The following is a 57,671-nucleotide window of genomic DNA, read 5'->3' on the forward strand; positions in this document are numbered from 1 at the left end:
GTCGGCCGGGTGTCCGCCATCCACGCCGACGGGCAGGGCGCCCGGCTGACCCTGGCCCTCAAGCCCGGTGCGCTGCGCCGCATCCCGGCCGGCGTCACCGCGCAGATGCTGCCGACCACCCTGTTCGGCGAGCGCTTCGTGGCGCTGGTCCCGCCGGCCGGGACCGTCGCCGGCGGAACGACGCTGGCCGCCGGCGACACCATCGACCAGGACCGGTCCAGCAACGCCATCGAGCTGCAGCAGGTGCTGGACAACGTGATGCCGCTGCTCACCGCCGTCCAGCCGCAGAAGCTCTCCGCCACCCTCAACGCGGTCGCCACCGCGCTCGACGGCCGCGGCACCCAGCTGGGCACCACCCTCGTCCAGCTCGACCGCTACCTGACCAAGCTCAACCCCGAACTGCCCGCGCTCAACGACGACATCAAGCAGCTGGTCACCGTCAGCCACGTCTACGACGCGGCGGCGCCCGACCTCGTGCAGGCCCTCACCGAGTTCACCAGGACCAGCGGCACCATCGCCGAGGAGCGCGCGAACCTCAGCACCGTCTACGGCTCGGCCACCGCGACCTCGCAGGACCTCACCACGTACCTGCGGCAGAACAAGGACAACCTGATCCGGCTGTCCGCCGACAGCCGCGGCACCCTCGGGCTGCTCGCGAAGTACGCGCCCTCCTTCCCCTGCACCCTGCGCACCCTCGCCGACTTCGTGCCGGCCATGGACAAGGCGCTCGGCAAGGGCACCGCCCAGCCCGGGCTGCACGTCGACCTCACCTCGGTGCCCTCCCGCGGCAAGTACGTCGCCGGCCAGGACACCCCGGTGTACGACGCCGGCGGCGGCCCCACGTGCTACTCCGTCCCGTACACCGGCCACGGCACCACCCCGCTGGCCAACTCCCCGCAGGAGAACGAACTGGTCAACGAACTCCTCGCCCCGTCCCTGCACAGCTCGCCGCAGGACCTGCCGGACTGGAGCAGCCTGCTGACCGGGCCGGTCTTCCGAGGGACGGAGGTGACCGTCAAGTGAAGCGCCGCTCCCTGGTCGGGCCGATCGTCAAGTCGCTGATCTTCGTCCTGGTCACCGCGCTGGCCACCGCCGTGCTGGCGATCAGCATCGCCGGCGCCGACGTCGGCGACACCTCCGGCTACAACGCCCGGTTCACCGACACCACCGGACTGACCTCCGGCGACAGCGTCCGCATCGCCGGGGTGAAGGTCGGCCAGGTCGACTCCATCAAGGTCGTCGACCACCGGTACGCGCAGGTGCACTTCTCGGTGCAGAAGGACCGCACCCTGCCCGCCTCGGCCACCGCGACCATCAAGTACCTCAACATGGTCGGCCAGCGGTACGTCGACCTCGCGCAGGGCACCGGGCCGGTCGGCGCCGTGCTGCACCCCGGCGACACCATCCCGCTCCAGCACACCACGCCCGCACTCGACCTCACCCAGTTGTTCAACGGCTTCCAGCCGCTCTTCCAGGGCCTGTCGCCCAAGGACATCAACCAGCTGGCCGGCGAGATCGTCCAGGTGCTGCAGGGCGAGGGCGGCACCGTCGACTCGCTGATCAGCAGCGTCGGTTCGCTGACCACCACGCTGGCCGCCAAGGACCAGGTCATCGGGCAGGTCATCGACAACCTCAACTCGGTGCTGACCACCGTCAACACCCGCGAGGCCGGCTTCAACGACCTCGTCACCACGCTCCAGCAGCTCGTCACCGGCTTCTCCCAGGACCGCGAGCCGATCGGCCAGTCGATCACCGCGATCTCCCGGCTGACCACCAGCACCGCCGGACTGCTCGACGACGGGCGCGCGCCGCTGAAGGACTCCATCGCCCAACTCGGCCGGCTGTCCACCAACCTCGCCGACAGCAGCCCGCAGCTGGAGGACTTCCTGAAGAAGACCCCGCAGAAGTTCCAGGCCATCGGCCGCACCGCCAGCTACGGGTCCTGGCTCAACCTCTACCTGTGCCAGGCGACCGTCGAGGGCGTCACCACCCTCGACGGCAGCAAGCCGTCCACCGGCATAGCGATCACCGAAGCGAGGTGCCGCTCATGACGCCCGCACGCACCGGACCCCGGCGGGTCCCCGGGCTGCGCCGCCTGCTCCGCGATCCCGCGAACCGCGGCCGGCCGCTGTTCCGGCCGCTGCGCGAACGCAGCCCGGTCCTGGTCGGGGCCGTCGGCCTCGCGCTGCTGGTCCTGGTCAGCCTGGTCGCGTACAACGCCGACGCGCTGCCGGTGATCGGCGGCGGCACCTCGTACTCCGCCGACTTCAGCGAGGCGGCGGGGCTGCGGCCCGGCAACGAGGTGCGGGTCGCGGGCGTCAAGGTCGGCAAGGTCACCGGCGTCTCGCTGGACGGCGACCGGGTCAAGGTCACCTTCAAGGTCCGCCACACCTGGATCGGCGACGCCAGCACCGCCGCCATCGGCATCAAGACGCTGCTCGGCGAGAAGTACCTGGCCGTCGACCCGCTGGGCAACGCGGCGCAGAACCCCGGCACGCGCATCCCGAAGAGCCGCACCACCTCGCCGTACGACGTCACCCAGGCGTTCAACGGCCTGGGGCAGACGCTCGGCGCGATCGACACGCAGAAGCTGGCCACCAGCTTCCAGACGATCTCCGACACGTTCAAGGACACCCCCGCGTCGGTGCGCAGCGCCGCCACCGGGCTGTCGGACCTGTCGCGGACCATCTCCAGCCGGGACGCCCAGCTCGCCAACCTGCTGGCCGGCAGCAAGCAGCTCACCAAGACCCTGTCGGACCAGAACGGCCGCTTCCAGCAACTCCTCACCGACGGCAACCTGCTGCTGTCCGAGGTCCAGCAGCGGCGCGACGCCATCCACTCGCTGCTCACCGGCACCGAGGCGCTGGGCACCCAGCTGGGCGGCCTGGTCGCCGACAACAACCGCCAGCTGGGGCCGACCCTGGACGCGCTGGACCGGGTCACCTCCGTGCTGACGGCCAACCAGTCCAGCCTCGACAAGGTGCTCGCGCTGGCCGGCCCGTACTACCGCATCGTCGGCAACACCCTCGGCAACGGACGCTGGTTCGACAGCTACCTGTGCGGCCTGGTGCCGAAGAGCTACCTGCCCGCGGGCACCCCGCCGGCCACCGGATGCATGCCGCCCAAGGCGACAGGAGGCACCTCATGATGTCGGCCCGTCCCCTGCGGCGGCTCCTGCCCGGGCGGTCCGGACGGTCCGCCCGGCCCGCCGGCGAGCGCCCGGACCGGCGGCGCACCGCCCTGCGGATCGGCGTCGTGGCCACGGTCCTCGCCGTGGTCGCCGCGGCCGCGACGGCCGCCGGCGTGTGGGCGTTCGGCGGACCCGACGGCCCGCACGTCACCGCGTACTTCGACCGCACCGTCGGCGTCTACAAGGGATCCGACGTGCGGGTGCTCGGTGTGAAGGTCGGCACCGTCACGTCCGTGCAGCCGCAGGGCAAGCAGGTCAAGGTGGTGCTCGCCCTCGACCACGGTGTGAAGATCCCGGCGAAGGCCGGCGCGGTCGTGGTCGCGCCCAGCGTCGTCGCCGACCGCTACGTCCAGCTCACCCCCGCCTACACCGGCGGCCCGCGGCTGGAGGACCAGGACGAGATCCCGGCGACCCGCACCGCCACCCCGGTCGAGGTCGACCAGCTCTACGACAGCATCACCCAGCTCAGCACCGCCCTCGGGCCCAACGGCGCCAACGCCACCGGCGCGCTGTCCCGGCTGCTCGACACCGGCGCGCAGAACCTCGACGGCAACGGCAAGGCGATCGGCGACAGCATCGCCCAGCTCGGTGCCGCCTCCAAGACGCTGGACGGGCACAGCGGCGACCTGTTCGCCACCCTGTCCTACCTGCAGTCCTTCACCTCGATGCTGAAGGACAACGACGGCAAGGTGAAGGCCGCCACCGACCAGCTGTCCACCGTCACCGGCTTCCTCGCCGACGACAAGGAGGACCTCGGCGGCGCCCTGCAGCAACTGTCCACCGCGCTCGGCCAGGTGAAGAGCTTCATCCAGGACAACCGCACCCGGCTGAAGACCAGCATCGCCAAGCTCGCGCCGATCACCCAGACCCTGGTCGACCAGCGGGCCTCGCTCGCCGAACTCCTGGACACCGCACCGCTCGCCGCCGACAACGTGCTCAACGCCTACGACCCGCAGCACGGCACCCTCGACGGCCGTGCCAACATCAACGAGCTGAGCATGGGACCGAACCTGACCACCGCGAGCACCGCCATCACCAGCGGCGACGGCACCACCGCGGGCACGTCCGGCACCACGCCGACCTCCTCCACCCTGCAACCGGTCGCGCCGGGCACGAGCACCCTGCCGCTGCCCCTGCCGCCGGTCGGCACCGTCTACGGCAGCACGCCGGCCAAGGGAGCGGCCCGATGAGACGGCCCATCACCGCGGCGGCCGGCGGCGCCGTCCTCGCCCTGGCCCTGACCGGCTGCGGCATCGGCGGCGTCCAGAACCTCCCGCTGCCCGGCGGCGCGAACCTGGGCGCCCACCCCTACACCGTCAAGGCCCGGTTCGCCGACGTCCTCGACCTCGTCCCGCAGTCCTCGGTCCGCGTCAACGACGTCGCCGTCGGCCGGGTCACCGGCATCTCGCTCGGCTCCGACGGCTGGTCGGCGGTGGTCACCATGAAGGTCAACGGCAAGGTGGACCTGCCCGCGAACGCCTACGCGCACCTGGAGCAGTCCAGCCTCCTCGGCGAGAAGTACGTGCAGCTGTCCGGGCCGCCGTCCGGCGAGGCCGCCACCGGGCGGCTGGGCGGCGGCGCGACGATCCCGCTGTCGCACACCAACCGCAACCCCGAGGTCGAGGAGGTCTTCGGCGCCCTGTCGATGCTGCTCAACGGCGGCGGCATCCAGCAGCTGAAGACCATCAGCACCGAACTCGACAAGGCGCTCACCGGCAACGAACCGCAGATCCGGGACATGCTCACCCAGGTCGACACCCTCGTCTCCGACCTCGACACCCACAAGCAGGACATCACCGACGCCCTCGACGGCGTCAACCAGCTGTCCGACACCCTGGCCACCCGCGACCGCGCGATCGGCACCGTGCTCACCGGGCTCAGCCCCGGCCTGAAGGTGCTCGACCAGCAGCGCGGCTCGCTGGTCACCATGCTCCGCTCGCTCGACACCCTCTCCGGGGTCGCGGTGGACACCGTCGACCGGAGCAAGGACGACATGGTCGCCGACCTCAAGGCGCTCGCCCCGACCCTGCAACGCCTCGCCGACGCCGGCAAGGACCTGCCGGACTCCCTCCAGGTGCTGCTCACCTACCCGTTCACCGACGAGGTGCTCAACGGCGTCAAGGGCGACTACCTCAACGTGTACCTGGACCTGACCGCCGCCCCGGGCACCCAGCTCGTGCCCGCCCTGCTGCCGGACGACAGCACCTACCCCGACGTCGGCCCGATCTACACGCCGAGCGCGCTGAAGAAGCAGAAGGAGTCCCTCCCGCTGCCGCTGCCGTCGGTCACCACCACGAGGGGCGGCCGCTGATGCTCACCAAGACCACCATCGCCAAGAACATCGCCTTCCTGCTGATCGCCGTCCTCGTCCTCGGCTACATCGGCGTCCGGTACGCCGACCTCGGCCGCTACGTCGGGCTGCGCGGCTACTACACCGTCAACGTCCAACTCCCGGAGACCGGCGGCCTGTTCACCAACGCCGACGTCACCTACCGCGGCGTGTCGGTGGGGCGCGTCGGCCCGGTGACGCTCACCGGCGACGGCGTCGAGGCGTCCCTGCGCATCGACGACTCCGCCCCGCACATCCCCGCGGACCTCAAGGCCGTCGTGGCGAACCTCTCGGCGGTCGGCGAGGAGTACATCGACCTCCAGCCGAGCACCGACCAGCCGCCGTACCTGCACGACGGTTCGCGCATCACCCGGGCCGACGCCCGCATCCCCGCGCCCGTCACCAACCTGCTCACCAGCGTCAACGACCTCGCCGGCTCGGTACCGCTGAACTCCCTGCGCACGGTGGTCGACGAGTTCGGCAAGGCGTTCAACGGGCAGGCGGGCAACCTGCAGTCGCTGCTCGACAGCAGCGGCCACTTCATCTCCGCCGCCGACCGCAACCTGCCGGGCAACACCCAGCTCATGGTCGACGCGCAGACGGTGCTGCGCACCCAGGCCGACGAGGGCGACGCCTTCACCTCCTTCGCCTCCAGCGCCAACCAGCTCGCCGCGCAGCTCAACACCTCCGACACCGACCTGCGCCGGCTGATCGCCGCGGCCCCCGAGGCGGCCGGGCAGGTCACCGCGCTGCTGCGGGACGTCGGCCCGGACCTGAGCGTGGTGCTGGCGAACCTGCTGACCACCTCCGACGTGGCGGTGACCCGGCAGGACGGCATCCGGGAGTTCCTGGTCAAGGTGCCGGCGGTCGCCGCGGCCGGCTCCACCGCGATCACCTCCCAGGGCGTGCACTTCGGCATGGCGGTCACCTTCTTCTCGCCGCTGCCCTGCACCTCCGGATACGGCGGCACCACGTACCGCAACGGCCTGGACACCAGCGCGCCCGCCACCGCGTTCAACACCGCGGCCCGCTGCACCGCACCCGCCTCGTCCGGCATCGACGTACGCGGCTCGGCGCACGCGCCCGGCGGCGCGTCGGTCCCGGACCCCGTCCAGCCCGGCTCGGTCCTGCCCACGGCGACCTCGGCCACCACCTCGGGCAGCGCGCCGGCCGGCACCCGCACGGCCACCGCAGGACCGCTGCTGCCCGGCGCGCTGGGCCTGCCGGGACTGCCGTCCGGCGGACCCACCACCCTCGCCGGCCTGCTCGGTCTGGAGGACACCCCGTGACCACACCTGCAACCCCCGCGTGGGCCGCGGTCCGGCGCCGGGCCACCCTGGTCTGGACGGCCGGCTGGACGGTGGCCGCGCTGCTCCTCGGCCTGGCCGCCTGGTCGTACGCGACCACCCGCGGCGACGACGCGCTGCGCTTCGGCAAGGCGCGCGACGCCGCACTGGGCGCCGGCCGGCAGGACATCGCGCGGCTGAACACCGTGGACGCCGCGCACCTGGACCGCGACCTGGGCCTGTGGCTGGACGCGACCACCGGGCCGCTGCACGACCAGCTGACGCGTACCCACTCCGCGGACGCCGACCAGTTGAAGGCGTCGGGCACGTCGACCCGCGGCACCGTCACCGACGCGGCCGTCACCGAGCTCGACACCCGGGCGGGGACGGCCAAGGTGATCGCGACCGTCCAGGTCCGGGTCACCCCGAAGGACGGCGCCGCCACCACCGACCGCAAGCGCTTCGAGGCGGGCCTGTCCCGCACCGGCGGCTCCTGGAAGCTCACCGCGCTCACCGCGGTGCCGGTCGGGGCGAGCTGAGGACGGCATGGGCGACAGGGACGACGTGAAGGAGGCGGTGGGGGTGGGCACGACCGACCAGGGCACCGCGGGCACGGCGGGCACCGCGGGGGTGCCGCGTGCGGGTGCCGCGCGAGTGGCGGAGGTCGCGGGCGACGCGGGCGCCGCGGTGGCGGCGGACCTCGGGGAGGCCGGGGAGACGGGGGGCCAGGCGGCCCAGACCATCGCCGCGGATCCGGTGGGCGGCCCGTCGGATACCGCCGATGGCGCCGATGCGGCTGACCGCACGGGATCGTCCGGCCGCACGGATCCCGCCGACGGTACGGATTCCGCGGACGCTGCGGAGGACCGGGACGAGGTGGAGGACCGGGACGCCGCCGGGGCCCTCGTTCCCGCGCCGCGCACCTCGCCGGAGAACGCCGCCGCCGACCCACCGCCGCGCCGCCGCCGGTGGCCGCGGCGCAGGACCGTCGCCACGGCGCTGCTCGCGCTCGCCGTGCTGCTGGCCGGCGTTCTGCTGTACGCGGCCCAGCAGTTGAAGGACCCGGCGGCCACCGGCAACCGGGCGCTCACCGACACCGCCGCCACGGACCAGGTCAGCGGCGACGTCAGCAACGCGCTGAGCCGGATCTTCGCGTACACCCCGCAGGACACCCAGTCCACGGCCCAGGCCGCCCGCGACCTGCTGGCCGGCCCGGCGGCCACCCAGTACCAGCAGCTGTTCTCCCGGATCCGGCAGCAGGTCGCCGACCAGAAACTCACCCTGACCACCCGGGTGGTCAGGGCAGGCGTCGTCTCGCTGACGTCCGGCCGCGCGCGGCTGCTGGTCTTCCTCGACCAGACCGCGCAGCGCGCCGGCGGCACCGCGACCAGCGCCGCCGCCCAACTGTCGGTGACCGCCGAGTACTCCGGCGGCCGCTGGCGCATCACCGATCTCAAGGCCCGGTAGGGGAGAGGCAGATGGTACGACGCAGGAGCGGCGGCAGCGCACCGGCCGCGGACGGCATCTCCGCCGAGGACGCGGGAACGGCCGCCGAGGCGCGCGCGGGCAGCACGGCGGTGGCCGTGGCGGAGCCGGAGGCCGGGGCGGTGGCGGAAGCGGCAGCGGGCGAGGTCGCGGACGCCTCGGGCGAGGCGGTTCCCGGCGGTGCGCCGGCCGATGAGGCGGTGACGGCGCCCGCGGAGAAGGGCGAGGCGCGCGGCGCGGTGACGGAGACCCCGGAAGAGGGATCCGCGGAGACGGGAGCCGCCGAGGTCGGGGCTCAGGAGGCCGGGGCCGCGGAGGCCGCTGCTCCGGAGAAGGCGGGCGCGGCGCCCGCCGGGAAGGCCGTGGCGTCTGCGAAGGAGAGCGTGGCCGGCGCGGCGGTGGGGGAGCGCGCGACGGCCGCGAAGGCCGGGTCCGACCGGGGGGACAAGGGTCCGGCCGGGCCGGCCGGCGCGGGGCGGCAGCCCGCGCCGGCACGGCGCCCGGTGCTCGTGGCGGCCGTGGTCCTCGCCCTGGTGGCCGCCCTCGCCGCGGCCTGGACCGGCTGGTCCTGGTACGGCGCCGCGCACGACGGAGACGCGGGCTTCGCGCGGGCCCGCGACACCGTGCTGGCGGCCGGCGAGCAGGCCGTGCAGAACATGAACACCCTCAACCACAACGACCTCGGGCACGGCCTGGACGTGTGGGAGGCCAGCACCACCGGCGACCTGCACAGCCAACTCGTCCAGGGGCGGGCCGACTTCGAGAAGCAGGTCCAGCTCGCGCAGACCGACAGCACGGCGAAGGTGCTGTCCGGCGCGGTCACCGAACTCGACACCCGCACCGGCAAGGCGAGCGTGATGGTCGCCCTGCAGATCACCGTGCAGGCGCCCAAGAGCAAGCCGTCGGTGAAGGAGAGCCGGCTGGTCGCCGAGCTGACCCGCACGGCGGCCGGCTGGAAGCTCAGCGCGCTCGGCCAGGCGCCGATGGGCGACAGCGCGGCGTCCGGCGACGGCTCGTCGACCGGATCCACCGCGGCCCCCGGCACCACCGCGTCCCACGCCCCCGCCGCCCCCACCACCAAGCCGTCGACCAGCGGCCGCTGACCGCCATCTGAGAGAGGACCGGCCCGGACATGTCGACGACCCGCCATCTGATCAACCGCCAACGCCGTCTCGCGGCGGCCGCCACGACGGCCCAGCCGCGTACCGTACGGCCCGCGGCCGTGCGGGCCGGAGCCGTCGCCGCGGAGCCCGCCCAAGCGCCCGAAGCCGCCGCGGCCGGGGACGCCGCGTCCGAAGCCGCCGCGGCAGCACCGGGGACCCCCGCCGCCCCCGGGACGTCCGCGAAGCCCGGTCCCGCCAACGAGGCCGCGCCTCCGGACCGGCCCGCGGCCGCCGCCCGCGGTCCGCGCCGGCGCCGCCTCCCGCTGCCCACCGTCATGACCGTGGTGCTCGCCGTCGTCACCGTGCTGCTCGGCGGCTTCGCCGCCCTCGCCTCGGCGAAGGCGTCGTCGCTGCACGACTCGTCGGACACCGGCAACACCGCGCTGACCGACAATGCCAGGACGAGCGAGATCAAGGGGGCCGTCGCCCAGGACGTCAACGCCGTCTTCTCCTACGACTACGCCGACACCGCGAAGACCGACGCGGCGGCCCGGCGGCTGCTGACCGGGAACGCCGTCCAGCAGTACGCCGGCATGCTCGCCCAGGTCCGCGCGCAGGCCCCGAAGCAGAAGCTCGTGCTGACCACGACCGTCACCAGCACCGGCGTCCAGACGATCACCGGCGACCGGGCCCGGGTGCTGGTCTACGCCGATCAGCGCAACACCAGCACGGCCGCGGGCAGCGGCGGGACGACCTACGCGGCGGCCATGTTCGCGGTCGACGCGGTGCGGCAGGGCGGCACATGGAAGATCGCCTCCATCGACACCTTCGGCTGACGTCCACCGGCAGGCACTATGGGAATGAGCAGGCCTGCAACACATGGGAAACCGTGTGGTGCAATGCTCGTGATCCCCCGATGCGGACTCCGGCGGGGGGTGGTGGCCTGACCGGCAAGGATGGATGGAAACCGACATGGACAAGCAGCAGGAGTTCGTCCTCCGCACCCTTGAGGAGCGGGACATCCGCTTCGTTCGGCTGTGGTTCACCGATGTGCTCGGCTACCTGAAGTCGGTGGCCGTGGCCCCCGCCGAACTGGAGCAGGCCTTCGACGAGGGTATCGGCTTCGACGGCTCCGCCATCGAGGGCTTCGCCCGGGTGTACGAGTCCGACATGATCGCCAAGCCCGACCCGGGGACGTTCCAGGTGCTGCCGTGGCGCGCCGAGGCCCCCGGCACCGCCCGGATGTTCTGCGACATCCTCATGCCCGACGGCTCCCCGTCGTACGCCGACCCCCGCTACGTCCTCAAGCGGGCGCTGGCCAAGACCTCCGACCTGGGGTTCACCTTCTACACGCACCCCGAGATCGAGTTCTACCTGCTCAAGGACAAGCCGCTGGACGGCGGCCGGCCCACCCCCGCCGACAACTCCGGCTACTTCGACCACACGCCGCAGAACGTCGGCATGGACTTCCGCCGCACCGCCATCACCATGCTGGAGTCGATGGGCATCTCGGTGGAGTTCTCCCACCACGAGGGCGCCCCCGGGCAGCAGGAGATCGACCTGCGGTACGCGGACGCGCTGTCCACGGCCGACAACATCATGACGTTCCGGCTGGTGATGAAGCAGGTGGCGCTGGAGCAGGGCGTGCACGCCACGTTCATGCCCAAGCCGTTCTCCGAGCACCCGGGCTCGGGCATGCACACCCACCTCTCCCTCTTCGAGGGCGACCGCAACGCCTTCTACGAGTCCGGCTCGGAGTTCCAGCTCTCCAAGGTCGGCCGGTCCTTCATCGCCGGGCTGCTGCGGCACGCCGGGGAGATCTCCGCGGTCACCAACCAGTGGGTCAACTCCTACAAGCGCATCTGGGGCGGCTCGCAGCGCACCGCGGGCGCCGGCGGCGAGGCCCCCTCGTACATCTGCTGGGGCCACAACAACCGCTCGGCGCTGATCCGGGTCCCCATGTACAAGCCCGGCAAGACCGGCTCCACCCGGGTCGAGGTCCGCTCCCTGGACGCCGGCGCCAACCCCTACCTGTCCTACGCGGTGCTGCTCGCCGCCGGCATGAAGGGCATCCAGGAGGGCTACGAGCTGCCCCCCGGCGCCGACGACGACGTGTGGGCCCTCACCGACGCGGAGCGCCGTGCGCTGGGCATCGAGCCGCTCCCGCAGAACCTGGGCGAGGCCATCGCCCTCATGGAGCGCAGCGAACTGGTCGCCGAGACCCTCGGCGAGCACGTCTTCGACTTCTTCCTGCGCAACAAGAAGCAGGAGTGGGAGGAGTACCGCTCCCAGGTCACCCCCTTCGAGCTCATCAAGAACCTCCCGGTGCTGTAACCGCAGGTCAGCCCGCTTCCTCCTTCTCCCCGCCGCGGGGCGACGCCTTCCAGCCGTCGCCCCGCAGCGCGTTCCCAGCGGCCCGGGCCGCCTGCGGGCTGTTCTGCGTTTCTTCGCGTTCAACACCCGCCGTGGCAACGGCGGTTGGGCTCTGCCCCGGGGACCCAGGAATGCCCCTGCCGGCGGTTCGGCCGGGGCGCCGACGGACGCCTGCTCCCGCTGAAGGCGGAGGGGATCCGCGCCCTCTGCGCCCACGCGCCCCATACGGAGCCGCCGGCAGCCCCGTAAATCGGGTGTCCGCTGCCGAACTCCCCGGTAGCGTGCGCCCGCATGGCATCAGAACTGCAACGACCCCCCCTCCACGCGGACGAACGCACCGCGCTCATCGGCTGGCTGGACCTGCAGCGGCAGATCCTGCGCTGGAAGTGCGAGGGGCTCGAGGACGAGGACGCGCACCGTTCGGTCATCCCGACGTCACCGGCCATGACGATGGCCGGCCTGATCTCCCACATGCGCTGGACCGAGCACATGTGGCTGGAGGTTGCGTTCCTCGGCGGTGACGAGAAGCAGAACCCGGCGTTCGACGAGTCCACCGAGGACGCCGACTGGCAGACCGAGGGCCGCCCGATCGCCGAACTCCTCGCGGAGTACGAGGCCCAGTGTGCCCGCAGCAACGAGATCGTCGCCGCCGCGTCCCTCGACGACGCCGGACGCCACCCGGGCTTCCGCGCCGGCAGCGCCAACCTCCGCTGGATCCTCATCCACCTCGTCGAGGAGACCGGCCGCCACGCCGGTCACGCCGACATCGTCCGCGAACTCCTCGACGGCGCGAAGGGCTACTACTAGCCGATCCCGCCGACCGGGCGTCCTTACCGTTCCGACTGTATATAGTGTGCATGTACAGTTGAAGAGGAACGGAGGTCCGTCGTGCGCGTGGTGTTGTCCAACAGCGCGGGTGTGCCGCTGTACCAGCAGATCAAGGAGCAGATCGGCGGGGCCATCCTGTCGGGGGAGCTGGCCGAGGACAGTGCCCTGCCCTCGGTCCGCGCCCTCGCGCGCGATCTGCGGATCAGCATCATCACCACCAACCGCGCCTATGCCGAGCTGGCCGCCGAGGGGTTCATCGCCACGGTCCCCGGCAAGGGCGCCTACGTCCTGCCGCTGGACACGGCCCTGGTGCGCGAGCAGCTGCTGCGCCAGGTGGAGGAGGGCCTGCAGTCCGCCGTGGACGCCGCCGACAGGGCCGGCCTCGACCGCGAGGATCTCATCGAGATCCTCGACGGGTTGATGCAGGCCGAGCCCGAGCACGCCTGAGAGCGGGAGGATCCTCCATGGCCGGCGATCCGGCGTTCGCCCTGCGGGGCGTGGACTGCGCGGTGGGCAACGGTTTCGCGTTGCGCGATGTCAGCTTCGAGCTGCCGACCGGTTACGTCATGGGCCTCATCGGGGCGAACGGCGCCGGCAAGACGACCACGATCCGCTGCCTGCTGGGCATGCGCGGCATCGACAGCGGCACGATCGAGCTGCTCGGCCACCGCGTTCCCGGCCCCGTCTCGCTGCGCCAGGACGTCGGGGTGGTGTTCGACCACACGTATCTCGTGGGCGACTGGCGGCTGTTCGAAGTCGAGCGGACGCTGCGCCCCTTCTACGGCCGCTGGGACGGCCTGCGCTACCGGCAGTTGCTCGACGAGTTCGGCCTGGACCTGCGGGCGAAGGTCAAGGACCTGTCCCGCGGCATGGCGATGAAGCTCATGATCGCCGTGGCCCTGTCGCACCGGGCGCGCCTGCTGGTCTTCGACGAGCCGACGAGCGGCCTGGACCCCGTCGCCCGGGCCGAACTGGTGGGCATCATCGGGGACTTCCTGCTCGACGAGGGGAACAGCGTGCTGTTCTCCACGCACATCACCTCCGATCTGGACCGCATCGGCGACTACGTGACGCTCATCCACGGCGGCCGCATCGTCCGCACCGGCCCCAAGGACGAGATCCTGGACGCCTACCGGGTGGTGCGGGGCGGACCGGACGATCTGAGCGGCCTGGTCGGCGTCGAGCTGATCGGTGTCAGGCGCACCTCCAGCGGGGCGGAGGCCCTTGTGCGCACCGAGGAGGCCGACCTCCTGGGCGGTGGCGTCCTCGTCGAGGCGCCCACGCTGGAGGACATCGCCCTGCACGTCGGATCGCGTGCGACGCGACCGGTGCCACCGCTCGGCGGCCGGCGGGGAGCCGTCGCATGACGGCCGTGGTGCGCATGGCGGTGCTGCACATGCGGACCGTCGCGCCGTACCGGACGCAGGGCCTGCTGGTGTTCGGCCTGCTGATGGTGGTGCTCGCCCGCAACCCCGACCATGTCGTGCCCGCGCTCGCGATGCTGCTCGCCCCGCTGGTCGCCGTCCACCCGTTCGTCGTCGCCGACAAGGCGGACCTGCGGACGCTGTACGCCGTCCTTCCCGTGCCGCACCGCACGGTGGTGCTCGGGCACTACGCCTGGGCCCTGGCGAGCTTTCTCGCCACCGTCGGCGCGGGGGCGGGCGTGGCCGTTCTCCTCGCGCGGGCCGAGGGCGTGCCGTTCGCAGGCCGCAGCGCGCTGACGATCCTGGCGCTGTCCTGGGCCCTGTTCGCGGTCAACATCGCCATCCAGTTCCCGCTCCTGATCCGCTTCGGGTACGCCCGCACGAGCATCCTGGGAACCACCATGCCGCTGGCGCTGGTCATGGTGGCCGTCGTCCGGCTGCACCTCTCCCTCGCCTCCGTCCACACCTGGCTGCCGCTGCTGTGGGCGGCCGGCCCGGTCGTCCTGGCGGCCTCCGCGATCCTGGCGGCGCGCATGCCGGAACACCGGGGCAGGTGACGGGCATGAGCGCGCGAACGCCGGGGGCACACGGGGAAACGCCGGGAGCACGCGTCGAGCGGGTCTGGTACGCCGCGTACGGGTCGAACATGAGCGGGGTGCGGCTGGCCTGCTACCTGGAGGGCGGGCGGGCGGAAGGGGCGCTACGGGGGTGCGCGGGGGCGCGGGACGCGTCGCCGCCGCTGCGGTCGGTGGGGGTGGAACTGCCGGGCGCGGTGTACTTCGCGACGCGGTCGCAGGTGTGGGGCGGCGGGCGGGCGTTCTACGACCCGGACGCGGCCGGGCGGGCGCTGGCCCGGGCGCACCTGATCACGGCCGAGCAGTTCTCCGACGTCGCCGCGCAGGAGATGTACGGCGAGCCCGGCACCGACCTGGACCTGACCGAGGTGCTGGCCTCCGGCCGCTGCACGCTGGGGCCCGGCCGCTACGAGACGCTGGTGCGCGCCGGCTCGCTCGACGGGCTGCCGCTGCTCACCTTCACCGCGCCCTGGTCCCTGACCGACGTGCCGTGGAACCCGCCCGCCGCGGCCTACCTGGAACACCTGCGGGCCGGCCTGCGGGAGGCCGGCACGTGGGACGACGCGGCGATCGCCCGCTATCTGGCCGGCTGCCCCGGCGCCGCCGGCCACTGGACGGCCGACGGCGGGACGCTCATCCCAGCCACGCAGGGGCCAGCGCCGACCGGGTGAGCAGCCGCGGCGCGCCGCTGCCGTCGGCCGGCACGCTGTAGAGGTCGGAGCCGTAGTCCCCGGGCATCGCGTACACCAGCGTGTGGTCGTCGGACCACACGGCCTGGTCGTCGACGTCGCGCCGCTCGGCCGTCGGCTGCTCGCGCCCGGTCGCCAGGTCCAGCACGTACAGCCGCCACGGCGCGTCCGAGGGCAGGCCCGGGACGCGCTTCTTGTACGCGACGCGGGTGCCGTCGGGCGACAGCGACGGGCACTCCACGTTGGTGTGCACGGTCACGGCGGTCCTGGTCGCGGTGTCGCCGCGGATCAGGTACGTGTGGCCGCCGGTGGCCATCGTGGCGTAGAAGTGCCGGTCGTCCCGGAAGGTGACGCCCCAGAAGTTGACGTCGGCGGCGCGGACCCGGGCGCCGTCCCGGGTGACGGCGTAGTCCTCCAGCGTCGGCTGCAGGACGCCGGTGCGGGTGTCCAGGATCGAGGTGCGGGTGGAGAAGTTCGTGCCCGCGTAGCTGTCGCCGCCGACGAACACCGTCCAGGCGACCATCCGCCCGCTCGGCGAGACCCGGGCCCGGGTGGGGATGCCGGCCAGGCCGATCCTGCGGGTCTCGTGCAGCCGGGCGTCGAGGACGACCGCGCGGTACGAGTCGCTGACCGGCCCGCGCACCGCCTGCAGGCAGATGCCGGTGCCGCCGGCGGCGTAGAACCGCAGGCACTTCACGCCGGACGCCTTCCGCGGACCGGCCGGTTCGCCCGCCGGAACGCTGGTCAGCTCGTCGCGGTGCGGGCCCCACGCCATCGAGCGGAACACGACGCGAGGCGCGCCGCCCGCGGCCAGCGACACCGTGCCGGGGCTGACCGCCGGCCCGCCCGCCTGCACCTGGTCCTTGCGGTGCGCGCGGTCCGCGGCCCGCCACACGGCGACCCCGGCGACGCACGACAGGACGAGCACGCACGCCAGCAGCACGAGCAGCCGCCGGCGCGCGCTCATACCGGCGTCCCCGGCCGCGCCCCCGGGCGCACGCCCCGCCACGTCCTGGACCGCACCTCGTGCGGCTGGCGTACCCGCCGTGTCCCCGGTGGCGTCAACGGTGATGTCGCCACCTGGGTGCGCGGCCGTGGCGCCCGGGGCTGGCGTGCCCGCCGTGTGTCCGGTGGCGTCAACGGTGATGTCTCCACCTGCGTGCGCGGCCGCGGCGCCCGGGGCTGCCTCGACCGTGAGGTCGCTCGCCGCGTCCCCGGGCGCACCTCCCGCCGGTTTCCCGGCCACCTCACCGGACCTCCGGTCAGCCATCCGCGTCCCCTTCTCCTGTTCCTCCGGCGCTTCCAGGGCCACCAGCGTCTCCCGCCGGCGCCGCAGGCTCCGCGCCCGGCCGCAGCCGCAGCGACAGCAGCACGCTCAGTGCCAGCGCCACGGCCGCGCCGCTCAGCGCGGACCGGTCGCCCCACGCCGTCCATGCCGCGCCGAAGGCGATCGAGCAGACGAACCGCGCCGCGGCCTGCCCGGTCTGCACCAGCGCCAGGCCGCTGGAGCGCAGCGCCGCCGGCACCGACCCGGCCGCGGCGGCCATCAGCACGCCGTCGGTGGCCGCGTAGAACGTGCCGTGCAGGGCGAGCACCAGGTACGGCAGCACGCCGGCCCGCAGGTGCGAGAGCAGCAGCCCGTAGGCGGCGAGCAGCGCGAGGTGCCCACCGACGAACACCCGCCAGCGGCCCTCCCGGTCCGCCCACCGGCCCAGCGGCACTGCGAGCAGCAGGAACGCCCCCGCCGTGCCCAGCGGCAGCAGCGCGAACCAGCGGTCGGGCACCCCCAGCCGCCGTTGCAGCAGCAGGTAGACGAACGAGTCGCTGACCGTGGCCAGGCCCAGCGCCAGCGCGCACAGCGTCAGCCCGCGCAGCTCGCGGCGCCCCAGCAGCGCTAAAGCGGCCCGCAGCGACGGGCGTTCGGCGGCGGCAGCGGGGGGCTGCCCGGGGAGCTCCGAGGGCCGGGGCGGGGCGAGTTCGGGGGAGCGGGACGGCACGAACAGCAGCAGCACCACCACGCCCAGCGCCGCCACGCAGAAGCTCACCGTGAACACCGCGTCGTAGCCCTCGGCGGCCCGGCGCAGGATCAGGAACGCCACCAGCGGACCGAGCAGTGCGCCGGTGGTGTCCATCGCCCGGTGCACGCCGAACGCCCGGCCGCGGGTCTGCGGCGGCGAGGCGAGCGAGATCAGCGCGTCGCGCGGCGCGGTGCGCAGGCCCTTGCCGGTACGGTCGGCCGCCAGCACCGCGCCGATCAGCGGCAGCGTGTGGACGGCCAGCAGCAGCGGCTTGCACAGCGCGGACAGCCCGTAGCCGAGGGCGGCGACCGGCTTGTGCCGCCCGCCGCGGTCTGCCAGGTGCCCGCCGATCAGCCGGACCAGCGCGCTGAACCCGTTGTAGACCCCGTCGAGCAGGCCGAATCCCAGCGGTGACAGGCCGAGACCGGTGACCAGGTACAGCGGCAGCACGGCCGTGACCATCTCCGACGAGACGTCGGTGATCAGGCTGACCGCGCCGAGCGCGAAGACCGTGGCGCTCACAGCCGACCGCCCGGGGAGCGGGCCCCGGGCGGCCGGTGCGGTCACCGCGGGCTTGCTGCCGCGGCTCTCGCTGACGTACATCGGTCAGTTGGACCAGATGCCGGCGATGTCCGACGCGGACGCGGCCTGGCCGGCGTGCGTCGACGTCCCCGCCAGGTCCTCCAGCGTGCGCAGCAGGTTGTAGTGGTTGTAGGTGGTGGCGCTGGAGCTGCCCGCGGTGACGGGCTGCCCGTAGAGCACGGTCGGGATCCGGTTGCCGCTCAGCGAGTTGTCCTCGTCGAAGGTCACGACGAGCAGGCTGTTGTGGGTCTTGGCCCAGGTCGCGTACGCGCCCAGGTTGTTCTTGAGCCAGGTGTCGCCGGTGGCCACCGAGCAGTCGTGCATGTCGTCGCACAGGTTCGGGATGACGAAGGACATCTTCGGCAGGGTGCTGTAGTCCGTGGGGAACTGCGCGAAGGTCTTCGCGGTGTTGGTGGGCACGTTGCCGAAACCGAACCACGGGTCGTGCTTCTGGGCGTAGTTGCCGCTCTTGCAGACCGTGGAGCCCTGGCTGGGCAGTGTCTCGTTGTAGCTGCCCCAGGTCTTGCCGGCCGCGATCACCTCGGAGCCGAGGTTGGCGGCGGAGCTGAATCCGGGGGTGACGCAGCTGTCGTCGGTGACGCCCTGCGTCGAACCGGAGAACAGGGCGTAGTAGTTCGGCTGGCTCGGGTGCGTGATCGCGTAGCTCTGCGTGAGGTTGGCGCCGCCGGCCTTCAGGGTGTTGTTGAGGTACGGGGCGCTGGAGCTGCCGATCACCTGGCTGTAGGCGTGGTTCTCCATGACGACGACCACGACGTGGTCGGGGCTGGGCACGGCGCTCGCCGCCGAGGCGTTGCCACCCAGGCCGGCCCACACACCGGCGGACGCGGCGGCGAGGCCGCCGGCGGTGAGCAGGGCGGTGCGGCTGCGGCGGGACGGGATCCACCCGGGCACGGTGACCTCCGGAGGGGGAGACGAGGGGGGAGATGAGGGGGGAGACGGCTGGAGAGGGCGCGAGGAACGGACAGGACGGCGGTGTGCATGTCAAAACTAGGCCGGTTGGGGCTCCTGGGACAGATGGTTTCCGGTGAAATACCGGCGAACGCTCGGCGCACGGTCAGGGCGCGGGCGGCAGCGTGAGCACCAACCGCACGCCCTGCTCCAGGGGTTGGGCCGCCACGCCGCCGCCGTGCGTCTCGGCGATCTGCCGCACGATGGCGAGGCCGAGGCCCGAGCCGGGCAGCGAGCGCGCGGTCGGGGACCGGTAGAAGCGGTCGAAGACATAGGGCAGGTCGGCGGCGGGGATGCCCGGCCCGCGGTCGCTCACCGACACCGCTCCGGCCCGGGTCGTCGTCACCGCGACCGGCCCGCCGTCTGGGCTCCATTTTACTGCGTTGTCCACCAGGTTCCCGATCGCGCGCTCCAGGGCGTCCGGGTCGCCGTGCACCATGCACGGCTCCAGTTCCGCGCTGAACGCCAGGTGCGGCGCGCGTGCCGCGGCCCGGTCCACGACCCGCCGCGCCAGCAGGTCCACCCGCACGTCCTCGGTGTGCGCACGTGTGGCGCTGCCGTAACGGCCCAGGTCCACGAGGTCGTTGACGAGGGTGGTCAACTCGGCGGCCTGCGCCCGGGCTTCGCTGACCAGGAGCGGCGCCTGCGGATCGGCCACGCCCGCGCCCTCGCCGAGGAGTTCGAGGTTGGTGGTCAGGCTCGTCAGCGGGGTGCGCAACTCGTGCGAGGCGTCGGCCACCAGACGCCGCTGGGCGCCGACCGAGTCGTCGAGCGCGGTCATCATGGCGGCGAACGAGCGGGTCAGCCGGGCGATCTCGTCGTTCCCGTCGGCCGTCAGCCGCGCCGAGAGGTCCTGGGTGGCGGTGACGTGCTCGACGGTGTCGCTCAGCCGGCGCACCGGGCGCAGCACCCGGGCCGCCGCCAGCCGCGCCGCGAGCGCCGCCAGCACGCTGCCCGCCGCGGTGATGCACAGCAGCAGCAACTCCAGCCGGCGCAGCGTCGTACCGACCACCGAGGTGGGCACCGCGGCGCGCACCAGCGTGCCGTCGTTGCCGATCAGCGGGGCGGTGTAGACGCGGTAGCCGACCCCGCCGTACACGACGTCCTCGAAGTACGGGGCGTGCCGCCCGTCGGCCACCGCGACGTCCGTGGCGGTCACGTCGACGAAGCCGCCGCTCGGGCCCACCTCGACGGGGGCCACCACGAACTGGAGCAGGATCGACCCCACGTCGAAAGGGCGCTGCGGGATGACGGAGCCGGGGTCCAGGCCGGGCGAGCCGGAACTCCCGTCGCCCCCCTGCCCCTTCGGGTCCGCCGATGCTTTCGGGTCCGCCGCCCCCTTCGGGCTCGCCGACGCTTTCGGGTCGGCCGACCCCTGCGGGGAGGCGGTCCTGCCCGCCGCCTTCTGCTTGAACGCCCGCACCAGGTCCGGCGCCTGCTGGGCCGCGGCCAGCAGCGCACTGTCGTGCTGCGCCTTCAACCTGGTGCTCAGCGACGGGTACAGCACGAGCGAGGCGACCGCCAGCGCCGCGAGGACCACCGCGCCGCCGGCCAGCGCGACGCGGTTGCGCAGGTTCACTCCGGTTCCCGGAGCACGTACCCGAGCCCGCGCACGGTCTGCAGCAGCCGCGGCTCGCCGCCGGCCTCCAGCTTGGCCCGCAGGTAACTGACGTACACCCACAGGGCGTTGGACGACGGGCCGAAGTCGTAGCCCCACACCGAGTCGAAGATCAGGGTGCGGCTGAGCACCCGGCGCGGGTTGCGCAGGAACAGCTCGAGCAACGCGTACTCGGTCCGGGTCAGCTCCAGCACCCGTTCGCCGCGCCGGGCCCGGCACGCGGCCGTGTCCAGCGCGAGGTCGGCGAACTGCAGCACCTCGTCGTCCGCGCCGCTGCGCCGCAGCAGCGCTCGGATCCGGGCCCGCAACTCCTCCAGCGCGAACGGCTTCACGAGGTAGTCGTCCGCGCCGGCGTCCAGGCCCGCGACCCGGTCGGCGACCAGGTCGCGGGCGGTGAGCATGAGGATCGGCGTGCGGTCGCCGCGGGCCCGCAACGTCCGGCACACCTCCAGCCCGTTCGGCTCGGGCATCAGGATGTCCAGCACCACCGCGTCATGCCGGTGCGCGGCCAGCGACTCCAGCGCGGCGAGGCCGTCCGCCGCGACCGACACCTCGTATCCGTCGCGGACGAGGGCGTGCGCCAGTGAACGCCGTACCGCTTCGTCGTCGTCAACCACCAGCAGGCGCATGGCCACAGGGTGCCGTACCCGATGTCAGGCCGTGGCCGGAACCGGCCGGACCGCGCTCTTGGCGGCCGACTTCTTCAGCGTCACCAGGGCGTCGTTCAGCCGCTTCGGCGTGACGCCCAACTGCCGTGCGATCGCGGCGAACTGCGGGCTCGTCGGGTCCACGCTGCCCTTGGGGCCCGAGGCGAGCTCCCTCAACGCGTCCAGCGCGGCCCGTGCCTTGGCCTGCGGCACGTTCAGCAGCCTGGCCAGGTCGGCCGCGGAGAAGACCGGGCCCTGCCCCCCAGGCTCCCCGGGCTTGCCGCCCTTGCCGGGCTTGCCGCCCTTGCCCGGGTGGGCGTCCGGACCGAAGACCTCGACGAGCAGCCGGGTGGCCTGCTGCCGGCTCACGCCGAGATCCTTGACCAACCCCTGCACCACGGCAGGGTCCTTGAGATTGCCGCCGTCGGAGCCGAGCCGCACCTTGGCGTGGCGCAGCGCGGTGTCGAGGCGCGCCACCGTGACCCCGTACCGCTTGGCCAGCGAGGCCAGCCAGTCGTTGCCCCTCCCGTCCTTGCCCGCCTTACCCGGCTTCCCGGCCTTCCCCGGGTCCGCCGGCGCGGTGATCGTCCCCTTGCCCCCGGCGTCCGCCGACGGCGTCCCGGCGGCCACCGCGGCCCCCGTCATCCCGACCGTCATCACCAGCGCCGTCCCCGCGGCGATCAGTCCTGTCCTGTGGCGCATCGCGCCCCCTTCGCTCGCCGGGCCGGCCCTTGCCGGCCCTCCGACTCCCGCAGCACACCACCCCCGGCTTCAGGCCACCCACGCCCGCACCTTAGGAACACCCAAGAGCCGCCCGCCGTGCGCGCGGCCCGTTGATCGCGCACCGCCGGGGGGCCGGGCGGCCGGCCGTGCGGGCGGGGGAGACGGTCACGCCCGGTGACCGGCGGGGAACCGGCGGGACCCTCCGGACCGGCGGACACGCGGGGCGCCGGCCGCCCGCCGGGAGCGCGGGCGGACCTGCGGCGGGACGTGGGGTGGGGGGCCGCACCCGTGGTGGGTAAGTTGAGAGGACCACGCGACCGCGTACCGGGCCGACCTGCCGGGAGGGCACCATGCAGGGCCGACGCAGCAGTACGTTCTCCCGGCTGCTGCGCCACGGCTTCACCGATCCGGCCACGGCCGAGCGGCTGCTCGACGCCGAGGTGCTCAGCGCGGTGCGGACTGACCCGGTGCTACTCGACGCGCTGGGCGGCACCGCCGACCCCGACCAGGCGCTGCTGGCCCTGGTCCGGGTCACGGAGGCGCTGGACGAGCCGGAGCGGCAGGTGCTGCTCGACACGGTGACCACCGCCAAGCCGCTGCGCGACCGGCTGCTGGGCGTGCTCGGCGCGTCCGAGGCGCTCGGCGACCACCTGGCCCGGCACCCCGCGGACTGGCACGCGCTGGTCACCTACGAGGCCGCCGACCTGCACCCGGGTGTAGCGGAGTTCGAGCACGGCCTGGCGGGCGCGGACACGCCCGACGCGCTGCGCGCCGCGTACCGCCGCTGCCTGCTGGGCATCGCCGCCCGCGACGTGTGCGGCACCAGCGACCTGGTGCGCACCGCCGCGGAGCTGGCCGACCTGGCCACCGCCACGCTGCGGGCCGCCCTGGCCATCGCCGCGGCCGAGCAGCCCGAGGACGCCGCCGCGTGCCGCCTGGCCGTCATCGGCATGGGCAAGTGCGGCGGCCACGAGCTGAACTACGTGTCCGACGTCGACGTCATCTTCGTGGCCGAACCGGTCAACGGCGCGGACGGCCCGGACGGCGCCGACGAGAACCGGGCGATGCAGGCCGCCACCCGCCTGGCCGCCCGCATGATGCGGGTCTGCTCGGACACCACCGCGGAAGGCACCATCTGGCCGGTCGACGCCAACCTGCGCCCGGAGGGCAAGAACGGCCCGCTGGTGCGCACCCTGTCCAGCCATCTGGCCTACTACAAGCGCTGGGCCAAGACCTGGGAGTTCCAGGCGCTGCTCAAGGCCCGCCCGGTCGCCGGGGACCAGGCACTGGGCGAGGAGTACATGTCCGCGATCCGCCCCATGGTCTGGCAGGCGTCCGAGCGCGAGCACTTCGTGACCGACGTGCAGCAGATGCGCCGCCGGGTCGTCGACAACATCCCGGTCGGCCAGGTCGAGCGCGAGCTGAAACTGGGCCCCGGCGGCCTGCGCGACGTGGAGTTCGCGGTGCAGCTGCTGCAGCTGGTGCACGGCCGCTCCGACACCTCGCTGCGCAGCGCCACCACGCTGACCGCGCTGGCCCAGCTGGCGGCCGGCGGCTACGTGGGGCGCGCCGACGCGGCCGCCCTGGACGAGGCGTACCGGTTCCTGCGCCTGATGGAGCACCGCATCCAGCTGCAGAAGATGCGCCGCACCCACCTCGTCCCCGCGGACGAGGCGTCGCTGCGCCGGCTCGGCCGCGGCCTGGGCTTCCGCTCCGATCCGCTCGCGGGCCTGAACCGGGAGTGGAGGCGGCACGCCGTGGAGGTGCGGCGGCTGCACGAGAAGCTCTTCTACCGGCCGCTGCTGGACGCCGTCGCCCAGCTCGGCGCGGAGGAGAGCCGGCTGAGCACCGACGCCGCCCGCGAGCGCCTGCAGGCCCTGGGATACGCCGACCCGGCCGCGGCGATGCGGCACCTGGAGGCGCTGGCCAGCGGCGTCACCCGCAAGGCGGCGATCCAGCGGACCCTGCTGCCGGTGCTGCTCGGCTGGTTCGCCGACTCCGCCGACCCCGACGCCGGCCTGCTCGGCTTCCGCAAGGTGTCCGACGCGCTCGGCAAGACGCCCTGGTACCTGCGTCTGCTGCGCGACGAGGGCGCCGCCGCGCAGCGGCTGGCCCGGGTGCTGTCGTCGGGCCGGCTCGCCCCCGACCTGCTGATGCGCGCCCCCGAGGCCGTCGCGATGCTCGGCTCCAACGAGGCACTGGCGCCGCGCGGCCCGGCCGCGCTCGAGCAGGAGGTGCTGGCCGCGGTCGGCCGCGCCGACGGCGCCGAGCAGGCCATCGCGGCGGTCCGCGGGGTGCGCAGGCGCGAGCTGTTCCGCACCGCCGCCGCCGACCTGATCGACACCTACGGCGACGACTCCGAGGAGCACCAGGAGGCGGTGGACGCGGCCGCGATCGTCGACCGGGTCGGCGCCGCGGTGTTCGGGCTGACCTCGGCGACACTGGCCGGGGCGCTGCGGGCCGCCGTCAACGCCGTCACCGGCAACGACGCGCAGCCGCTGCCCACCCGGTTCGCGGTCATCGGCATGGGCCGCTTCGGCGGCGGCGAGCTGGGCTACGGCTCCGACGCGGACGTGCTGTTCGTCCACGAGCCGTACGACCAGGCCGACGGCGGGGAGGCGGCCAGGGCCGCGCTGGCCGTCGCCGACGAGCTGCGCAGGCTGCTGCAGATCCCCACCGCGGACCCGCCGCTGCTGATCGACGCCGACCTGCGCCCGGAGGGCAAGAGCGGCCCGCTGGTGCGCAGCCTGGCCTCGTACGCCGCGTACTACCGGCGCTGGTCCCTGGTGTGGGAGAGCCAGGCTCTGCTGCGGGCCGCGCCGGTGGCCGGCGACCCGGGCCTCGGGGAGCGGTTCATCGAGCTGATCGACCCGCTGCGCTACCCCGAGGGCGGCCTGCCCGAGGACGGCGTGCGGGAGATCCGCCGGCTCAAGGCGCGGATGGAGTCCGAGCGGATACCGCGCGGCGCGGACCGCACCATGCACGTCAAGCTGGGCCGCGGCGGCCTGTCCGACATCGAGTGGACGGTGCAGCTGCTGCAGATGCAGCACGGCGCCCGGCTGCCGTCGCTGCGCGGCACCGGCACCCGGCAGGCGCTGGCCGCCGCGCACGCCGAGGGCCTGATCGACGCCGCCGACACGCGGGTGCTGGACGACGCCTGGGTGCTGGCCACCCGCGTGCGCAACGCGGTCATGCTGGTCCGCGGCCGGCCCGGCGACACCTTCCCGAGCGACGGCCGGGAGCTGTCCGCGGTCGGCCGCTACCTGGGCTACCCGCCCGGCCACGCCGGCGACATGCTGGAGGACTACCGGCGCCACACCCGGCGGGCCCGCGCGGTCGTGGAGCGGCTGTTCTACGACGGCTGAGCCCGCTGAGCCGGCCGAAGGCCGCTGGGGCGGCCGTACCGCCCGTGCCGCCCGTGCCGGCGGGGCGGCCGCCCGGAACGCCCGGAAGAGGCCGCACGGCGGCCCTCGCACCGGGTCAGAGGTGCGGCGCCACCCGCGGCAGCCGGTACACCCACCGGCCGTACAGCCACGACACCAGCGCGTAGCCGACCGCCAGGAACAGCGCGCCGCCGACCGCGTCCAGCCAGAAGTGGTTGCCGGTGGAAATGATGACCGAAAGGGTGAACAGCGGGTACAGCGCGCCCATGATCCGCGCCCACAGCGGCCGGGCCAGCGTCACCACCGTGATCCCGCACCACAGCGACCAGCCGATGTGCATCGACGGCATCGCCGCGTACTGGTTGGACACGTGCGACAGGCTGCCCTGGGACAGCGACCCCCAGGTGTGGTGCACCGCCACCGTGTCGATGAAGCCCTTGCCGGGCATCAGCCGCGGCGGGGCCAACGGGAACGCCCAGAAGCCGATCAGCGCCAGCAGGGTCGTCAGGAACAGCACCGAACGGGCCGGGCCGTACCGCTCCGGATGGCGCCGGTACAGCCACACCAGCACACCGATGGTGATGATGAAGTGCAGCGTGGCGTAGTAGTAGTTCATGCCCACGATGAGCCAGGTCACCGAGTTCACCGCGTGGTTGACGCCGTGCTCGACGGCGAGCCCCAGGTGGTGCTCCACGGACCAGACCCAGTCGGCGTGCCGCAGCGCCACCGACCGCTGCTCGGGAACCGCGTTCCTGATCAGCGAGTAGATCCAGTAGCTGATGCCGATCAGCAGTATCTCGAACCACAACCGGGGCCGCCGCGGGGCACGCAGGCGGCCCAGGAGGAGGGTGCGCCGGGGCTGCGCCCGGTCGGCGTCGCGGGCTCCGTCGAGCGTCGTGGAACCGGTGGAGCCCGGGGCGGCAGCCGTGCGGCCTTGCGGCGTTCCGGCGGTCTTCGCGGTCGATTCCCCCATAGGACACCAGTCTGCCAGATTCCTCACCGCGTACCGGCGTTCCCCGGGTCACACCTGTGTCGAATCGGACACTCCCTGTTGCGGTGACTGGCGCGGAACCGGCGCCCCGGAAGCGGCCGGCGGGTGGTGCTTCGCGGCTGCCGACGCGGGCACGGCCGCGGTCGAGCCGCGCACCACCAGCTCCGGCATGAACACGAACTCGCTGTGCGGCGCGGGAGTGCCGCCGATCTCCTCCAGCAGCGCGTTGACCGCGGCCTGGCTCATCGCCGTCACCGGCTGCCGGATGGTGGTCAGCGGCGGGTCGGTGAACGCGATCAGCGGCGAGTCGTCGTAGCCGACCACCGAGACGTCCTCCGGCACCGACAGGCCCTGCTGGCGGGCCGCCCGGATCGCGCCGAGCGCCATCATGTCCGAGGCGCACACGATCGCGGTGCACCCCGAGGCGATCAGCGCGGTCGCCGCGGCCTGCCCGCCCTCCAGCGTGTACAGCGAGTGCTGGACGAGCGTGCGGGACTCCTCCTCGGACAGGCCCAGCACGTCGCCCATGGACGCGATGAACCCCTCGATCTTGCGCTGCACCGGCACGTAGCGCTGCTGCCCGACGGCCAGCCCGATCCTGCGGTGGCCGAGCGCCGCCAGGTGCGTCACCGCCAGCCGCACCGCGCCCCGGTCGTCCGGGGAGACGAACGGCGCGTCGACCTTCTCGGAGTAGCCGTTGATCAGCACGAAGGGCACGCCCTGGCCGTGCAGCCGGGCGTAGCGCTCCATGTCGGCGGTGGAGTCGGCGTGCAGGCCGGAGGCGAAGATGATGCCCGCCACCCCCCGCTCGACCAGCATCTCCACCAGCTCGTCCTCGGTGGAGCCGCCGGGCGTCTGGGTGGCCAGCACGGGCGTGTAGCCCTGCCGGGTCAGCGCCTGGCCGATGATCTGGGCGAAGGCCGGGAAGATCGGGTTCAGCAGCTCCGGGGTGATCAGCCCGACCAGGCCGGCGCTGCGCTGCCGCAACCGGACCGGGCGCTCGTAGCCGAGCAGGTCGAGCGCGGCCAGCACGGATTCGCGGGTGGCCGCCGAGACGCCGGGCTTGCCGTTGAGCACCCGGCTGACTGTCGCCTCGCTGACCCCCGCCTGGGCTGCGATGTCTGCGAGCCGTGCGGTCACAGCACCGGATGCTAGGGGACGGAACGCCACCACGTCAGATCGCCCACCAAACTGTTGTGTCTGCGGCGATCACGGAGGTGCGGGAAGAATCGCCATCATCCGCCCCACCCGGCCGGACGTCGGCGCCGCTGGACAGCAGCACCTCGCCCGGAGTGGGGATCGCGACCGGCCGCGAGGTCAGGTTCACCACGCACAGGAAGCCCTGCCCGCCCGCGGCGCCGTCGCGCCGGAAGGCGAGGACGCCCTCCGGCGCGTCCAGCCAGGTCACCTCGGAGCCGGCGCCCAGCGCCGGGTGCCGCCGGCGCAGCTCCAGCGCCGACCGGTACATCTCCAGCGTGGAGTCGTAGGTGCCGGTCTGCGCGGCGACGCTCAGCTCGGCCCACTGCGCGGGCTGCGGCAGCCAGCTCGGGCCGCCGTCGACCGGCCCGAAACCGTACGGCGGCTCGCTGCCGGACCACGGGATCGGCACCCGGCAGCCGTCGCGGAAGCCGTCCTGGCCGGCCGCGCGGAAGAACGACGGGTCCTGGCGCACCTCGTCCGGCAGGTCGGTGACGTCCGGCAGGCCCAGCTCCTCGCCCTGGTACAGGTACGCCGAACCCGGCAGCGCGAGCATCAGCAGGGTCGCCGCCCGCGCCCGGCGCAGGCCCAGCGCGCGGTCGCCCGGGGTGCGCAACTGGGTACCCAGACCGGGCGGGTTGGCGAACCGGGTGGCGTGCCGCGTCACGTCGTGGTTGGACAGCACCCAGGTGGCCGGGGCGCCCACCGAGCCCATCGCGGTCAGCGACTTGTCGATGACCGCCCGCAGCGCGGTCGCCTCCCACGGGGTCGTCAGGTACTCGAAGTTGAACGCCTGGTGCAGCTCGTCGGGCCGCAGGTACAGCGCGGCCCGCTCGATGGTCGGCGTCCACGCCTCGGCCACCGCGATGCGCTCCCCGGAGTACTCGTCCAGGACCCGGCGCCAGTCGCGGTAGATCTCGTGCACGCCGTCCTGGTCGAAGTACGGCATGGGCGCGGTGCCCAGCAGCGCCAGCTGCTCCTCGTGGCCGATGTCCGGCAGCCCGGCGGCCTTCACCAGGCCGTGGGCGACGTCCACCCGGAAGCCGTCGATGCCCAGGTCCAGCCAGAACCGCAGCACCGAGCGGAACTCGTCGTGCACCGCCGGGTGGTCCCAGTTGAAGTCCGGCTGCTCGGGCGCGAACAGGTGCAGGTACCACTCGCCGGGGGTGCCGTCCGCGTCCGTGGTGCGGGTCCAGGCCGGGCCGCCGAAGATGGACTCCCAGTCGTTCGGCGGCAGTTCGCCGTGCTCGCCCTTGCCCGCGCGGAAGTGGAAGCGCTCGCGCAGCGGGGAGCCCGGCCCCTCGCGCAGCGCCTGCTTGAACCACTCGTGCTGGTCGGAGCAGTGGTTGGGCACCAGGTCGACGATCACCCGCAGGCCCAGGTCGTGGGCGGTGCGCACCAGGTCGTCGGCGTCGGTGAGGGTGCCGAACATCGGGTCCACCGCGCGGTAGTCGGCCACGTCGTAGCCGGCGTCCGCCTGCGGGGAGGCGTAGAACGGCGACAGCCAGACGGCGTCCACGCCCAGGTCCCGCAGGTACGGCAGCCGGGCCGTGACGCCCGGCAGATCGCCCATGCCGTCGCCGTTCCCGTCGGCGAAACTGCGCGGGTACACCTGGTAGATGACCGCGTCGCGCCACCAGTCTCTGCGCTCGGCGTCGTCGGCAGCGGCGGCGGAGCTGGGCGCGTCGGTGAGGTGCTGGCTCATGGAATCCCTTGTTGGGGTGGTGGTGGGCTCATACCCCGCCCGGCGGCGGGGATGGCATAGGTGCACTACGGGGTCGTCGGCGCCCCTCGGTCGGCTCGGGCGTGAGCCCTCAGCCCTTGGTCCCGCCTGCCGTCAGGCCGGTCACCAGATGCTTCTGGACGAGCATGAAGACGATCGCCGCGGGTATCGCGATGACCACCGAGGCGGCGGTCATGCTGCCCCAGTCGGCGCGCTGGTCGGCGGCGAAGGTGCGGATGCCGACCGCCAGGGTGGTGTGCGGGTCGCGCATGAACTGGTTGGAGTACGCGACCTCGCCCCAGGCGGTCAGGAAGCTGTAGAAGGCGGTGACCGCGAGGCCCGGCTTGGCCAGCGGCATGACGAGCCGCCAGAAGGTGCCGAACGGCGTCAGGCCGTCGACCCGGCCGGCCTCGTCGATCTCCCGCGGGATGGTGTCGAAGTAGCCCTTGAGCATCCAGGCGCAGAACGGCACCGAGATCGTGCAGTAGACCAGGACCAGGCCGATGTAGGTGTCCAGCAGGTTCAGCTGCACCAGCAGGTTGTACAGCGGCACGATCAGCACGGCCATCGGGAACATCTGGGTGACCAGGAAGGTCCACATCAGCGGCCGGTGGCCGGGGAAGCGCATCCGGGACACCGCGTAGCCGGCACTGGCGGCGACCAGCACGCCCAGCACGGTGGTGGCCGCGGCGACGATCACCGAGTTGAGGAACCACCGCGGGAAGTGGCTGTGCAGCAGCACGAACCGGTAGTTGCCGAGCCCGAGGTGGTCCACCACCTCGTGCGGCTGCTGCCACGCGGTGCTGGGGCCGAGCGAGATGAAGACGATCCACAGCACCGGGAAGACGGCGATGGCGCTGGCCACGAGCAGGGTGGCGTGCAGCGCGACCGAGGCGCCGACGCTGCGCTCGTTGCGGCCGCGGGTACGGGCGCCGGCGGCCGTCCCGGTGCGGGCGGTACGGGCGGTGCGGCGGCCGGCGGAGCCGCCGTGGGTGGTTGCACTCATGGTCGTCCGGCTCCTAGTCCTGCGTCTTGATCTGTCGGCGGTAGAAGGTGGAGAACGCCACGAGGATCAGCAGGATGACGATTCCGTAGGTGGCCGAGCCCGCGTAGTCCGCGGCGCCGCCGGAGAAGGCCATCTCGTAGGCGTGCGTGACGAGGATGTCGGTGTCGCCGGTGGTGTTGTTGCCGAGCAGCAGGTAGATGATCGGGAACATGTTGAACGTCCACACCGTGGACAGCAGGATCACCGTGCTGGTCACCGGGCGCAGGCCCGGCACCGTGACGTTGAGGAACCGCTGCAGCGGCGTGGCGCCGTCCATCTCGGCCGCCTCGTACAGCTCGTTGGGGATGGCCTGCAGGCCGCCGAGGATCGCCACCATCATGAACGGCACGCCGCACCAGATGTTGACCAGGATGACGGCGACCTTCTGGGCGAGCGGGGTGCCCAGCCAGTCCTGCGCGGGCAGCCCGACCTTGGTGATGATGTCGTTGAACACGCCGTACTGGGAGTTGAACATCAGCCGCCAGGCGAAGACACCGATGAAGGCGGGCACCGCCCAGGGCAGGATCAGCGCCATCCGGTAGAACAACCGGAACTTCACCGGGCGGTTGAGCAGCATCGCCATGGCCAGGCCGATGGCGTAGGTGATCCCCACGCAGGAGACCGTCCACACGATCGTCCACTCCAGGCGCGGGTAGAAGTCGCCGTCGGCACCGGAGAGGACCTGCCAGTAGTTGTGCAGCCCGACGAAGTGGTAGCTGGCCGGGATGTGGATCGGGCCGATGTTCTGCGCGACGTTGCGCTCGTTGGCGTTGGTGAACGACAGGTACAGGCCGTAGCACAGCGGGTAGAGCACCAGGACGCCGATCACGATGACCACCGGGGCGACCATCGCCCACGCGTACCAGTGCTTGTCCCACGACCGCCTGATCGCCTGCAGCGGCGTGCTGCTGCGGCGTTTGGGCGGGCGCGGCGCGGCCGCCCGGTCCCGGGCGGGCTCCTCCATGGTGGCGGTGGTCATCGCTCCTCGGCTTCTCGTCGCATCTCTACATCGGGTGTCCCGGCAGGGGACTGACCGGACCGGCCGGCCGGGCGCGTGGGCCCCGCGCCCCGGTGGGGACGGGGCCCCGGCCGGCCGGTCCGGAACTGGCGGTCGCGGTTACTGGACGGCGTAGCCCGGCAGGAGCTTGGAGAACTCCTTGGCGGCGGCGTCCAGGCCGGACTGGACCGTGGTCTGGCCCTGCAGGATCTTGATGTACTGCTGCTGCAGCGGGGTGAACAGGCTGCCGACCTGCGGGAGCGCGACGCGCGGGCGGGCGGTGTCCATGATCGGCTTGAAGCCGGCGATGGTCTGGTTCTTCAGCACCTCGGGGGTGTAGGCGGAGGTGCGGGTCGGCAGGGTGCCGTTCTTCAGGGCGATCTGCTGCTGCGACGCGGACGAGGTCATGAACTGCGTGAACAGGTAGGCCGCGTCGAGGTTCTTCGAGCCCTGGTAGACGGCCAGGTCGTGGCCGCCGGTCGGGGCGAGTGCCTTGCCGCTGGAGCCGGCCGGCACCGGGGCGTAGCCGAGGTTGGACTCCTTGCCCTGGAAGGCCGAGCCGGTCAGGTCGTCGCCGACCGACCAGGGGCCCTGGATGAGCATGGCGACCTTGCCGGTCTTGAAGGAGGTCTGCATGTTGTCGTACGCGCTGGCGAAGTCGACCTTCAGGGACGAGGTGTCGTAGATCTTCTTCGCCTCGGTGACCGCCTTGACGGCCTCGGCGGAGTTGACGGTGATCTTCTTCGCGGCCGGGTCGGCCAGGTCGGCGCCCTCACCGAACAGCAGCGGGAACAGGAAGTACGAGTCGGGGTTGACGTACGTGCCCGTGACGCCCGGGACCTTCTGCTTGATGGTCGCGGAGTCGGCGATCAGCTCGTCCCAGGTGGCCGGCGGCTTGGTGATGCCGGCCTTGGCGAAGATGTCCTTGTTGTAGAGCAGGCCGAGGGTGTCGGTGACCGACGGCACGCCGTAGGTCTTCCCTTCGTACTTGGTGGTGTTCAGCGGGCCGGCGACGAAGTCGCCGGTGTCCTGCAGCGCGGCGGTGCCGTCGAGCGGGGCGATGTAGTGCAGCGACGCGTACTCCGGGATCAGGCCGACGTCGGTGCGGACCACGTCGGGCGCGCCCTTGCCGCTCTGCGCCGCGGCCTTGAACTTCTGCTCCACGGTGCCGAAGTCGACGTTCTGGTAGTTCACCTTGATCTTCGGGTACTTCGCCTCGAAGTCCTTGACCAGCGCCTGGTAGGTCGGGGCCTCGTTCTTGGCGTCCGAGGTGTCCCAGTAGGTGATGGTGCCCGAGACCGAGGCGGGGTCCTTCGCCTTGCCGCTGTCGCTCTTGCTGCCGCTGCCGCTGTTGCCGCCACAGGCGGTGACCCCGAGAACGATGGCCGCGGCCATCGCCACGACGGATATGCCGCGTCGCATACCTGACTCCTTGATGAGGGAAGTGCCCGATCGCCCTGATCCGGCGAGGAGCCGGCCGTGTCCTCGACCAGCTCCGCCCGCTCGGGCTGGAGGGACGTTAGCAGCGGTGCAATGTCTTGCGAAAGACTCTGCAAGAAACTTTCTGCAAGATCGTACAGGCGTCCTCCGCCTGCTCCGGGAAGGCGTGCGGGCCGTGGTGTCGCGGTACGCAGAACGGGCGCCCCCGCGAAGGGGGCGCCCGTGTGAGGACTGTGTCCCGGCCGGGCCGGGACGGACTCGGCGGACTCAGCCGGCGCCGATCCCGTCGAGCAGTTCCTCGGCTCCGGTGACCGTGAAGGCTTCGTCGACCCAGCGGTTGAGGGTGTCGATGTCGTGGCATCCGGTGATGCGTTCCCGCGTCTCGTCGGACACGGTGATGCCGCGGTGCGCCAGCATCTGCAGCACCGCCTGCGCCAGCCCCGCAGCCTGCCCCTCCACCTGGCCCTCGGCCTTCCCCTCGAGGAAGGACTCCTCGACGAGCGTGCCGCGGCCGGGGAAGTAGCTCCCGTTCACCTTCATCAGTTTCCTCCCACAGGGCCCGGGCCGGGGTGGACCGGCCGCCCAGTCGGCGGTCGCCTTGTCATGGCAGACCACGAGGAGCAGGACGGGGCAGCGGTGTTTCGCCTGCGATGTGATGCCTCATGTCGCGAAGTGACCATGATCGGACCGTATGGGGGCGAATTCTGATCCGTGACGGATCGGCCGGTGATCATCCGAACGGGTCGTATGCGTACGCATGTTGACGCGGAGTCGCGCCCGCAGGGGCTCCCGGCGAACTCCATGGAATCTCTTGCATTGTCTTGCTGCAACGCTCCTTGGGGGGATACGGTCCCGGACAGCTCCGGCATCGAGGCCGGGGCGGCACCCGGTTTCATGCGCGTGGGTCCGGGCGCGAGGCTGTCCCTTCCCGCCCCGCGTGGGCGGGTGACCGCAAGGAGAACTGCCCGTGGCCCTGGGTTTCTTCAGGCTGCACGCCTTCCGGCGAGCGCGGCTCGGCCGGCGAGGCCGCCGCACCGCCGCCGCCACCGCCTTCACCGCGCTCGCCGCCCTGGCCGTGCCGACGGCCGCCGCGCACGCGCAGCCGGCGCCGCCCCCGCCGCCGTCGGACCGGGTGCTCGCCGCGCAGGCCGCGCGGCACGTCGACACCCGCGAGCAGTTCTACTTCGTGATGCCGGACCGGTTCGCGAACGGAGACCCGTCCAACGACCGCGGCGGCCTGGTCGGCGGGCGGCTGGCCACCGGGTTCGACCCCACCGACAAGGGCTTCTACCAGGGCGGCGACCTCAAGGGCCTCACCCGGAAGCTCGACTACATCAAGGGGCTGGGGACCACCGCGATCTGGATGGCGCCGATCTTCAAGAACAAGCCGGTGCAGGGCACGGGCAAGGATGCCTCGGCCGGCTACCACGGCTACTGGATCACCGACTTCACCCAGGTCGACCCGCACTTCGGCACCAACGACGACCTGCGCACGCTGATCTCCGCCGCCCACGCCAAGGGCATGAAGATCTTCTTCGACGTCATCACCAACCACACCGCCGACGTGATCGGCAACACCCAGAACACCTACGACTACCTGTCGAAGGGCGCGTTCCCGTACCTGTCGGCGGACGGGACGCCGTTCGACGACAGCAGCTACGCCCTCGGCGGGAAGGAAGCCGGGACGAAGGGCTTCCCGAAGGTGACCGCCGCCTCCTTCCCGCGCACGCCCACCGTGCCCGCGGCCGAGAAGGACGTGAAGGTCCCGGCGTGGCTCAACGACCCGACGATGTACCACAACCGCGGTGACTCCACCTTCGCCGGCGAGAGCGCCGACCAGGGCGACTTCTCCGGGCTCGACGACCTGTGGACCGAACGGCCCGAGGTCGTCCAGGGCATGGAGAAGATCTACGAGAGCTGGGTGAAGGACTTCGCGATCGACGGCTTCCGGATCGACACCGTGAAGAACGTCGACATGCCGTTCTGGACGCAGTGGGCCACCGCGCTCGACCGGTACGCGGCCCAGCACGGCCGCAAGGACTTCTTCCTGTTCGGCGAGACGTACTCCGCGGATCCGGCGGTCACCTCGCCGTACGTCACCCAGGGCCGGCTCGACGCGACCCTGGACTTCCCGTTCCAGGACGCGGCCCGCGCCTACGCCTCACAGGGCGCCTCCCCGGCCAAGCTCGCGAACCTCTACGCGCAGGACTACCGGTACACCACCGACAAGGCCAACGCGTACGAGGAGGTCACCTTCCTCGGCAACCACGACATGGGCCGCATCGGCTCCTTCCTGAAGCAGGACAACCCCGGGGCGAGCGACGCCGAACTGCTCAAGCGGGACGAGCTGGCCAACGAGGTGATGTTCCTCGGCCGCGGCAACCCGGTCGTCTACTACGGCGACGAGCAGGGCTTCACCGGCGCGGGGGGCGACAAGGACGCCCGGCAGACGATGTTCGCCTCCCAGGTCGCCGACTACCTCGACGATCCCGAGATCGGCACCACCCGCACCGCCGCCTCCGACGCGTACGACCCTTCGCACCCGCTCTACCGCGCCATCGCCGCGCTGTCGGCCCTGACCAAGGCCCACCCGGCGCTGCGCGACGGCGTGCAGACCGAGCGGTACGCCGACCCCGGCAGCGGACCCGGCGTGTACGCCTACTCCCGGACCGACGCGGCCGGCCGCGACGACTACCTGGTCGCGGTCAACAACGCGACGGCCGCCAGGACCGTGACCGTGCCGACCGGCAACACCGCGGGCGCCGCCTGCCGGGCGATCTACGGCACCACCGGGACGGTCACCGCCGCCGGCGACGCCGCGGCCGTCACCCTCACGGTGCCCGCGCTCAGCTCCGTGGTGTACCGGGCGGCGGCGCCGCTGCCCGCCGCTGCCACCGCGCCGACGATCACCCTGACCGCGCCCGCCGCCGGCGCCACCGGCACCGTCGAGCTGGACGCCGACGTCACCGGAGGCGGCCTGAACCGCGTGGTGTTCGCCGCGCAGACCGGCAACGGGCCCTGGCAGGTGCTGGGTTCGGCCGACCACGCGCCGTACCGCGTGACGCAGACCCTCGCCGACTCGGTGCCCGCCGGAACGACCGTGCGCTACAAGGCCGTTGCCGTCGACGACAGCGGCCGCACCGCGTCCGCCACCGCGGGCACCGTCACCGGCGCCGCGCCCGTCGCCGCGCCGCCCACCGCGGTCAGCCGCGACTACGCGATCGTCCACTACCAGCGGACCGACGACAACTACGCCGACTGGGGCCTGTACACCTGGGGTGACATCGCCGACGGCGAGGGCACGACCTGGCCCGCCGGCCACCCCTTCACCGGCCGCGACGCCTACGGCGCCTTCGCGTACGTCAAACTCAAGCCGGGCGCGTCCAGCGTGGGGTTCATCGTGGTCGACAAGAACGGGGTGAAGGACACCGACGGCGACCGCAGCATCGACCTGACGACCACCGGTGAAGTGTGGGTGAAGCAGGGCAGCCCGGACGTCGCCACCAGCGCGCCGGACGGCGCCTACCCGCCGCAGGACACCAGCAAGGCGATCATCCACTACCACCGGGCCGACCAGGACTACACCGGCTGGGGCCTGCACGACTGGACGGGCGCCGCCAACCCCACCGACTGGAGCTCGCCGCTCCGGCCCACCCGGATCGACTCCTACGGCGCGGTGTTCGAGGTGCCGCTGGCCGCGGGGGCGACCTCGCTCAGCTACATCCTCCACAACGGCGACACCAAGGACCTGCCCGACGACCAGTCCCTCGACCTCACCCAGAGCCATGAGGTGTGGCTGCTCGCCGGCACCGAGAAGCACCTGCTCCCGCAGCCCCAGGGCTCCGGCGCCGACCTCGACCTCGGCAAGTCCCAGGCCCAGTGGATCGACCGGGACACCGTCGCCTGGCAGACCAGCGCGCCCTCGGCGTCCCAGCAGCTGGTGTACGCCGCCGACGGCGGGCTCACCGTCAAGGACGGCGTGCTCTCCGGCGCCGGTCAGCACTGGCTGCGGCTGAGCCGGGTGGCCGGCGGCCTCACCGACGCCCAGCTCGCCAAGTACCCCCAGCTGAAGGGCTATTCCGCCTTCACCGTCGACCCGCGCGACCGCGCCCGGGTACGCGACGCCCTGCACGGGCAGGTCATCGCCACCCAACTGGCGGCCAACGGCGCCCTGCTGGCGGCGACCGGCGTGCAGACGCAGGGCGTGCTCGACGACCTGTACGGCGACGCCGCCCAGCACGCCGCGCTCGGGCCGGTGTTCGACGCCCACGGCAGGCCGGCGCTGTCGGTGTGGGCGCCCACCGCGCACCAGGTCGCGCTGGAGATCGGCGGTAAGACCGTCGCGATGCGCGAGGACCGGGCCACCGGCGTGTGGTCGGTGACCGGCACTCCGGCGTGGACCGGGAAGCCGTACCTGTACGACGTGACGGTGTGGGCGCCCAGCGTGCAGCGGCTCGTCGTCAACAAGGTCACCGACCCCTACTCCGTCGCGCTCACCGCCGACTCGAAGCAGAGCCTGCTGGTGAACCTCGACGACCCGAAGCTCGCGCCCAAGGGCTGGGCCGCGCAGGCCAAGCCGGCGGCCGTGCCGATGAGCCGTGCGCAGATCCAGGAGCTGCACATCCGCGACTTCTCCGTCGCGGACACCACCGTCCCGGCCGCCGACCGCGGCAAGTACACCGCCTTCACCGACAGTTCGTCGGCGGGCATGACCCATCTGAAGGACCTGGCCAAGGCCGGTGTCTCCTACGTGCACCTGCTGCCCGCGTTCGACTTCTCGTCCGTGCCGGAGAAGGCGGCCGACCAGGCGACCCCGGACTGCGACCTGGCCTCGTACGCGCCCGACAGCGACCAGCAGCAGGCGTGCATCGCCAAGGTCGCCGCCAAGGACGCCTACAACTGGGGCTACGACCCCTTCCACTACACGGTGCCCGAGGGCTCGTACGCCACGGACCCCCAAGGGACCGCGCGCACCGTGCAGTTCCGGCAGATGGTGCAGGGCCTCAACAACGCGGGCCTGCGCGTGGTGATGGACGTCGTCTACAACCACACCTCCGCCGCCGGGCAGGCCGACACCTCCGTGCTCGACAAGATCGTGCCCGGCTACTACCAGCGGCTGATGCCCGACGGCTCGGTGGCCGACTCCACCTGCTGCGCCAACACCGCGCCCGAGAACACCATGATGGGCAAGCTCGTCGTCGACTCGGTCGTCACCTGGGCCAAGGAGTACAAGGTCGACGGCTTCCGCTTCGACCTGATGGGCCACCACCCCAAGGCCAACATCCTCGCCGTGCGCAAGGCGCTCGACGCGCTGACGCCCGCCAAGGACGGCGTCGACGGCAAGAAGATCATCCTGTACGGCGAGGGCTGGAACTTCGGCGAGGTCGCCGACAACGCCCGCTTCGTGCAGGCCACCCAGGCGAACATGGCCGGCACCGGCATCGCCACCTTCTCCGACCGGGCGCGCGACGCGGTCCGCGGCGGCAGCCCCTTCGACGCCGACCCCGGCGTCCAGGGCTTCGCCTCCGGGCTGTACACCGACCCCAACTCCTCGACCGGCAACGGCACTCCGGCCGAGCAGAAGGCGCGGCTGCTGCACTACCAGGACCTCATCCAGGTCGGACTCACCGGCAATCTGCGGCAGTTCCACTTCACCGACTCCGCCGGCAAGGAGGTCACCGGCGCCGAGATCGACTACAACGGCGCACCCGCCGGGTACGCCGACGCGCCGGGCGACGCCCTCGCCTACGTCGACGCCCACGACAACGAGACCCTGTACGACGCGCTCGCCTACAAGCTGCCGTTCGGCACCTCGGCCGCGGACCGGGCGCGTATGCAGGTCCTCGCCGAGGCCACCGCCGCCCTGTCCCAGGGGCCGGCCCTCTACCAGGCCGGCTCCGACCTGCTGCGCTCCAAGTCGCTGGACCGCAACTCCTTCGACTCCGGCGACTGGTTCAACGCCATCCACTGGCAGTGCGGGCAGGATGGGGGTACCTCCCAGGCCGCAGGCTCTGGGGGAGGGTTCGGGCGCGGGCTGCCGCCGGCCGCCGACAACCAGAGCAAGTGGGACTACGCCAAGCCGCTGCTCACCGCACCCCAACTCACCCCGGACTGCACCCAGACGCAGGGGGCCTCGGCCGCCTACCAGGACCTGCTGCGGATCCGCACCGCGGAGCCCGCGTTCCACCTCGGCACCGGGGCGCAGGTCCAGCAGCAGGTCTCGTTCCCGCTGTCCGGGACCGGTGAGACGCCCGGCGTGATCACCATGAAGGCCGGCGACCTCGTCGTCGTCTTCAACGCCACCCCGCAGCGGCAGGACCAGCGGGTCGGCGCCCTCGCCGGAACGCCCTACGCCCTGCACCCCGTTCAGGCCGCCGGTGCGGACCCGGTCGTCAAGACCGCCTCCTATGCCGCCGCGACCGGCACGTTCACCGTGCCCGCGCGTACCGTGGCGGTCTTCACCACGGCCGGCTGACCCGGCCCCGCGCACCGCGGCGGGCCGCCCCGGAACCTGACATCCGGAGCGGCCCGCCGCGGCATCCGGCAGGATCGCCTGCCATGACATCCGACAGTTCCGCGACGTCCGGCACGACCGGACCCGACCGCGGCCCGGACACGACCGGATCCGACCGCGGGCAGGACACGACCGGTCCGGACCGCGGCCCGGACACGACCGGACCGGACCGTGCGTGGGGCACGCACACCGTGCTCCTCGGGTCCACGACGGTGACCAAGCGCCACCGCGGTCAGGACGCGGCACGGCGGGCGGCCGCCGAATGGCGGGCCCTGGACGTGCTGCACCGCCACGCGCCCGGCCTGGCCCCGGAACCGCTCTCGCCGCGCCCCACGCGGGACCGGCCCGAGATCGTGATGTCCCGGCTCGGCGGCGCGCCGCTGCGCGGCACCCCGATCGACGCCGCCCGGCTCCGGGCGCTCGCCGCGGCCGTCGACCGGATCCACACCGCCGTCCCGTCCCGCGTGCCGGCCGGCTGGGCGCCCAGGGACGGCCTGCCGCACCAACTGGCCGCGGAGATCAGGGACCTGGCGCCGCACGTGCGTGCCCGGGCCTCGGGCGGCACCGCGGACCGCACGGCCGGGCCGCGTCCGCCGGCGACCATCCCGCCCGACGTGGCGGAGGCGGTGGACGAGGGGCTGGCCTGGCTCGCCTCGGCGGAACCCCTCCCCGGTCCGGGCGATAGGCCGCCCGTGGTGGGGCACGGCGACGGAAACCTCGCCAACTACCTGTGGGACGGGACCCGCGTCGCAGTCGTCGACTTCGAGTTCTCCGGCGCCTCCGAACGGGCCCTGGAACTAGCCGAGATCACCGAGCACATCGCTGCCTGGAGCGGTCCGCCCTTGGACGCCGACGCCTTCCTCGCCTGCTTCGCGCCGGACCCGGACGAGACCCGCCGCCTGCGGGCACTGCGCCGGCTCCTCGCCCTGCACTGGCTCTGCCGCCTCGCCCTCGACGATCCCGCGGCCCCGCGCAATCCCCCCGGCACCGCCGCCCGCCAGGCCGCGCGGCTGATGGAGCTGCTCGCGCGGGCGTGACGGTCGGGCGTGACGCCGGGCGCTGCGCGTGCGACGGGACAGGAGTGTGCGCCCCATGTGTGCGTGCTCGTCGGAGACGGTGAAAACCCCACGAAAAAAGCAAAGTTGGGGATCGGCTGAAGTGTGTTGATCGACAACCTTCGGGTGATCGGCAACCTTCGGGAGACTTCGTGCGTCCCTGTACCCGTGAGAACCCCGCACGTGACGATCCGGCCTGCCGTGATCGAGGACCTGGACGCCATATCCTCCGTCCACGCCCGCGCCCGGGCGACGTACTACGCCGGGCACCTGCCTGCCGAGGCCTACAGCGGCCCGGCCGAGCTCGAACGGCAACGGACCGGCACCGCCCGGGCCATCGAGTCGCGCGAGCGCACCGTGCTGTGCGCGACCCGGGACGGCCGCGTCGTCGGATTCGCCGTCCTCGGCGCCCGGTTCGACGACGACAAGCTGTTCCACTTCCACATCGACCCGGAGGTGTGGCGTACCGGCGCGGGCACCGCGCTGCACCGCGGCTGCGTGGAGGTGTGGCAGGAGGCGAAGCTCAGCACGGTGCGGCTGGAGGTCTTCGCGCCCAACGCCCGCGCCCGCGCCTTCTACGTCCGCCAGGGCTGGGAGGAGGACGGCCGGGAGGACGACCACGTGCTGATGCGGCTGCGCCTGCCCGGCGCCGAGGTCAGCTCTGGCCCAGCGGTGTGATCGTGCCGCCGCCGGACAGGTGCGCGGTGAGCGTCGGGCGGGACGACCGCGGGGCCGGCACCGCCAGGTAGGGGCCGTACGCGGCGGCGGTCACGCCGTGCGTCGCGGTGATCCGGCTGACGCCGCGGCTGCCCGCGGCCAGCAGGTACCAGTGGCCGCCCGGCGAGCGCCACATGACGCCCGCCATCACGTGCTGCCCGAAGCGGCTGCAGGCGCTCCCGTCCTGCTGCCCGCCCACCACCGAGGAGGGGGTGGCCGCACCCCCGCCGGGCGCCAGGAACTGCACGGTGGCCTCACCCGGGCCGCGCCAGGTGTCGGCGCGGTCGCAGGTCCAGGACGCCTCGCCCGCCGACTCCGGCAGCGGCGTGCGCGCGAACTCCCAGTCGTTGACGGACCGCACGCCCTGGCCGCGCAGCTCGCCGAGCCGGCAGGCGCCGTGCGCCCAACTGGTCAGCGCCGCGGGCCCGGTGGCCTCCCGCGGCGCGGTCGCGGGGGTGCTGCCGTCCGGCGCGGGAAGGTAGGTCAGGTGGACCGGCGTGAGGTCGCCGAGGTCGGTGAGCAGGAACGCGTGGTGCTCGGCGACGCTCGGCGACGAGCGCAGCTGCAGCACCGGCCAGGTCGTCCCGCAGGCCCCGGCCGCGCCCGCCGTCCCCGGCGCGGTGCCCGCGCCCGGCGCCTGCACCGGGTCGGTCACACCGTCGCCGCTGCGGTGCAGCGGCGCGCCGGTCCTGCCGGGCACGAGCAGGTCCCGGGTCTGCGCCTCCGCGACCCAGGGAGCGGTCAGGAAGCGGGTGTTGCCGTCCACCCGGTCCAGGACGACGGCCGCCGCGGTGGTGATGTCGGCGTCGTCGACCCGGGCGAAGTCCAGGGCGGCCCGCCCGCCGCCGCCGGCCGGCTCCGCGTACCGCACCAGCCGCATCCCGTCGTGCAGGATCACGACCGCGGCGCCGTCCACGTTCCCGGCGAAGAGCAGTTGCGGCGCCCCGGCGGGCGCGGTGCGCGGCGTGCCGGGCGTGGCGGTGACGTCGACGCCGGTGCCGGGGGCCGCCCACACCGCCAGCGCGCGGCCGAGCAGCGCGGTGTCGCCGGCGCGGTCGCCGCGCACGGGCCAGGCGGTGAAGTCCAGCCGTGCGGTGGACCGCCAGGCGTCCGCGGGGACGCGCACCAGCGCCGCCGGGTCGAGCGCGGCCGAGCTGCCGGATCCGGGAGAACCGCCCGCCGCCCGCGCGTCGCCGGGGGCGCCGCCGGCGATCCCGACGGCCAGCAGCAGCCCGCCGACGCCCACCACGGCAGCCGCGACCAGCCCCACCCGGGCGCGCTGGCGGCGGCGCAGCAGGTCGGTGGGCCCGGTCTGCACGGTGCAGGGGTCGAACTCGCCGGCGCCCAGCAGATGCCGGCGCCCCTCGACGGCCGCCGCCGCGCGCAGCGGCCCCCGCACGTCGGCGACGCCCGCCGACTCCAGCACCACCCGGGCGCCGCGCTCGCCCAGCCCCTCCAGGGCCTGCAGCGCGAACGCCGCCCTGGCCGCCGCGGGCAGCGCCGACAGGGCGCGGTCCAGGGCGAGTTCGTCACTTCCGCCGGCGCGCGGGTGGACCCGCAGGCCGGCCACCGCCGGCAGCCGTACCGCGTCCAGGACCGCGCGCACCGCCCGGGTGATCGCTGCGCCGCGCCCCCGCCCGCGGCTTCCGCTGCCGCTGCGGGCGCCGTACGCCAGCGCCGCCCGCAGCACCTCGTAACGGAGCAGCCCGTACGCGCCGCCGCGCGCGGTGCGGGTCTTGCGCGGCAGCGCGCGCTGCACCAGCCGGTGGGCGACCAGCACCCTGCGGTGCTTTCCGAGCGAGGCCGGAAGCGTGAGGTACGCGAGCCGCACCAGCCGCGGATAGTGCTCGACCAGCGCCGCCTCGGCCTCCTCCACGGCCACCGGGGCCGCGCTGTCGGCGGGCGAAGTCACAGGCTGCGCTTGCGTGTTCACGCCTCGTCAAACGAGTCGTTGATGCGATGGTCACTCCGCCACGCCGTCGTGCGGTCCCACCGGCGCGGATCGGGGCGGCCGGGAACGCCCCGGGGCGCCCGCCGTCACGACGGGCGCCCCGGGGCGTGTGCGGACGGCCGGTGCGTCAGACCAGGCCGGCCTTCTCCAGCGCGGCACCGCAGGTGTCCACGATCAGCCGGGTCACCACGTACGGGTCGACGTTGGCGTTCGGGCGGCGGTCCTCGATGTAGCCCTTCTGGTCCACCTCGACCTGCCACGGGATGCGCACCGATGCGCCGCGGTCGGAGACGCCGTAGCTGTAGGCGTTCCACGGGGCGGTCTCGTGCGCACCGGTCAGCCGCGCCTCGACGCCGGCGCCGTAGTTCCTGATGTGCTCCAGCGGCTTGTCGTCGCGGCCCAGCGCCTCGGCGGCCTCGATGATCGCCGCGTAGCCCTCGCGCATCGCCTTGGTGGAGAAGTTGGTGTGGGCGCCCGCGCCGTTCCAGTCGCCCTTGACCGGCTTCGGGTCCAGCGTCGCGGAGATGCCGAAGTCCTCGGCGGTACGGTAGAGCAGCCAGCGGGCGACCCACAGCTGGTCGCTGACCTCCAGCGGGCTCAGCGGGCCGACCTGGAACTCCCACTGGCCGGGCATGACCTCGGCGTTGATGCCGGAGAGGGACAGGCCCGCGGCCAGGCAGTTGTCCAGGTGCTTCTCCACCACCGCGCGGCCGAAGATCTCGTCGGCGCCGACACCGCAGTAGTAGCCGCCCTGCGGCGCGGGGAAGCCGCCCTCGGGGAAGCCCAGCGGGCGCGGGCCCTGGAAGAACGTGTACTCCTGCTCGATACCGAACAGCGACTCCTGCTCGGCGAACCGCTCGGCCACCTCGCGCAGCGCGGCGCGCGTGTTGGACTCGTGCGGGGTGCCGTCGATGTCGTAGACCTCGCACAGCACCAGGAGGTCGTCGCCGCCCCGGATCGGGTCGGGGTAGGAGGCCACCGGCTTGAGTACGCGGTCCGAGGCGTGGCCCTCGGCCTGGCTGGTGCTGGAACCGTCGAAGCCCCAGACCGGAAGCTCCGCGCCGTCGGCCAGGATTTTCGTCTTCGAACGCAGCTTGGCGGTCGGCTTGGTTCCGTCTATCCAGATGTACTCGGCCTTGAAGGTCACGGTGACGCCATCCTTAACGAACGTGATCGCGGGTGCGGCCGAGCTTCGCTGGTCGGGCCGTTCCGTAGCGTCCCAGGGAGCCTTTTCCCCTCCGTTGCCCGAGTGTTAACCCGATGTGAACTACCCGTCGTGACCAGCGGTGACAGCGCCCGCCGCCCGCCGAGGACGGCCGGTTAGGCTGCGGGCATGCCACACATCAGCGTCGAGTACTCGGCCAACGCGGCCGGCTCATTCGATCCCGCCTCGCTCGCCAAGGACCTCCACGAGGCCGTCGTCTCCCTCGCCGGCGGCCGCGCCGGCGGCTGCAAGACCCGCTTCGTGCGCCACGACGCGGTGTACATCGGCGACGGCTCGCCGGACCACGCCATGATCCACGCCGAGATCGCGCTGCTCTCCGGCCGCCCCGCCGAGACCAAACGAGCGCTGTCCGAGGCGGCGCTGGACCTGCTGCGCCGCCACACCGCGCCCATGCCGCAGTTCGAGGTGCAGTTCTCCGTGGACATCCGCGACCTCGACCGCGACGCCTACGCCCGCCACGAAGAACCGCGGACGCAGCCGTGACGGCCGCCCCGCGGCTGCGCGTCGGTCTGCTGGGCACCGGGCCATGGGCCCGGCTCACCCACGGACCGGCGCTCGCCGCGCACCCCGGTGTGGAGTTCGCCGGCGTCTGGGGCCGCAGGCCCGAGGCCGCCGCGGAAGTGGCCGGGCTGTTCGGCACCCGCGCCTACCCCGACGCCGACGCGCTCATCGCCGACGTGGACGCGGTGGCCGTCGCCCTGCCGCCCGCCCTCCAGGCGCCGCTGGCCGTCCGCGCCGCCCGCGCCGGCCGGCACCTGCTGCTCGACAAGCCGCTCGCGGCGACCGTCGCGGACGCCCGAGCCGTCGCGGACGCGGTGGACGCCGCCGGTGTCAGGTCGGTGGTCTTCTTCACGCTGCGCTTCGACCCCGCCAGCGCGCGGTGGATCGACGAGCAGGCGGCGGCCGGCCGCCGCGCCGCCGCGGACGGCGCGGGGAGCGGCTGGTTCACCGGCCGCGCCGACTGGTACGGCGCGGTGTTCAGCGACGACGCCAGTCCGTTCGCCGACTCGCCCTGGCGGCGGGAGAAGGGCGGGCTGTGGGACGTCGGCCCGCACGCCCTGTCGGTGCTGCTGCCGGTGCTCGGCGACGCCGTCGAGGTCACGGCCGCCCGCGGCCGCGGCGACGCCGTGCACCTGACGCTCCGTCATGACAGCGGCGCCTCCAGCACGTCGCTGCTCACCCTCACCGCGCCGCCCGCGGCGGCCGGGGTGGCCATCGAGTTCCGCGGCACGCCCGGTGTGGCGGTGTACCCCGACGGCCTCGCCGGGGAGGCCGCCGGCGCCCTAGCCGGGGCCGTCGACGCGCTCACCGCCGGGACACCGCACCCGTGCGATGCCCGCTTCGGGCTGCGCGTCACGGAGATCCTCGCGGCGGCGGAGGCGGCGCTCGACTGACGCCGGGCGCGCCCCGGGGTGACCTCGGGGCGCGCCCGGAGCGACGGCAGGGGCGCATCCCGGGACAAAAGATCACGCTCCGGGCCGGGTTCAGCCCTTCCGGCGGCCCGTGCGGGTGTCTATCTTCGAAGGCATGAGGCCTGCGGACTGGTGGTCGATCGAGATCCTGGACTCCGAGCACGCGGTGACCTCGGCGACGGCGTGGCGTGACGCGTACGCGCAGATGCTGGACGAGTCGCTGGTCACCAACGGTGCGTCGTCCTGGAAGTGGTTCGAGTACAGCTGGGGAGTCGTACTCGAAGTGGCGTTCGTCGAGGAACGCACCTGGCTGGACTGGAAGTCGCTGCCCGGTACCCGGGCCGCGCTGGACGCGGTGCCCGACCCGGTCACCGGGCTGCTGGTGCACCGCGGCCACGGCGGGGCGTCCGGCAGCTACGCGCGGCGCACGCCCGGGAGCCCGCCGATCGCGGACCGGGTGGCCCTGCCCGAGCCGATCTGACCGCGGGCGCGGGCCGCCACGGGGCCCTGCCCGGCGGGCGGACGTCGTCCGGTCGGTGGGCGGAAGGGCCCGGCGCCCGGGTGGCTTCCGGGAAGAAGGACGCGGCGCGCGTACCTTGTACAACCCATGAAAGCCATCATCTACACCACCAGCGGCGGCCCCGACGTCCTGACGCTCGTCGACGACCGGCCGGTGCCGGAGCCCGGCCCGGGTGAAGTCCGCGTCGCCGTACGGGTCTCCGGGGTCAACCCCACGGACTGGAAGTCGCGTGCGGCCGGTTCCAGGGCTGCCGAGCAGGTGCCGAACCAGGACGGGTCCGGTGTCGTCGACGCGGTCGGCCCGGGAGTGGCCGCCGAGCGCGTCGGCGAGCGCGTCTGGCTCTGGGAGTCGGCGTACCAGCGGGCCGACGGCACCGCGCAGGAGTACGTGGTGCTGCCCGCGCGGCAGGCGGTCCCCCTCCCCGCGCACGCCTCCTTCGACCTCGGCGCGAGCCTCGGCATCCCGTTCCTGACCGCCCACCGCGCGCTGACCGTCGCCGACGGCGGGCCGCAGCGCCTCGCGCCCGGCGCGCTCGCCGGCCGCACCGTGCTGGTGGCCGGCGGCGCGGGCGCGGTCGGCAACGCGGCGATCCAGCTCGCCCGGTGGGCGGGCGCCACGGTGATCACCACGGTCAGCAGCCCCCAGAAGGCGGCGCTGGCCGCCGCGGCCGGCGCGCACCACGTCGTGGACTACCGCGCGCAGGACGCCGGGACGGAGATCCGCGGCATCGCGCCGGACGGCGTGCACATCGTGGTGGAGGTCGCGCCGGCCACCAACGCCGCGCTCGACCTGGCCGTCACCGCGCCGGACGCGGCCATCGCCTTCTACGCCGACGACGGCCCGGCGGTGGCCGTCCCGAGCCGGCCGTCGATGGCCGCCAACCTCCGCTGGCAGGGCGTGATGGTCTACGCCGTGCCGCGGGCCGCCAAGGACCACGCGGTGGCCGCGGTCAGCGCCGCCCTCGCCGACGAGGCCCTGCACGTGGGCGAGGGCGCCGGCCTGCCCCTGCACCACTTCCCGCTGGCCGGGACCGGCGCGGCGCACGCGGCGGTGGAGTCGGGGACGGTCGGCAAGGTGCTGGTGAACGTCTCGGCGTAGGCCCGGGCTTACGCGCGTGCGGCCCGGGATCCGCCGGGTCCGGTGGTCGGCCGCCCGCCGGCCGGGCACCTTTCGGTGGGGAGCGAACGGTGGCGGGCGCAGGATGGGGACATGGAGAAGGACAGGACGGCGGACCCCGCGGCACCCGGGCTGGCGGCGCTGGCCGGGCTGCTGGCCGACGAGACCCGCGCCGCGGTGTGCCTGGCGCTGCTCGACCGGCGGGCCTGGACCGGCGGCGAGCTGGCCCGGTACTGCGGGGTGGCGCCGTCGACGATGAGCGAGCACCTCGCGCGGCTGGTCGACGGCGGGCTGCTGGTGCGCGAGCGCCAGGGCCGGCACGGCTACGTGCGGCTCGCCGGTCCCGACGCGGCCCGGTTCGTGGAGGATCTGGCCGCGCGGGTGAGCGAGCCTGTGCGGCCGGCCGCCGCAGGAGGGCTGCGCGCCCACAGCGCGAGCCGGGCGCTGGCGCGCGGCCGCACCTGCTACGACCACCTCGCCGGGCGGCTGGGCGTCGCCGTCACCGACGCGATGACCGCCCGCGGGATGCTGCGCCAGGACACCGGGTTCGCGCTCACCGACGCCGGGGTCGACTGGCTGACCGGCCTCGGCGCCGACCTGGCGCGCTCCCCGTCCTCGCGGCGCCCGCTGGCCAGGTCCTGCCTGGACTGGACCGAGCGCCGCCCGCACCTGGCGGGCACCGCGGGCGCCGAACTGTGCCGCCTGGTCCTGGACCGCGGCTGGGCGGCCCGGATCGGCACGGGCCGCGCCGTCAAGGTGACCCCGCTGGGCGAGCGCGAACTCGCCCGGACGCTGGGCATCCCCGCCGACGCCCTCGATCCGGCGGGCGCGCGGTAGGCGGCGGGGCGGCGCCCGTGCCGGCCGGCGCCCGCGCCGCCGGCCGTGGATGGCCCACAATGGGCGGGTGACCGCCGTGACGCTGACCCTGCGGGGCGAGGAGCTGCCCGGCCGCAGCTGCGGCGGAGCCCCGGGCTTCGCCGCGTACGAGAACATCCATGTCGCCGTCCAGCGCCGGGCGAAACCGGGGGAGTTGCTCGGTCTGACGCCGGGCGACGCGCCGCACGCCACCTGGACGCTCGCGTGCAAGGCCGGGCCGGCGCGGGACGGCGGCACCGAGCTGACCGGCCCCTACGTGCAGGGCGGCCCCGGCGAGCGGTTCGTCTACCTGTCCTGGGGGACCGTCGGCGAGGACGGCGCCTTCACGATGTTCCGGCGCGCCAAACTGATGCTCGGCGCGATCGCCCCGGAGGTTCTCGCCGAGGCCGTCAACTCCGGCCGGCTGACCGGCACGTTCGGCCTCACCGACGCCAAGGGCCACCCGACGTGCGCCCGGGTGGTCCCGCCGGCCGTCCGCTGGACCGCCGGCTGACCGGCCGCAGCCGGACCCCCGGCCGAACGGCCGCCTGACCGCGGCGACCGCGTCCTACCGCGAACGGAAGGCGTCCGCGGCCGCGGTGGCCGCCCGCTCCACCAGGTCGATGCCGGCCCGCTCCGAACCCTGGCCGGAGGACAGCACCGCGATCAGCAGGCGGTGGCCGTCGCGGACGACCCGGCCGATGCTGTTGACGTCCCACAGCCCGGTCCTGGTGCGCTGCAGCCAGCCGTTCTTGAGGGCGTAGCCCGCGTCGTCGGAGCCGGCGGCCGACACGCCCCAGTTCTGGGTGGCGGTCACCGCGCCCATCAGGCCCGCGATGTAGTCGCGCGAGGCGCCCGACAGCGGGGAGTCCGCTCCCACGAACACCGCCCGGAGCAGGGTGAGCTGGTCACCGGCTGTGGTCTGGGTGAGCCCCCACAGCTCGCCGCTGCCGGGTGTGGTGTGGTCGAGTCCCAGGGTCTCGTTTGCCTCGGCCAGGCCCGGGCCGCCGCCGATGGCGTCCCACAGCGCGGTGGCCGCGTCGTTGTCGCTCTGCTCGATCATCACGGTGGCCAGGGCCCGCTGGTTCGCGGTGAGATGCGTGTCCGCGTGCTGGGCCCGCAGCAGCAGCGCGGCGAGGATGTCCACCTTGACGATGCTGGCCGTGTCGTAGGTGTTGCCGCGGTCGTCGCTGCTGTCGAAGGCCGCGCTGACCTCCACGCCGTCGTCCAGGTCGGTGACGGCCACCGCGACGTCGCCGGCCGCGGGCAGGGCGTCGATCGCGTCCGCCACCGCCGCCGACGCGGACCGCTTCGGAGTGGTCGAGGTCGCGGTCGGCGTCGCGGCCGTCGGCGGGGGAGCGGTCGTGGCGGGGGTCGTCGCGGACGGCGAGGGCGCCGCCGCCGAGGTCGTCGCGGGGCTGGGCGCGCCGGTGCCGGAGGCCGCTCCCGCGGCCTTCGCGTCCGAGGCCGCGGGGGCCGACGGCGACTGCGTGAGGGTGGCCAGCGTCAGCACCGCGATGGCGGCCAGCGCCGTCACCGACACCAGCAGCGGCCGCGCCCAGGGCGCCCCGTGCGGGCGCGGCCCCGAGGGCTCGGGCGGTCCGTCCCCACCGTCGGGCGACGGTGGCCGTTCCTGTGTCATGCCGCGGACCGTAGAGGCGGATTCTGGGGTTCTGGTGAGAACACCGGCCCGGATCCCTGAGATCCGGATGAAACCGCTCGTCATGGCACCCCCTCCCGGGCCGCCACCCCGCCCCTGAGTGACCTGGCTCCTTCTTGCGCGAGTTCTGTAAAATATTTCACCTTATGCGCGGAGTATTGCGGTGCAGTAAGCGCGTCGTTACGATCCCCGGCACCAGACTTCCGGGCCGCTGCCGATCCCCCCATCCCCGTGCGGCGGCGGGAGTTGACAGCCGATCGGAGGAGTCCAGATGGGTGTCACACGCCGGGTCTTCCTGCGCGCCGCGGTCGCGGCCACCGCGGTGGGAGCCGCAGGGGCGACCACGACCGCACTCGCCGGCACCGCCTCAGCGGCGGGCAGCCCGCCGGGAGACGTGGTCGGCAAGATCACCGTCGGGTACCAGGGCTGGTTCGCGTGCACCGGCGACGGAGCGCCGATCAACGGCTGGTGGCACTGGACCCAGAACTGGGGCCAGCCGCCGTCCCCCACCAACACCGGCATCAAATGCTGGCCCGACATGCGCGACTACACGCACGGCTACCAGACGTCGTACGCGAACCTGGGCAACGGGCAGCCGGCGACGCTGTTCTCGTCGTACGACCAGCAGACGGTGGACACGCACTTCCAGTGGATGCAGCAGTACGGCATCGACACCGCGGCGCTCCAGCGGTTCAACCCCACGGGCGGCGAGGGGCCGACGCGGGACGCGATGGCGGCGAAGGTGCGCAGCGCGGCCGAGTCGCACGGCGTGAAGTTCTACGTCATGTACGACGTCACGAACTGGACGAACATGCAGTCCGAGATCAAGACGGACTGGACGAACAAGATGTCGGCGCACACGGCGAGTTCGGCCTACGCGCGGCAGAACGGCAAGCCGGTGGTGTGCATCTGGGGCTTCGGCTTCAACGACAACAACCACCCGTTCAGCACCGACGCCTGCCTGGACGTGATCAACTGGTTCAAGTCCCAGGGCTGTTACGTCATCGGCGGGGTCCCGCGCGAGTGGCGCACCGGCGGCGCCGGCACCCGCACCGGCTACACCGACGTCTACCACGCGTTCAACATGATCTCCCCGTGGATGGTCGGCGCGATCGGCAACGCCGGCGAGTCCGACAACGCCTACAACACCTACACCGTCGGCGACGAGGCCGACTGCGCCTCCCACGGCATCGACTACCAGCCGTGCGTGCTGCCCGGCGACGTCTCCGGACGGCAGCGCGCCCACGGCGACTTCATGTGGCGGCAGTTCTACAACATGTGCCGGGCCGGGGTGCAGGGCATCTACATCTCGATGTTCGACGAGTACAACGAGGGCAACCAGATCGCCAAGACCGCCGAGTCCCAGGCATGGGTGCCGACCAACTCCGGTTTCCTGGCGCTGGACGAGGACGGCACCGCCTGCTCCTCGGACTACTACCTGCGGCTGACCGGCGACGGCGGGAAGATGCTCAAGGGCCAGATCGCGCTCACCGCCACCCGCCCCACCCAGCCGACCACCGGCGGCGGCAACCCGCCGCCGCCCACCAACCTGGCGCTGCACAAGGCCACTTCGGAGAGCAGCCACACCCAGAGCTACGGCTCGGGCAACGCCGTCGACGGCGACCCGAACAGCTACTGGGAGTCCGCCAACAACGCCTTCCCGCAGTGGCTTCAGGTCGACCTCGGCGCCCCGACGGGCATCGGGCGGATCGTGCTCGGGCTGCCGCCGTCCTCCGCGTGGGGGGCCCGCACCCAGACCCTCTCCGTGCAGGGCAGCAACGACGGCGGCACGTTCAGCCAGGTGCTGGGGTCCGCCGCCTACACCTTCGACCCCGCCACCGGGAACACCGCGACGGCCACCCTGCCGGCCGGCACCACCGCGCGCTACGTGCGGCTGACCTTCACCGCCAACACGGGGTGGCCGGCCGGCCAGGTCGCCGACCTCCAGGTGTACGCCTCCTGACGCCTCGGGGCGCGTCCCGGCTCCTCACCCGCGTCCCGGCCCCTCAGCGACGCCTCCCCGCGCCCGAGGAGGCCGGGAGCGCGCCGAGGAGGGCCGGGGCGGCACCCACGAGCTAGGCGGACCTGCCGCACAGCGCGTGGTCGGTGAGCGACTCCACCGCCCGGTCGACCCGCTCCTGGTCGATCAGGGCGGTGGTGGTCGTGATCGACACGGTCACCGCCCGCCGCCCGTCCGCGGACACCGCGGGCCGCCCGTACACGCCCCAGCCGTCGCCCTCGTGCATGTAGTACACCCCGCCGCAGGTCAGCGGCACGACCCGGATGCCCAGCCCGTAGCCGCCCTGGCGTCCCGCGGGCGGCACCGGCAGGTCGTCGTACGGCACGGTCTCGCGCATCTCCCGCCACTGCGCGGCGGGCAGCAGCCGGCCGGTGGCCAGCGCGCGGAAGAACGCGTTCAGGTCGGACGGCGTGCTGACGACGCCCGAGTCGGCGGTGTGCTGGAAGCTCTCCTCGGTCAGGTCCACCCGCCGGCCGTCCGGGCCGTCGATGGTCACCGGCACGTGCGGCCCGACCAGGAACGGGTTCGCGCCCGGGATGTAGGTGTGGCGCAGCCCCAGCGGCGCGATCACCCGGTGCTCGACCAGCTCCCGCCAGCTCTGCCCGGTCGCCTTCTCCGCGATCATCGCCGCCACCAGGTAGTTGGTGTTGGAGTAGGCCCAGCGGCGCGGCCCGTCGCCCGGGGTGAACAGCGGCGCGTGCCGCATCGCGATGGCCACCAGGTCGGCCGCCGGGGTGTCGTCGTAGCGGTTCTCCTCGAAGTGGCCGACGAGCTTGTCCTGGACCTCGGGATCGGCCACGTAGTCGAACAGCCCGCTGGTCTGGCGCAGCAGGTCCCGCAATGTGATCCGGCCGCCGTCGTTGCCGTTCCCCGCGACCACGCCCGGCAGCCAGTGCGCCACCGTGTCGTCGAGCGAGAGCCGCTTCTCCGCGGCGAGTTGGAGCACCACCACCGCGGTGAACGTCTTCGTGGTGCTGGCGACGCGGAACTCCGGGTCGCGGGGGAGCGCGGAGCCGGAGCGGACCACGAGCGGGTCCTGGCCGGCGCGGTCCAGCCGGGCGACGAGGTTCACCTGACCGCCGCCCGCCGTCCGGACGGCGGCGAGGTCACGGCGGAGGCTGCCCGCCGTGTAGCCGGCCCCCGCGTGCGCGCCGTCGCGCGCGGCCGTCCCCGTCCCGGTGCCCGTCTGGGTGCGCGTCCTCGCCGTCGCCGGGACCGCCGCCAGTGCCGAGGCGGCCAGGGCCACCGCCCACGCCACCACGAGCCCCCGCCTGCCCGCTGCCGCACCCATCACCGATCACACCCCGTCCGTGCCGTTCCGAACCGTCACCGACAGTCAATCCACCCCGCGCGGACCCCGCGATCCGGCTGCCACCCGCTGCGAAGGTGGGGCCAACCCCCGTACCCGGCACTACCGTCAGCGGGACCGCCGACTACCGTCGACCTGTCCGCCGACGTGACCGTCGACGGCAGTCGGCGAGCAGAGTCTGGAGCGCCATGGCCCCCGCACCCGCAGAGCAGCCCCCCGCGCAGGACGCCTCCGCGACCGCGCCGCCCCCCGACCTGCCCCCGGCCTTCTACCGCGAGTCGCGCGCCGGCCACTACGAGAGCACCACCGCGACCGCCGGACCGTGGGACCCCAAGAGCCAGCACGCGGGCCCGCCTTCGGCCCTCCTCGGCCGGGCCTTCGAGCAGCACGAGCCGCGCGCCGGCTTCCGGATCGCCCGTGTCACCCTCGAACTGCCGCGCCCGGTACCGGTGGCGGACCTGGACGTCCACGTCCGCACGGTCCGCACCGGCTCGCGCGCCGAACTGCTGGAGGGCGAACTGGCCTGCGACGGGAAGCCGGTGATGCTCGCCCGCGCCTGGCGCATGCTGGCCGCCCCCGCCGACACCCCCGCCCTCCACGAGGCGCCCGGCGCCCCCCTGGCGGACCCGCAGCCGCCGAGCACCATGGCCGGCGTCCACGTCGACGGCTACCTCGCCGCGATGGAGTGGCGCTTCGCCGCCGGCAGCGGCTTCGACACCCCCGGCCCTGGCGCCGCCTGGGCCCGCCAGCGCATCCCCCTCGTCGCCGGCCAGGACGACACCCCGCTCACCCGCGCCCTCACCCTGGCCGACAGCAACTGGGCCATCGGCTCGGAACTCGACTACGTCCGCAAGCTGGTCATCAACACCGACATCACCCTCGCGCTGCACCGCGACCCGGTCGGCGCGTGGCTCTGCCTCACCTCGGCCACGGCGGCGTCCCCGGCCGGCTCCGCGCTGGCCGCCGGCCGGCTGGAGGACGCGGCCGGCGACTGCGGCCGCGTGCTGCAGACCCTCCTGGTCGCCGAGCGCTGACCGGCCCGGCCCCGCGCGTCAGAGACCGGCGTTCACATACGTCACGGCCACCGCGGCCGAACGGGCGGTGCCGCTGGTGGGACCGGGCACGAACAGCACCGTCCCGGAGCCCTCGCACGGCAGGCTCAGCGCGGTGGGGATCTCGGCGGTGACGCCGTACTGGTGGAGTTGCAGGACGGCGCCGCTCGTCGGCAGCGACTCGAACTCCACCGCGACGTGGTCCGCCGACTCGCCGGTGTACCCGTCGTCCTTGCCGGTGGCGTCCGCCTCCAGCTGGACCGCGACGGTCTGCCCGGCCAGCGGATGGCCGGTCGACGTCGCGGTGACGGGCCCGAAGCAGCCGACCTTGATGACCGCCCCGGTCGACACGCCGTTGACCTGCCCGGCGAAGTACTGGTGCGGCCCGATCGGCGTCGGGAGCCCCTCGGCGCCGGCGGACGGCGCCGCCATCACGCCGACCGCGGCGGCGCCGAGCGCGGCCACCGCGACCGCGGCGGAACGGGAAGAGTGGTGCCGGCTGCGCATTGTCCACCTCCGAAACGGATGTCCCGGAGCCGTCGGCGGCCCCGGGGAATGAGGCGCGAACGTGCAGGAGCACCGGCATGGTAGCGCCGGGCGCAGGCACCCCGGCACACCCGGATTGCGTCAACTCGGCCGGCACACCACGGAGTCGGACAGGTCCGCGCACGGGCGGTCCCCGTGGGCGCGGATGATGTCCTGGCCCACCTGGTTGGTGAGGTAGCGCAGGAAGCTCGCCGCGAGGGAGGCGGCCGGCGGCTCCCCGTAGGTGTAGGCGTACTCGGTCGCCCAGAACGGGTAGGCGTGGTGGTCGGCGGCGTCCAGCGTGGCTTGCTGGCCGCCGATCCGCACGGTCAGCAGGTCGCGGCGCGCGGCGGCGGAGCCCAGCTCGCTGTAGCCGAGCGCGCCCGGCGTGGCGGCGACCGTGTCCAGCAGTGCGTCGGTGGTGCCGCGGCGGCAGCGGATCACCCCGCCGGCGCCGCAGCCGGACGGCGTCCGGCAGTCGCTGGAGTTCTCGCCCGGTTCCAGCGTGCCGCCGAGCAGCCGGGTCTCGAACGCCCTGCGGGTACCCGACCCCGAGTCGCGGCTCACCAGCCGCACCGGCACGTCGTTGCCCTGCACCTGCCGCCAGTTGGTGACCTTCCCCGCGTACAGCCGGCGGATCTGCTCGACGGTGAGGTCCTGCACGCCCGCGTCCTTGTTGACGACCAGCGTGAACAGCAGGAATCCCATGGGACGTTGGAGCACCTGCGGGTGGCCGGCGTCCTTGGGGCCGTCGGAGAACGCGATCACCGGCGGGGTGCTCCCGCCGGCCCTGCGCCCCGCCGCGTCCAGGTCGTCCACGCCGACCCCGCTGGTGTCCGCGGTGATGGTGAACTGCGCGTCCGGGCAACTGCGGTGGTACGCCGCCGACGCCTCGCGCAGCACCGGGGCGAAGGCCGTGGACCCCGACAGCGTCAGCCGGCCCGACGCGCAGTCCAGGGCCGCCTCGGTGGTGTCCTTGGTCAGCGAGACCACCAGCTGGGCGACGATCACCGCGGCCAGGAACAGCACCATCGCGACCGCCGCCCGCGAGGTGCCGGTCCTGCTGCGCGTCTCCTGGATCTGGCCGCTGCCCACCCCGCCCTTGATGCCGCCGCTCACCCGCGGCGGATCGAACTCCGTGCGCCGTCCCCGGTCCGGCGCGTCCGTGCACTCCAGCGCCGCCAGCACCTTGTAGTGCGCCCCGCGGTTCAGCGGCACCCGCGGCAGGAAGATCATGCCGTCCTCGAACCGCAGCCCGGAGTCCCGGTCGAAGGAGCCGCGCAGGAAGTCCGCGCTGACCTCCGTGACGACCATGCCGGCCACCTTGCGGCCGGGGAACTCCACGGTGATGCCCACCCGGTCGTGGTCCAGCCGCGCGTAGTCGCCGGTGTCGATGTTGGTGACGCCGTTGTTCTCCACCCGCAGCAGCACGAACGACGGGTCGACCAGCGCCCGGCCGTCCTGGAGCCGCAACTGCTGCAGGGCGCCCGCGTACTCGGAGTGCACCAGGTCGGTGACCGTGGTGTCCATCTGCACCCGGTAGCCGAGCCGCTTGCGGCCGTTGAACGCGAACTCGTACAGCGCCGCGACGACGGGGACGACCAGACCCAGGACGGCGAGTGTGATCTCCCAGGGGACGTTCACGACTTCCCGCACCTCTCACCCACACCGACGTCGGCCACCGACGAAGGGTGGAACGTCACGCTACGAGTCCTGACGCGGCGTCACACCCCGTCCCGGAAAGCGTTCCGCAGGTGTTCACCCTGCGTTGGGGCGCGCACGGGGAACGGCGCCCCGGGCCGGCTCCGTGCCCCGCCGGAAGGGGCGGCGGGTCCCGGGCGTTGGTCCTGAGCGGGGGAGCGCGCCACCGTCCAGGCGCGCCCCTTGGCCGCCGGCGCCCCGCGCGCTCTACGGTCGACAGGGCGCGGCCGCGTCCACTCCCGCCACCCACCGGAGGCCCACCCGCATGGCAAAGATCCTGTTCGTGATGACCGGCGCCGACCACTGGACCCTCGCCGACGGCACCCGGCACCCCACCGGCTTCTGGGCCGAGGAGGCCGTGGTGCCGTACGAGGCGTTCACCGGAGCCGGGCACGAGGTCGTGGTGGCCACCCCGGGCGGTGTCGTGCCGCAGGTCGACCAGGCCAGCCTGGCGCCGGACTTCAACGGGGGACCGGCCGGCGCCTCGCGCACCGCCGCCGGGCTGGCCGCGATGACGGCGCTGCAGCAGCCCGTGAAGGTCGAGGACGCCGACCTCGCGGACTACGACGCGGTGTACTACCCCGGCGGCCACGGCCCCATGGAGGACCTCTCCGCCGACGCGGCCTCCGGCCGCCTGCTCACCCGGGCGCTGGCCTCCGGCAAGCCGCTCGGCGTGGTCTGCCACGGCTCGGCCGCGCTGCTGGCGGCCCGCGACGACGACGGCGCCTCCCCGTTCGCCGGCTACCGCCTCACCGGCTTCACCAACGCCGAGGAGACACAGGCGGGCTTCGCGTCGAAGGCCGCGTGGCTGCTCCAGGACCGGCTGGTCGCCATGGGCGCGGACTTCCAGGAGGGCGAGCCGTGGGCGTCCTTCGTGGTGACCGACCGCTCCCTGGTCACCGGGCAGAACCCCGGATCCTCGGCGGCCGTGGCGGCCGAACTCCTCAACCGCCTCGGCTGAGGGGAGCCGGGGTTCGCACGGTGGGGGTGCGGCGGGTCAGCCCGCCAGGCCGGGCAGGCCGCTTGTCCGGCCGAGGACGCCGGGCCGGGCAGGCCGCGTGCCGGGTCGAGGGCGGTGGGCTGGGGGCACTGCCCACCGGGCCGGGCAGGCCGCCCGGTGGGCCGGGGGACTGCTCGCCGGGCCGAGGACGCCGGGTGCCGGGCCGGGGGCCCTGCACGCCGCGAGGACCTCGCCCGCCGCGGCGCTACTTCAGCAGCCGCGACATCCGCCGGTCGGCCAGCGGCTTGCCGCCGGTCTGGCAGGTCGGGCAGTACTGCAGCGAGGAGTCGCTGAACGACACCTCGCGGATCGTGTCGCCGCACACCGGGCACGCCTCGCCCGTCCGGCCGTGCACCCGCAGCCCGGACTTCTTCTCGGCCTTCAGGTCGCGCAGCGCCAGGCCGCGGGACCGCTCGACGGCCTC

Annotated in this window: 48 protein-coding genes and 1 pseudogene (2 of these 49 only partly in view); 29 read left to right on the forward strand and 20 right to left on the reverse strand. The window is 73.4% G+C overall.

Features of this window, described 5'->3' with window-relative positions; genetic code table 11:
* The 16 genes and pseudogenes from ACH4TG_RS01975 to ACH4TG_RS02050 form a co-directional block, all read left to right on the forward strand.
* A protein-coding gene (locus tag ACH4TG_RS01975; protein WP_398239793.1) for an MCE family protein crosses the window boundary here: on the forward strand, nucleotides 1–1,023 show its 3' portion. Its footprint begins 240 nt before the window's first position; the window shows 1,023 of its 1,263 coding nt (coding positions 241–1,263); its start codon lies off the left edge, out of view; it ends in the stop codon at nucleotides 1,021–1,023.
* Nucleotides 1,020–2,051, forward strand: coding sequence for an MCE family protein (locus ACH4TG_RS01980; RefSeq protein WP_398239794.1), 1,032 nt, complete (start codon nucleotides 1,020–1,022; stop codon nucleotides 2,049–2,051). The genes ACH4TG_RS01975 and ACH4TG_RS01980 overlap by 4 nt, the downstream gene beginning before the upstream one ends.
* A complete protein-coding gene (locus ACH4TG_RS01985; protein WP_398239796.1) occupies nucleotides 2,048–3,148 on the forward strand; it encodes an MCE family protein in 1,101 nt (366 codons plus the stop codon). The genes ACH4TG_RS01980 and ACH4TG_RS01985 overlap by 4 nt, the downstream gene beginning before the upstream one ends.
* Nucleotides 3,145–4,380 (forward strand): MCE family protein, encoded by a 1,236-nt coding sequence (locus ACH4TG_RS01990; RefSeq protein WP_398239797.1) that lies wholly within the window; start codon nucleotides 3,145–3,147, stop codon nucleotides 4,378–4,380. The genes ACH4TG_RS01985 and ACH4TG_RS01990 overlap by 4 nt, the downstream gene beginning before the upstream one ends.
* A complete protein-coding gene (locus tag ACH4TG_RS01995) occupies nucleotides 4,377–5,501 on the forward strand; it encodes an MCE family protein (RefSeq protein WP_398239798.1) in 1,125 nt (374 codons plus the stop codon). Before ACH4TG_RS01990 ends, ACH4TG_RS01995 begins: the two co-directional genes overlap by 4 nt.
* On the forward strand, nucleotides 5,501–6,808 hold the full coding sequence (locus ACH4TG_RS02000) for an MCE family protein (RefSeq protein ID WP_398239799.1): 1,308 nt from the start codon (nucleotides 5,501–5,503) through the stop codon (nucleotides 6,806–6,808). Before ACH4TG_RS01995 ends, ACH4TG_RS02000 begins: the two co-directional genes overlap by 1 nt.
* A 47-nt stretch (nucleotides 6,809–6,855) precedes the next feature.
* The gene (locus ACH4TG_RS02005) at nucleotides 6,856–7,344 is read left to right on the forward strand and encodes a hypothetical protein (protein WP_398240456.1); all 489 of its coding nucleotides are present in this window, start codon (nucleotides 6,856–6,858) and stop codon (nucleotides 7,342–7,344) included.
* Between the two features lie 7 nt (nucleotides 7,345–7,351).
* Nucleotides 7,352–8,272 (forward strand): hypothetical protein, encoded by a 921-nt coding sequence (locus ACH4TG_RS02010; RefSeq protein WP_398239800.1) that lies wholly within the window; start codon nucleotides 7,352–7,354, stop codon nucleotides 8,270–8,272.
* Nucleotides 8,273–8,793: 521 nt separating this feature from the next.
* Nucleotides 8,794–9,288 (forward strand): annotated as a pseudogene (locus tag ACH4TG_RS02015) (hypothetical protein); the annotation flags it as partial.
* Between the two features lie 134 nt (nucleotides 9,289–9,422).
* The gene (locus tag ACH4TG_RS02020) at nucleotides 9,423–10,229 is read left to right on the forward strand and encodes a hypothetical protein (protein ID WP_398239801.1); all 807 of its coding nucleotides are present in this window, start codon (nucleotides 9,423–9,425) and stop codon (nucleotides 10,227–10,229) included.
* A gap of 136 nt (nucleotides 10,230–10,365) precedes the next feature.
* Nucleotides 10,366–11,727, forward strand: coding sequence for a glutamine synthetase family protein (locus tag ACH4TG_RS02025; protein WP_398240458.1), 1,362 nt, complete (start codon nucleotides 10,366–10,368; stop codon nucleotides 11,725–11,727).
* A gap of 330 nt (nucleotides 11,728–12,057) precedes the next feature.
* On the forward strand, nucleotides 12,058–12,573 hold the full coding sequence (locus tag ACH4TG_RS02030; protein WP_398239802.1) for a DinB family protein: 516 nt from the start codon (nucleotides 12,058–12,060) through the stop codon (nucleotides 12,571–12,573).
* 81 nt (nucleotides 12,574–12,654) lie between these two features.
* Nucleotides 12,655–13,041: a GntR family transcriptional regulator gene (locus tag ACH4TG_RS02035; RefSeq protein ID WP_398239804.1), complete on the forward strand. Its 387-nt coding sequence runs from the start codon at nucleotides 12,655–12,657 to the stop codon at nucleotides 13,039–13,041.
* A gap of 17 nt (nucleotides 13,042–13,058) precedes the next feature.
* Entirely contained in the window at nucleotides 13,059–13,961 is a 903-nt protein-coding gene (locus ACH4TG_RS02040) for an ABC transporter ATP-binding protein (protein ID WP_398239805.1), read from the forward strand.
* Nucleotides 13,958–14,575: an ABC-2 transporter permease gene (locus tag ACH4TG_RS02045; RefSeq protein ID WP_398239807.1), complete on the forward strand. Its 618-nt coding sequence runs from the start codon at nucleotides 13,958–13,960 to the stop codon at nucleotides 14,573–14,575. Before ACH4TG_RS02040 ends, ACH4TG_RS02045 begins: the two co-directional genes overlap by 4 nt.
* 5 nt (nucleotides 14,576–14,580) lie before the next feature.
* Nucleotides 14,581–15,264 (forward strand): histone deacetylase, encoded by a 684-nt coding sequence (locus ACH4TG_RS02050; RefSeq protein ID WP_398239808.1) that lies wholly within the window; start codon nucleotides 14,581–14,583, stop codon nucleotides 15,262–15,264.
* On the opposite strand, the gene ACH4TG_RS02055 is transcribed toward ACH4TG_RS02050, so the two are convergent.
* From ACH4TG_RS02055 to ACH4TG_RS02080, 6 genes are all read right to left on the reverse strand, one after another.
* On the reverse strand, nucleotides 15,227–16,249 hold the full coding sequence (locus tag ACH4TG_RS02055; protein ID WP_398239810.1) for a TolB family protein: 1,023 nt from the start codon (nucleotides 16,247–16,249) through the stop codon (nucleotides 15,227–15,229). The two genes, ACH4TG_RS02050 and ACH4TG_RS02055, sit on opposite strands and share 38 nt — an antisense overlap.
* Nucleotides 16,250–16,544: 295 nt before the next feature.
* A complete protein-coding gene (locus ACH4TG_RS02060; protein WP_398239811.1) occupies nucleotides 16,545–17,903 on the reverse strand; it encodes an MFS transporter in 1,359 nt (452 codons plus the stop codon).
* Nucleotides 17,904–17,906: 3 nt separating this feature from the next.
* Complete coding sequence (locus ACH4TG_RS02065) at nucleotides 17,907–18,794, reverse strand: alkaline phosphatase family protein (protein ID WP_398239813.1); 888 nt, start codon at nucleotides 18,792–18,794, stop codon at nucleotides 17,907–17,909.
* Between the two features lie 163 nt (nucleotides 18,795–18,957).
* Nucleotides 18,958–20,430, reverse strand: a complete 1,473-nt coding sequence (locus ACH4TG_RS02070; RefSeq protein WP_398239815.1) for a sensor histidine kinase — start codon at nucleotides 20,428–20,430, stop codon at nucleotides 18,958–18,960.
* On the reverse strand, nucleotides 20,427–21,098 hold the full coding sequence (locus ACH4TG_RS02075; protein WP_398239817.1) for a response regulator transcription factor: 672 nt from the start codon (nucleotides 21,096–21,098) through the stop codon (nucleotides 20,427–20,429). Before ACH4TG_RS02075 ends, ACH4TG_RS02070 begins: the two co-directional genes overlap by 4 nt.
* 24 nt (nucleotides 21,099–21,122) lie before the next feature.
* Nucleotides 21,123–21,818, reverse strand: a complete 696-nt coding sequence (locus ACH4TG_RS02080; RefSeq protein ID WP_398239819.1) for a hypothetical protein — start codon at nucleotides 21,816–21,818, stop codon at nucleotides 21,123–21,125.
* Between the two features lie 371 nt (nucleotides 21,819–22,189).
* Between ACH4TG_RS02080 and ACH4TG_RS02085 the strand changes: the two genes are divergently transcribed.
* Nucleotides 22,190–25,204 (forward strand): bifunctional [glutamine synthetase] adenylyltransferase/[glutamine synthetase]-adenylyl-L-tyrosine phosphorylase, encoded by a 3,015-nt coding sequence (locus ACH4TG_RS02085; RefSeq protein WP_398239821.1) that lies wholly within the window; start codon nucleotides 22,190–22,192, stop codon nucleotides 25,202–25,204.
* Nucleotides 25,205–25,319: 115 nt separating this feature from the next.
* Here the strand turns inward: ACH4TG_RS02085 and ACH4TG_RS02090 are convergent, their stop codons facing one another.
* From ACH4TG_RS02090 to ACH4TG_RS02120, 7 genes are all read right to left on the reverse strand, one after another.
* Entirely contained in the window at nucleotides 25,320–26,195 is an 876-nt protein-coding gene (locus ACH4TG_RS02090; protein WP_398239822.1) for a phosphatase PAP2 family protein, read from the reverse strand.
* Nucleotides 26,196–26,243: 48 nt separating this feature from the next.
* Complete coding sequence (locus ACH4TG_RS02095) at nucleotides 26,244–27,353, reverse strand: LacI family DNA-binding transcriptional regulator (RefSeq protein WP_398239824.1); 1,110 nt, start codon at nucleotides 27,351–27,353, stop codon at nucleotides 26,244–26,246.
* 34 nt (nucleotides 27,354–27,387) lie between these two features.
* Nucleotides 27,388–29,115 carry a glycoside hydrolase family 13 protein gene (locus ACH4TG_RS02100; RefSeq protein ID WP_398239826.1) on the reverse strand — a complete coding sequence of 576 codons (1,728 nt, stop codon included), beginning with the start codon at nucleotides 29,113–29,115 and terminating at the stop codon, nucleotides 27,388–27,390.
* 109 nt (nucleotides 29,116–29,224) lie between these two features.
* Nucleotides 29,225–30,139 (reverse strand): sugar ABC transporter permease, encoded by a 915-nt coding sequence (locus ACH4TG_RS02105; RefSeq protein ID WP_398239827.1) that lies wholly within the window; start codon nucleotides 30,137–30,139, stop codon nucleotides 29,225–29,227.
* A 13-nt stretch (nucleotides 30,140–30,152) separates the two neighbouring features.
* A complete protein-coding gene (locus ACH4TG_RS02110) occupies nucleotides 30,153–31,157 on the reverse strand; it encodes a carbohydrate ABC transporter permease (RefSeq protein WP_398239829.1) in 1,005 nt (334 codons plus the stop codon).
* A gap of 138 nt (nucleotides 31,158–31,295) precedes the next feature.
* On the reverse strand, nucleotides 31,296–32,597 hold the full coding sequence (locus ACH4TG_RS02115) for an extracellular solute-binding protein (RefSeq protein ID WP_398239831.1): 1,302 nt from the start codon (nucleotides 32,595–32,597) through the stop codon (nucleotides 31,296–31,298).
* A 285-nt stretch (nucleotides 32,598–32,882) separates the two neighbouring features.
* Complete coding sequence (locus tag ACH4TG_RS02120; RefSeq protein WP_398239833.1) at nucleotides 32,883–33,155, reverse strand: hypothetical protein; 273 nt, start codon at nucleotides 33,153–33,155, stop codon at nucleotides 32,883–32,885.
* Nucleotides 33,156–33,588: 433 nt separating this feature from the next.
* On the opposite strand from ACH4TG_RS02120, the gene pulA reads away from it, so the two are divergent.
* From pulA to ACH4TG_RS02135, 3 genes are all read left to right on the forward strand, one after another.
* Entirely contained in the window at nucleotides 33,589–39,090 is a 5,502-nt protein-coding gene (pulA, locus tag ACH4TG_RS02125) for a pullulanase-type alpha-1,6-glucosidase (RefSeq protein WP_398240459.1), read from the forward strand.
* Between the two features lie 83 nt (nucleotides 39,091–39,173).
* Entirely contained in the window at nucleotides 39,174–40,166 is a 993-nt protein-coding gene (locus ACH4TG_RS02130) for a phosphotransferase family protein (RefSeq protein WP_398239835.1), read from the forward strand.
* A gap of 201 nt (nucleotides 40,167–40,367) precedes the next feature.
* Nucleotides 40,368–40,862 carry a GNAT family N-acetyltransferase gene (locus ACH4TG_RS02135; protein WP_398239837.1) on the forward strand — a complete coding sequence of 165 codons (495 nt, stop codon included), beginning with the start codon at nucleotides 40,368–40,370 and terminating at the stop codon, nucleotides 40,860–40,862.
* On the opposite strand, the gene ACH4TG_RS02140 is transcribed toward ACH4TG_RS02135, so the two are convergent.
* Complete coding sequence (locus tag ACH4TG_RS02140) at nucleotides 40,840–42,813, reverse strand: hypothetical protein (RefSeq protein ID WP_398239839.1); 1,974 nt, start codon at nucleotides 42,811–42,813, stop codon at nucleotides 40,840–40,842. The two genes, ACH4TG_RS02135 and ACH4TG_RS02140, sit on opposite strands and share 23 nt — an antisense overlap.
* A 166-nt stretch (nucleotides 42,814–42,979) precedes the next feature.
* Entirely contained in the window at nucleotides 42,980–43,999 is a 1,020-nt protein-coding gene (gene glnII / locus ACH4TG_RS02145; protein WP_398239841.1) for a glutamine synthetase, read from the reverse strand.
* Nucleotides 44,000–44,185: 186 nt separating this feature from the next.
* On the opposite strand from glnII, the gene ACH4TG_RS02150 reads away from it, so the two are divergent.
* From ACH4TG_RS02150 to ACH4TG_RS02175, 6 genes are all read left to right on the forward strand, one after another.
* Entirely contained in the window at nucleotides 44,186–44,560 is a 375-nt protein-coding gene (locus ACH4TG_RS02150) for a 5-carboxymethyl-2-hydroxymuconate Delta-isomerase (RefSeq protein WP_398239843.1), read from the forward strand.
* Nucleotides 44,561–44,574: 14 nt separating this feature from the next.
* Nucleotides 44,575–45,471, forward strand: coding sequence for a Gfo/Idh/MocA family protein (locus ACH4TG_RS02155; protein WP_398240461.1), 897 nt, complete (start codon nucleotides 44,575–44,577; stop codon nucleotides 45,469–45,471).
* A gap of 133 nt (nucleotides 45,472–45,604) precedes the next feature.
* Nucleotides 45,605–45,970, forward strand: a complete 366-nt coding sequence (locus ACH4TG_RS02160) for a hypothetical protein (protein ID WP_398239845.1) — start codon at nucleotides 45,605–45,607, stop codon at nucleotides 45,968–45,970.
* Between the two features lie 126 nt (nucleotides 45,971–46,096).
* Nucleotides 46,097–47,107 carry an NADPH:quinone reductase gene (locus ACH4TG_RS02165; protein WP_398239847.1) on the forward strand — a complete coding sequence of 337 codons (1,011 nt, stop codon included), beginning with the start codon at nucleotides 46,097–46,099 and terminating at the stop codon, nucleotides 47,105–47,107.
* A gap of 111 nt (nucleotides 47,108–47,218) precedes the next feature.
* Entirely contained in the window at nucleotides 47,219–47,962 is a 744-nt protein-coding gene (locus ACH4TG_RS02170; protein ID WP_398239848.1) for an ArsR/SmtB family transcription factor, read from the forward strand.
* Nucleotides 47,963–48,038: 76 nt separating this feature from the next.
* Nucleotides 48,039–48,494, forward strand: a complete 456-nt coding sequence (locus ACH4TG_RS02175; protein ID WP_398240462.1) for a DUF5990 family protein — start codon at nucleotides 48,039–48,041, stop codon at nucleotides 48,492–48,494.
* Nucleotides 48,495–48,548: 54 nt separating this feature from the next.
* On the opposite strand, the gene ACH4TG_RS02180 is transcribed toward ACH4TG_RS02175, so the two are convergent.
* The gene (locus ACH4TG_RS02180; protein WP_398239850.1) at nucleotides 48,549–49,622 is read right to left on the reverse strand and encodes a serine hydrolase; all 1,074 of its coding nucleotides are present in this window, start codon (nucleotides 49,620–49,622) and stop codon (nucleotides 48,549–48,551) included.
* 289 nt (nucleotides 49,623–49,911) lie between these two features.
* Between ACH4TG_RS02180 and ACH4TG_RS02185 the strand changes: the two genes are divergently transcribed.
* On the forward strand, nucleotides 49,912–51,603 hold the full coding sequence (locus tag ACH4TG_RS02185; RefSeq protein ID WP_398239852.1) for a discoidin domain-containing protein: 1,692 nt from the start codon (nucleotides 49,912–49,914) through the stop codon (nucleotides 51,601–51,603).
* A 112-nt stretch (nucleotides 51,604–51,715) separates the two neighbouring features.
* Here the strand turns inward: ACH4TG_RS02185 and ACH4TG_RS02190 are convergent, their stop codons facing one another.
* Nucleotides 51,716–52,951 carry a serine hydrolase domain-containing protein gene (locus ACH4TG_RS02190; RefSeq protein ID WP_398239853.1) on the reverse strand — a complete coding sequence of 412 codons (1,236 nt, stop codon included), beginning with the start codon at nucleotides 52,949–52,951 and terminating at the stop codon, nucleotides 51,716–51,718.
* A 206-nt stretch (nucleotides 52,952–53,157) separates the two neighbouring features.
* Here ACH4TG_RS02190 and ACH4TG_RS02195 point away from each other — a divergent pair, with 206 nt between their 5' ends.
* On the forward strand, nucleotides 53,158–54,003 hold the full coding sequence (locus ACH4TG_RS02195) for a thioesterase family protein (RefSeq protein ID WP_398239855.1): 846 nt from the start codon (nucleotides 53,158–53,160) through the stop codon (nucleotides 54,001–54,003).
* 18 nt (nucleotides 54,004–54,021) lie between these two features.
* Here the strand turns inward: ACH4TG_RS02195 and ACH4TG_RS02200 are convergent, their stop codons facing one another.
* Both ACH4TG_RS02200 and ACH4TG_RS02205 read right to left on the reverse strand, forming a co-directional pair.
* Nucleotides 54,022–54,528, reverse strand: a complete 507-nt coding sequence (locus ACH4TG_RS02200; protein ID WP_398239857.1) for a hypothetical protein — start codon at nucleotides 54,526–54,528, stop codon at nucleotides 54,022–54,024.
* 120 nt (nucleotides 54,529–54,648) lie between these two features.
* Complete coding sequence (locus tag ACH4TG_RS02205) at nucleotides 54,649–56,190, reverse strand: PstS family phosphate ABC transporter substrate-binding protein (RefSeq protein ID WP_398239858.1); 1,542 nt, start codon at nucleotides 56,188–56,190, stop codon at nucleotides 54,649–54,651.
* Nucleotides 56,191–56,512: 322 nt separating this feature from the next.
* On the opposite strand from ACH4TG_RS02205, the gene ACH4TG_RS02210 reads away from it, so the two are divergent.
* Nucleotides 56,513–57,208, forward strand: coding sequence for a type 1 glutamine amidotransferase domain-containing protein (locus tag ACH4TG_RS02210; RefSeq protein WP_398239860.1), 696 nt, complete (start codon nucleotides 56,513–56,515; stop codon nucleotides 57,206–57,208).
* A 244-nt stretch (nucleotides 57,209–57,452) separates the two neighbouring features.
* Here ACH4TG_RS02210 and ACH4TG_RS02215 read toward each other — a convergent pair whose 3' ends face one another.
* Nucleotides 57,453–57,671 carry the 3' portion of an Fpg/Nei family DNA glycosylase gene (locus ACH4TG_RS02215; protein WP_398239862.1) on the reverse strand. The gene runs 651 nt beyond the window's last position, so the window shows 219 of its 870 coding nt (coding positions 652–870); its start codon lies beyond the right edge, outside the window — the gene reads right to left on this strand; the stop codon is at nucleotides 57,453–57,455.

The sequence above is a fragment of the Streptomyces sp. NPDC020917 genome, assembly GCF_044333795.1.
Taxonomy (GTDB): Bacteria; Actinomycetota; Actinomycetes; order Streptomycetales; family Streptomycetaceae; genus Actinacidiphila.

Bases quoted from the DNA above. Each gene is read 5' to 3' on its own strand.
- ACH4TG_RS02200 (WP_398239857.1), bottom strand. From the start codon at position 54,528: ATGCGCAGCCGGCACCACTCTTCCCGTTCCGCCGCGGTCGCGGTGGCC.
- ACH4TG_RS02105 (WP_398239827.1), bottom strand. From the start codon at position 30,139: ATGAGTGCAACCACCCACGGCGGCTCCGCCGGCCGCCGCACCGCCCGT.
- ACH4TG_RS02050 (WP_398239808.1), top strand. From the start codon at position 14,581: ATGAGCGCGCGAACGCCGGGGGCACACGGGGAAACGCCGGGAGCACGC.
- ACH4TG_RS02185 (WP_398239852.1), top strand. From the start codon at position 49,912: ATGGGTGTCACACGCCGGGTCTTCCTGCGCGCCGCGGTCGCGGCCACC.
- ACH4TG_RS02025 (WP_398240458.1), top strand. From the start codon at position 10,366: ATGGACAAGCAGCAGGAGTTCGTCCTCCGCACCCTTGAGGAGCGGGAC.
- ACH4TG_RS02195 (WP_398239855.1), top strand. From the start codon at position 53,158: ATGGCCCCCGCACCCGCAGAGCAGCCCCCCGCGCAGGACGCCTCCGCG.
- ACH4TG_RS02055 (WP_398239810.1), bottom strand. From the start codon at position 16,249: ATGAGCGCGCGCCGGCGGCTGCTCGTGCTGCTGGCGTGCGTGCTCGTC.
- ACH4TG_RS01995 (WP_398239798.1), top strand. From the start codon at position 4,377: ATGAGACGGCCCATCACCGCGGCGGCCGGCGGCGCCGTCCTCGCCCTG.
- ACH4TG_RS02210 (WP_398239860.1), top strand. From the start codon at position 56,513: ATGGCAAAGATCCTGTTCGTGATGACCGGCGCCGACCACTGGACCCTC.
- ACH4TG_RS02000 (WP_398239799.1), top strand. From the start codon at position 5,501: ATGCTCACCAAGACCACCATCGCCAAGAACATCGCCTTCCTGCTGATC.
- ACH4TG_RS02115 (WP_398239831.1), bottom strand. From the start codon at position 32,597: ATGCGACGCGGCATATCCGTCGTGGCGATGGCCGCGGCCATCGTTCTC.
- ACH4TG_RS02085 (WP_398239821.1), top strand. From the start codon at position 22,190: ATGCAGGGCCGACGCAGCAGTACGTTCTCCCGGCTGCTGCGCCACGGC.
- ACH4TG_RS01990 (WP_398239797.1), top strand. From the start codon at position 3,145: ATGATGTCGGCCCGTCCCCTGCGGCGGCTCCTGCCCGGGCGGTCCGGA.
- ACH4TG_RS02180 (WP_398239850.1), bottom strand. From the start codon at position 49,622: ATGACACAGGAACGGCCACCGTCGCCCGACGGTGGGGACGGACCGCCC.
- ACH4TG_RS02030 (WP_398239802.1), top strand. From the start codon at position 12,058: ATGGCATCAGAACTGCAACGACCCCCCCTCCACGCGGACGAACGCACC.
- ACH4TG_RS02120 (WP_398239833.1), bottom strand. From the start codon at position 33,155: ATGAAGGTGAACGGGAGCTACTTCCCCGGCCGCGGCACGCTCGTCGAG.
- ACH4TG_RS02080 (WP_398239819.1), bottom strand. From the start codon at position 21,818: ATGCGCCACAGGACAGGACTGATCGCCGCGGGGACGGCGCTGGTGATG.
- ACH4TG_RS02130 (WP_398239835.1), top strand. From the start codon at position 39,174: ATGACATCCGACAGTTCCGCGACGTCCGGCACGACCGGACCCGACCGC.
- ACH4TG_RS02165 (WP_398239847.1), top strand. From the start codon at position 46,097: ATGAAAGCCATCATCTACACCACCAGCGGCGGCCCCGACGTCCTGACG.
- ACH4TG_RS02040 (WP_398239805.1), top strand. From the start codon at position 13,059: ATGGCCGGCGATCCGGCGTTCGCCCTGCGGGGCGTGGACTGCGCGGTG.
- ACH4TG_RS02020 (WP_398239801.1), top strand. From the start codon at position 9,423: ATGTCGACGACCCGCCATCTGATCAACCGCCAACGCCGTCTCGCGGCG.
- ACH4TG_RS01985 (WP_398239796.1), top strand. From the start codon at position 2,048: ATGACGCCCGCACGCACCGGACCCCGGCGGGTCCCCGGGCTGCGCCGC.
- ACH4TG_RS02090 (WP_398239822.1), bottom strand. From the start codon at position 26,195: ATGGGGGAATCGACCGCGAAGACCGCCGGAACGCCGCAAGGCCGCACG.
- ACH4TG_RS02150 (WP_398239843.1), top strand. From the start codon at position 44,186: ATGCCACACATCAGCGTCGAGTACTCGGCCAACGCGGCCGGCTCATTC.
- ACH4TG_RS02100 (WP_398239826.1), bottom strand. From the start codon at position 29,115: ATGAGCCAGCACCTCACCGACGCGCCCAGCTCCGCCGCCGCTGCCGAC.
- ACH4TG_RS02160 (WP_398239845.1), top strand. From the start codon at position 45,605: ATGAGGCCTGCGGACTGGTGGTCGATCGAGATCCTGGACTCCGAGCAC.
- ACH4TG_RS02110 (WP_398239829.1), bottom strand. From the start codon at position 31,157: ATGACCACCGCCACCATGGAGGAGCCCGCCCGGGACCGGGCGGCCGCG.
- ACH4TG_RS02045 (WP_398239807.1), top strand. From the start codon at position 13,958: ATGACGGCCGTGGTGCGCATGGCGGTGCTGCACATGCGGACCGTCGCG.
- ACH4TG_RS02190 (WP_398239853.1), bottom strand. From the start codon at position 52,951: ATGGGTGCGGCAGCGGGCAGGCGGGGGCTCGTGGTGGCGTGGGCGGTG.
- ACH4TG_RS02010 (WP_398239800.1), top strand. From the start codon at position 7,352: ATGGGCGACAGGGACGACGTGAAGGAGGCGGTGGGGGTGGGCACGACC.
- ACH4TG_RS02075 (WP_398239817.1), bottom strand. From the start codon at position 21,098: ATGCGCCTGCTGGTGGTTGACGACGACGAAGCGGTACGGCGTTCACTG.
- ACH4TG_RS02060 (WP_398239811.1), bottom strand. From the start codon at position 17,903: ATGTACGTCAGCGAGAGCCGCGGCAGCAAGCCCGCGGTGACCGCACCG.
- ACH4TG_RS02170 (WP_398239848.1), top strand. From the start codon at position 47,219: ATGGAGAAGGACAGGACGGCGGACCCCGCGGCACCCGGGCTGGCGGCG.